Below are 57,671 nucleotides of genomic sequence, written 5' to 3'. Positions count from 1 at the left end.
TCTCGGGGCCGACCCGTCCGAGCCGGTGCCGGGTTCGGACCAGGAGCGCAGCCCGCAGGCCGTACCGGCCTGAGCCCCGGATCCACGGACCCGCGGACGACTTTCGGACCAGGAGCGTGCCCATGAGCGACATCGAGATCCGCGACGACCGGGCGGCGGGCCGCCTGGAGGCGATCGCCGATGGTGAAGTGGTCGGCCACATCGAGTACTTCGTCCTCGAAGCGCCCGAGCGCGCGCTCGTGCCCGTCCACACGATCGTCGAGCCGGCCCACGAGGGGAAGGGCATCGCGGGCTCGCTGGCGCGCGAGTTGTACGGCATCGCGAAGCGCGAGGGAATCGTCGTCGCCCCGCTGTGCCCGTACGTCGTGAAGTGGGCCGAGCGCCACCCGGAGGAGGCTCCGGCGGCCGACCCGGAGCTGCGGCGGGCCGCGAAGGCTTGGCTGGCGGCCCATCCCGACCGGTTCTGACCCGGCGCCTCACCGTCAGCGCCACCCCAACCCACGGGCGGGCTCGCCGGTGAGGCCACGCTGCGGCAACCCGTGAGTGGGTTCCGCCGCTGAGGCCACCCCCGCCGCACCCAGCGGCAGCGGCCAGTCACGCCACCCATCCCACCGACCGGGCCCCGCCCGCCTGCGAAACCGGGCCACCGCACCCCACCGACCCGCCCGGGTCTGCCCGTACGAACCGCGCCGCCAAGCCCCACCGGCCGGGCCTGCCCGTACGAACCGCGCCGCCACACCCCGCCGGCCGGACCCGCCCGGGCCTGCCCGTACGAACCGCGCCGCCAAGCCCCACCGGCCGGGCCTGCCCGTACGACCGCGCCGCCGCACCCCCGGCCGGACCGCCCGTACAACCGCGCCGCCACGCCACGTCACGCCACACCCCGCCGCCGCCCCTGCCCGTGAGCCCACTTGGGCCTCTGACGTCATGCTCGGGAGTGAGTGCCGGGGCCGTCGTCGGGTAGGCGGGGGAGTAGTCCAGAGCCGTGTGTGGACCGACTGGCTGGAGGACGCCATGACGAACCCGTACCCCGACCCCGTGCACCCCGGCCCGACACCGGGCCCCGGGCCGGGACCGGTGCCGACACCGGACCCCGAGCGCCCGCAGCCGTACCCCGACCCCGCCCCGGCCCCGTCACCGCCGGCCCCGGGGCCGAACCCGGACCCGAGCCCGGAACCGCCCGCCCCGTCGCCGCCCGCTCCGGGGCCGACTCCGGGCCCCGAGCCCTCCCCGTCCCCGATCCCGCCGGGCCCGGAGCCGGTTCCGGACCCCGAGCCGGGGCCTCCGCTGTCCTGAGCCGGGCACACCTCACAGAGCCCCCGGCACGACGAAGCGGTGGGCGGCCGTCCCGGCCGCCCACCGCTTCGTCACTCGCTCAGAACTCCGCAGGAGAGCCCTACGAGGACACCTCCGAGCGGTCACCGCCCCACAGCGTGTGGAACGAGCCGTCGCGGTCCGTGCGCCGGTAGGTGTGCGCACCGAAGAAGTCCCGCTGCCCCTGGGTGAGCGCGGCGGGCAGACGCTCGGCGCGCAGGGCGTCGTAGTAGGCGAGGGCGGCGGCGAAGCCGGGGGTGGCGACGCCCTGGCGGGTGGCCGCGACGAGGACCTCGCGCCAGTCGTCCTGCGCCGCGCCGATCTCCTGGGCGAACGTGTCGTCCGACAGCAGGCTCGGCAGGTCGGGGCGGGCGTCGTAGGCGGCGCGGATGCGGTCCAGGAAGGCCGCGCGGATGATGCAGCCGCCGCGCCAGAGCGCGGAGACGGCGCCCAGGTCGATGTCCCAGTCGTACTCCTCGCTGCCCGCGGCGATCTCGTGGAAGCCCTGGGTGTACGACACGATCTTCGAGGCGTACAGCGCCTGCTCCACGCGGTCGGCGAAGGCGCCGGCCTCCGACTCGCTCAGCGGCGTCGCCTTGGGACCGGCCAGGTCGCGCGAGGCCTCGCGCAGCGACGCGTGTCCGGACAGCGAGCGGGCGAACACCGCCTCCGCGATGCCCGACACCGGCACGCCGAGGTCCAGGGCGATCTGGACGGTCCAGCGGCCCGTGCCCTTCTGCTCCGCCTGGTCCACGACCACGTCCACGAAGGGCTTGCCGGTCCCGGCGTCGACGTGCGACAGCACCTCGGCCGTGATCTCGATCAGGTACGAGTCCAGCCGGCCGGTGTTCCAGGTGCGGAAGATGTCGGCGATCTGCGCGGGCGAGTAACCGGCCACGTCGCGCAGCAGTTGGTACGCCTCGCCGATCAGCTGCATGTCGGCGTACTCGATGCCGTTGTGGACCATCTTCACGAAGTGCCCGGCGCCGTCCGGACCCACGTGCGTGACGCAGGGCGATCCGTCCTTCGCCTTCGCGGAGATCTTCTCCAGCATGGGGCCGAGCGAGTCGTACGACTCCCGCGGGCCGCCCGGCATGATGCTCGGGCCGTGCAGCGCGCCCTCCTCGCCGCCGGAGACGCCCATGCCGACGAAGTGGATGCCCTGCTCGCGCAGTTCGCGCTCGCGGCGACGGGTGTCCGCGAAGTGCGCGTTGCCGCCGTCGATGATCATGTCGCCGGGCTCGAGGAGCGGGGCGAACTCCTGGATCACCGCGTCGGTCGGCTCGCCGGCCTTCACCATGATCACCAGGCGGCGGGGCCGCTCCAGCGCCGCCACGAACTCCTTGGCGGTCTCGGCCGCGACGAAGTCGCCCTCGTGCCCGAACTCCTCGACCAGAGCGTGTGTACGCGCCGCCGTCCGGTTGTGCAGAGCGACCGCGTAGCCGTTGCGCGCGAAGTTGCGGGCGAGGTTGCGGCCCATGACCGCGAGTCCCGTGACGCCGATCTGGGCTGAAGTGCTCATACGGTTTGGCTCCTAAGGATCCTGGATCGTGGTGCCGGTCGGGCTGTCAGTATGGTCGCTGTTGCCGTTGCGACCATCCTGACTTGCCGGTACGCCGACCGCACGTCCGGGGTGTTCGAGATTGCGTACGCCTGTCTACGCAGATACGCGCGGAAGACCCACCTGTTTCAGCCGTTCGGCAACCGGGGTTGATTCCCGGTCAGTTGAAACGCGGGGCGGCTGATTGCCGCCTTGTCATGGCCTGTTCCGGGCGCTTACTTTTGGCCCTCCTGACGCATGTCGAGGGGGCTCTCCATGGCCGTACGCGGCCGGCACCGCCGGTATCAGCCGAACAGGATCAACCGCGCCTCACTCACCGTCACGGCGGGCGGCGCCGGAATGGCGATCCCGCTCATCGGTGCCGGAGCCGCCCACGCGGCCGACGTGGACACCTGGAACAAGGTCGCCGCGTGCGAGTCGAGCAACAACTGGAGCATCAACACCGGCAACGGTTACTACGGCGGACTGCAGTTCACCAGGTCGACGTGGGAGGCCTACGGCGGCACGCGGTACGCGTCGCGGGCGGATCTGGCCACCAGGGACCAGCAGATCGCGGTGGCGGAGAAGGTGCTCGACGGGCAGGGACCCGGCGCCTGGCCGGTGTGCTCGGCACGGGCGGGGCTGACCCGGGGCGGTGACACCCCCGACGTCCACCCCGCCGGCCGGGCCGAGAGACCCGCCACCGTCAAGAAGGCCGCCAAGACCTCGGTGGAGGACGTACGGCCGCAGAGCACGCCCCAGTCCCGGGCGGGGACTGCCGAGATGTACACGGTGGTCCGCGGCGACACCCTCTCCGGCATCGCCGGGGAGGAGCACGTCCGGGGCGGCTGGCAACGCCTGTACGCGGCCAATCGCGAGCGCATCGGCGCGGACCCCGACCTGATCCTGCCGGGCCAGCGGCTGAGCCTGCGGGCGAAGGCCGCGGCGGGTGCGTCGACCGAGGCCGCCGCCGAGCGGTCGGAGCCGAAGTCGTCGGCGAAGCGGGACTCGAAGCAGGACTCCGCGGCCAGGAAGGCCGAGAAGAAGCAGTCCTCCGACAGCACCCGGCCGGCCACGACCGGCCACACCCTGGTCGCCCCGGTCGGCGCCGCCACGGGGACGCCGTACCACGCGACCGGTTCCTCCTGGTCGAAGGGCTACCACACCGGCGTCGACTTCCCCGTCGCGACCGGCACCTCCGTGAAGGCGGTCGCCGGGGGCCGGGTGGTCAGCGCGGGCTGGGCCGGTTCCTTCGGCTACGAGGTGGTGATCCGGCATGCCGACGGCCGCTACACCCAGTACGCCCACCTGTCGGCGATCTCGGTGAAGTCCGGTCAGTCGGTGGGCGGCGGCCAGCGGCTGGGACGCTCGGGGACCACGGGCAACAGCTCGGGCCCGCATCTGCACTTCGAGGTGCGGACGGGGCCCGGCTTCGGCTCGGACATCGACCCGGTCGCCTATCTCCGGGCCGGCGGCGTCAGGATTTGACACGCATGCGGTGCCGGTCGATGACGGGCATGGGTACGAAGGTGCCGTAGAGCGGCCCGTAGGAGAGGATCGGCAACTCGTCGGAGTCGGTGGAGTCCACGTCCCCGTACGCCGTCCTCCCGACCGCGGCAGCGGCCGCGGTCGGGGCCTGGAGGAGGATCTCCTTGACGAGTTCCGCCTCCCGGGCCGCCGCCGGGAGCGGGGCCTGCGACTGCGCCGGGACCGCCCGCCCGCCGGCCACCGGGACCCCGCCGGCCGGCGAGGCCACCGGGACCCCGGCGGACTCGGCCGCGGCGAGCGCCGGAGCGGCGAGCGGCTCGGCCGCCCCAGCCGTCCGGGCCGGCCTCGGGACCGGGGAGGCCTCGTGCGGGGTACGGGCCAGCCGCTCCGTGGTCAGCAGGATCAGGCCGCCGCCCGCCACCACACCGCAGCTGAGGGCCAGAGCGGTGCCCGTGGTGCCGTAGCGGAAGGTTTCGCCGAACATCGTGATGCCGACGGCGGCCGCCACCACCGGGTTCACGACCGTCAGCGTGGCCAGCGGCGCCGCGAGCCCGGCGCCCCGGTAGGAGGCCTGCGACAGCAGCATGCCGGCCGTGGCCAGCACACCGATCACGGCCAGGGACGGCACGTCGGCCGCCGTTACCCCGCCGGTCCAGTCGACCGCGACGGTCTTGGTGAACACCGAGGACATGCCGAACGCTATGCCGGCCGCGGTGGCGAGCAGCACGCTGCGCATCGCCGGGTGCCGGTGCGCCGCCCGGCCCGCGATCATCAGGGCGAGCACCGCGCAGGCGGTGACGAGGCCCGCGACGATCCGCTGCGTGGTGCCCAGCGACTGCGCGTCGGACGTACCGACCAGGGACAGCAGACCGGCGAGACCGACCGTCGCCATGATCGCGCCCCGCCACGCGGTCGATCCCGCCCTGCGGCCCACGAACAGGGCCGCCATGGGCAGTGCGAACACGATGGTCAGCGCGCCGAGCGGCTGGACCAGGCTCAGCGGACCGTAGGCGAGCGCCACGACGTGCAGCAGTCCGCCCAGGCCGTTCAGCGCGACCGCGGCCCACCAGACGGGGCGGCGCAACGGTGCGTACTGCTCGCCCGGGGAGGACACCGCGACCTGCTCCTGCACGATCGCTCCGCCGGCGTAGGCGACCGCGGACACGAGCGACAGCAGCACGGACAACGCGAGGGCACTCATGAGCTGCTCCTCTGCGTGAGGCGGGGGCGCTGGGCCCGGCGCGGCGAACGGTCGGCTTTCATAAGCAACACGATGCCGCTTAAAAGTCTTCCCGTCGTCGTACCTGAGCAGGCAATGGGTCCTACTGCCGATGGAGTAGGACGGGGGCGTCGTCCTCCCCAAGGTGGGTGACACAGGGTGGAGGCCCCCTAGAGGGAACCCTCACTCGCCCTGGTACTACTGCACCTCGTGGACCTCGACCCCTCACTCGCGGCGCTGCGGCCGCTCGGTGGCTTCTTCCTACTACGCACGACAGCGGAGCCGCGTTCACCGCTGCCGACGCTTGCGCAGGCCTACGCGAACGGGTCGTCGGATGTTTACGGAAATTTCCTGAATTTCCGGGTGTCGAAGGTCGCGGACGTCCTGCGCGCGCCCGAGACACGCATCGCCGCCTCGGTGGCGCACCAGGGGCTGGCGGCCCGGCTGTGGTCGGTCGCGCTCGGCTGCTGCGCCCTGTACGGCCACCTCCCCGACCTCGACGCCCGGCTGCTGCACTGGGACCCCGACGGCAGCGCCCCCGACGACCTGTGGCTGTCCCGGATGACGACTCTGCCCGGGGACGCGGAGACCGTCGCCGACGTCGTCCTGCACGGCCACCTCGAGCCGCTCGCCGCCGCGCTGCGGGCCCGGTACCGGGTCGCGCCGGGGCTGCTGCGGGGCAACGCCGCCTCCGCCCTGGCGGGCGCCGCCGGGCAGCTGGACCGGTGGGCGCGGGCGAACGGCCGTGGCGACGCGGCCGCCCGCACCCGCGCCCTGACCGCGCGCCTCCTCGCCCACCCGCTCCTGGCCGGCACCGGCACCCTCACGGGGACGGCCTTCCGGCGGCGCAGCTGCTGCCTCTACTACCGGGTACCCGGCGGAGGCGTCTGCGGGGACTGTTGCTTCAGACGGCCCCCGCGCTCTTCCCCGCACGCCGCATCTGGGTGACCATGGAAGAACCAGCCGCTGAGACAGGGGGTTTTGGGTGCGAGTGGGCCTGCTGACCCGGGAGTACCCGCCGGACGTGTACGGCGGCGCGGGCGTCCATGTCGAGTTCCTCGCCAGGGAACTGCGCTCCCTCGTCGACCTGGACGTGCACTGCTGGGGCGAGGGCCGCACGGACGGCGTGCTGCGGCACCGGCCCTGGCCGGCCCTCGACACCGCCAACGACGCGCTGCGCACCTTCGCCGTGGACCTCGCGATGACCGCCGCCCTGGAGGGCCGCGAACTCGTCCACTCCCACACCTGGTACGCCAACCTCGCCGGCCACCTCGGCAAACTCCTCTACGGCATCCCGCACGTGATGACGGCCCACTCCCTGGAGCCCCTGCGCCCCTGGAAGGCCGAGCAGCTCGGCGGCGGCTACGCCCTGTCCGGCTGGGCCGAGCGCACCGCGATCGAGACCGCCGACGCGGTGGTCGCCGTGTCGGGTGCGATGCGCGAGGACATCCTGGCCTGCTACCCGGTGCTCGATCCGGCCAAGGTCCACGTCGTGCACAACGGCATCGACACAGGCCTCTACCAGCCCGATCACGACACCGACGTGCTGCGCCGGATCGGCCTGGACGCGGACCGGCCGTACGTTTTGTTCGTCGGCCGCATCACCCGCCAGAAGGGCGTGCCCCATCTGCTGCGCGCGGTGCGGGACATCGACCCGGCGGCGCAGGTGGTGCTGTGCGCGGGAGCGCCCGACACGCCCGAGATCGACCAGGAGTTCCGCGACCTCTTCGAGGAGCTGAGCCGTCATCGCGCGGGCGTGCACTGGATCCCGCAGATGCTGCCCCGCCCGGAGGTGATCCAGCTGCTCACGCACGCCGCCGCGTTCGTCTGCCCCTCGGTGTACGAACCCCTGGGGATCGTGAACCTGGAGGCGATGGCCTGCGGCACGCCGGTCGTGGCCTCCCGGGTCGGCGGCATTCCCGAGGTCGTCGACGACGGCAGGACGGGTCTGCTCGTCCCGGTGGACGACGACTTCGAGGCCGGGCTGGCGCGGGCGCTGGACTCCGTCATCGGTGATCCGGAGGGGGCCCGCCGGATGGGTGAGGCCGGCCGGGAGCGCGCGGTGGGCGAGTTCGGCTGGGACGCGGTCGCCCGGCGCACGGTCCGGCTCTACGAGGAGATCCTCAAATCGGCGTGAGAACGACGGGGCGAGCCTCGAACAGGCGTAGACCCCCCTGCTCAGGGGCATTGATGGGGCAACGAGGATGAGGGGAGCGGCCATGCGTCGTGGTGGACCGTCGGTGCTCGGAATCGTGCTGGCGGGCGGAGAGGGCAAACGCCTGATGCCACTGACGGCGGACCGCGCCAAACCCGCGGTCACTTTCGGTGGCACCTACCGCCTCGTCGACTTCGTCCTGTCCAACCTGGTCAACGCCGACATCCTGCGGCTGTGCGTGCTCACGCAGTACAAGTCGCACTCGCTGGACCGGCACATCACCACCACCTGGCGGATGTCCAGTCTGCTCGGCAACTACATCACCCCGGTCCCCGCCCAGCAGCGGCTCGGCCCGCGCTGGTACCTGGGCAGCGCGGACGCCATCCTGCAGTCGCTGAACCTGATCTACGACGAGCGGCCCGAGTACGTCGCCGTCTTCGGTGCCGACCACGTCTACCGCATGGACCCGCGGCAGATGGTCGCCCAGCACATCGAGAGCGGCGCGGGCGTGACGGTGGCCGGGATCCGCGTGCCCCGCACCGAGTCGTCGTCCTTCGGGGTGATCAGTCCCGGCTCGGACGGCCAGACGGTGGAGCGCTTCCTGGAGAAGCCCGCCGACCCGCCCGGCCTGGAGGACGACCCGGAGAGCGTCTTCGCCTCGATGGGCAACTACATCTTCACCACCAAGGCACTGATCGAGGCGCTTCAGCGGGACGCCGAGGACCCGAACTCCGTGCACGACATGGGCGGCTCGATCCTGCCCCAGCTGACCGACCGCGGCGAGGCCCAGCTCTACGACTTCAGCGCCAACCACGTGCCGGGCGAGACCACGCGGGACCAGGGCTACTGGCGTGACGTCGGCACCCTCGACGCGTACTACGACGCCCACATGGACCTGATCGCCGAGCGTCCCGCCTTCAACCTCTACAACCGCCAGTGGCCCATCTACACCCACTCCGGCCAGCTCTCGCCCGCCCGCTTCAACGCCGGCGGCATCGCCAGCGAGTCCATCATCAGCGCGGGCTGCCTGATCCGCGGGCAGGTCAGCCGCTCGGTGCTCTCCCCGGGCGTCCTGGTGGACCCGGGAGCCGTCGTGCAGGGCTCGGTGCTGCACGACAACGTGCACATCGGGCGGGGTGCGGTGGTGCGCGGTGCCGTCCTCGACAAGAACGTCGAGGTGCCTCCGGGTGCGACGATCGGGGTGAATCCGGACCGGGACGCCGAGCTGTACACGGTGTCCAGGGGCGGGGTCATCGCGCTGGGAAAGGGCCAGCTGGTGCCCTGATCACGGGCAGCTGACGCCCCTGATGCCCCTGTGGCGGACGGGGCACGGAAGCATCCACTTAATCTGCTGTTAACTGTGCGTAGCCTGATCGTACTTGACCGTAATCGCCTGAGGGCGATTGACTGCTTGCCCACCCGTCGTCGACGCGAGGCAAGCCATTGACTTCCGACCTGCTCGCACCTCTCGACCTGGCGTTCTGGAACATCGAGTCCGACCGGCACCCGATGCACCTGGCCGCGCTCGGCGTCTTCACCGCGCACTCGCCGACCGCGGGCGCCCACGCGGCCGACCTGCTCGCCGCCCGGGCCGCCGCCGTGCCCGGACTGCGGATGCGGATCCGTGACGTCTGGCAGCCGCTGTCCTTCGGCAGCGCCACGCGTGAGCCCGACGCCGGCTTCGACCCCCTGAACCACGTCCGGCTGCACGCCCCCACCGCCGACTTCCACGACGTCGCCGGCCGCCTCATGGAACGCCCGCTGGAACGCGGCCGGCCGCCCTGGGAGGCCCATGTGCTGCCGGGAGAGGACGGCGAGTCCTTCGCCGTCCTCTTCAAGTTCCACCACGCGCTGGCCGACGGGCTGCGGGCGCTCGCCCTCGCCGCCGCCGTCATGGACCCGATCGACATGCCCGCCCCGCGCCCCCGGCCCCAGGAACCGCCGCGCGGCCGCCTGCCCGACGTCCGCAAACTGCCCGAACTGCTCCGCGGCGCCCTGTCCGACGTGGGCCGCGCCCTCGACATCGGCGCCTCCGTCGCCCTGTCCGGCGTGGCCGTTCGCTCCTCGCCCGCGCTGACCGCCGAGCCCACCGGCACCCGCCGCACCGCCGGAGTGGTCATCGACCTCGACGACGTGCACCGGGTCCGCAAGACCGTCGGCGGCACCGTCAACGACGTACTGATCGCCGTCGTCGCGGGCGCGCTGCGCCGCTGGCTCGACGAACGCGGCGACGGCAGCGAGGGCGTGGCGCCACGCGCCCTGATCCCCGTCTCCAAGCGCCGCCCACGCACCGCGCACCCGCAGGGCAACCGGCTCTCCGGCTACCTGATGCGGCTGCCCGTCCACGACCCCGACCCGCTCAGCCGGCTGAGCACGGTCCGCAGGGCCATGGACCGCAAGAAGGACGCCGGCCCCAACCGGGGCGCGGGCGCCGTCGCCCTGCTCGCCGACCACGTGCCGGCCCTCGGCCACCGGCTCGGCGGTCCTCTGGTCGGCTCGGCCGCCCGGCTCTGGTTCGACATCCTGGTCACCAGCGTGCCACTGCCCAGCCTCGGCCTGAAGCTCGGCGGCAACCCGGTCACCGAGGTCTACCCCTTCGCCCCGCTGGCCCGCGGCCAGTCCCTGGCGGTCGCGATCTCGACGTACCGCGGCAGCGTCCACTACGGGCTCGTCGCCGACGCCGAGGCCGTCCCGGATCTCGACCGGTTCGCCCGCGCCCTGTCCGAGGAGGTGCAGGCGCTGATCATCGCCTGCGACTCTTGATCATCCCGGTTTTGGTGGTACAGCCCGGCGCTCCGTAGAATTCCCCGTTCGAAAGCGGGCTCGGTCGGAGCACCGCGACGGGAGACCCAGGAAACGGCAGCGGCCATGACGGTGACAGACAACGGCTCGGCGACCACGGACGAGATCGTCTACGGGCCCGGCATCGACCCCGAGCGGCTCGCCCTGTGCCTCGGCGTGCTCGCGGAACTCGACGAACTGGACGTCGACCACCCCGACGCCGTCGCCGTCCGCCGGGCCACCGCGGGCATCTACCGCACCGTCAAGCAGCGCCGCCGCCAGGAGCGCAGGGCCGCGAAGACCGCGCACGACAAGGCCGTCACCGAGTCCACCGCGACGGGCTCCGCCCAGCGCATCGACGACGAGACGGAAGGCATCCTGCCCTCGTCGGTCACCGAGCAGGGGCAGATCGCGGGGATACTCCAGCGCCCCCGCTCCTGCTACACCTGCAAGGCCCGCTACGTCGAGGTCGACTACTTCTACCACCAGCTCTGCCAGGACTGCGCCGCCGAGAACCGCGCCCGCCGCGACGCCCGGACCGACCTCACCGGCAAGCGCGCGCTGCTCACCGGCGGCCGCGCCAAGATCGGCATGTACATTGCGCTGCGGCTGCTGCGTGACGGTGCCCACACCACCATCACCACGCGCTTTCCGAACGACGCGATCCGACGCTTCAAGGCGCAGCCCGACAGCGCCGACTGGATCCACCGCCTGAAGATCGTCGGCATCGACCTGCGCGACCCGGCGCAGGTCGTCGCGCTCGCCGACTCGGTCGCCGCCGCCGGCCCGCTGGACATCCTGATCAACAACGCGGCGCAGACGGTACGACGCTCCCCGCAGGCCTACGGCGAGCTGCTCAGCGCCGAGTCCGCACCGCTGCCGGCGGGCGAACTGCCCGCCGCCGAGGTGATCGGCACCTTCGGCTCCGGCGCGGTCGCCGCCCTCCCGGTGGCGGGCGGCGGCGCGCTCACCGCCCAGGACGTGACGGACCTGGCCCTGGTGTCGGGTTCCGCCTCCCTGGAGCGGATCGCGGCCGGCACGGCGATCGACGCGGGCGGTCTCGTGCCCGACCTGCACGACACCAACAGCTGGATCCAGGCGGTCGAGGAGGTCACGCCGGTCGAGCTGCTGGAGGTCCAGCTCTGCAACTCCACGGCCCCGTTCATCCTGATCAGCAGCCTGCGGGCGTCGATGGCGGCGGCCGAGGCGCGGCGGACGTACATCGTGAACGTCTCCGCGATGGAGGGCGTCTTCAACCGCGGTTACAAGGGGGCCGGCCACCCGCACACGAACATGGCCAAGGCCGCCCTGAACATGCTCACGCGCACCAGCGCGCAGGAGATGTTCGAGAAGGACGGCATCCTGATGACGGCGGTCGACACCGGCTGGATCACCGACGAGCGCCCGCACCCCGACAAGCTCCGCCTCGCCGAGGCCGGCTTCCACGCCCCGCTCGACCTGGTGGACGGCGCGGCCCGCGTCTACGACCCGATCGTGCGCGGCGAGGAGGGCGAGGACCTGTTCGGCGTCTTCCTGAAGGACTACGCGCCCGGCAAGTGGTGAGATCCGGGGGCGGGCTGCCGGCGGGCCGGCCCGGGCGGGCGTGAATCCGGTGGCCCCTCCGGGTGTGCCCGGCCTACGCTGGGACCGGAACGCCGGGTGCCCGGTGCGCCGGTCACGCTTACTTCCTGGTTCGACTCCAAGCAGGTCCACCCACGGGCCTGTCGCCCGTCCGGAGGGCGGTCGCGTGGTCACCTCGATCTCGGGCACCCCTTGCTCCGCCGCTGCCCACAGCACCACCGGGGGCGACGGCCGGGGACCCGTGGTCAGCTCTGTCCGGGCGGGCCCGCCGCGTCGGTGTCCGGGGGCTTCGCCGACCGCAGGCGCTCGTGCACCGCGTACCCGCCCGACGTGTACGCGGCCCGCACCCGGGTGCCGCCGTCCACCAGCAGGTCCGCGCCGGTGATCCACGCGGCGTCGTCGGACGCCAGCCAGGTCACGGCCCGCGCCACGTCCGCCGGTTCGCCGATCCGCCCGAGCGGCAGTCCGGCGGCCACCTCTCGCTCGTCCCGCTCCCACACGAACCGCGCCATCTCGGTGCGGACCAGGCCGGGGGAGACGGAGTTGACCCGCACCTTCGGCGCGAGCTCGCCCGCGAGCTGCCGCGTCAGGTGCAGCAGGGCCGCCTTGCTGGTGCCGTACGCGCCGACGTGCGGCCCGACGTGCCCGGCGCCCTCGGTGCAGACGTTGACGACGGCACCGCCGTGCCGGCACATCCACGCCCGCCACGCGCACCGCACGAGCCGCAGCGGGGCCTCGACGTTGACGGTGAACGCCTCGCGCCAGGCGTCCGGGTCGGCGTCCATGAGCGGTCCGTACGGCCGGTTGGTCGCCGCGTTGTTCACGACCACATCGATCCGGCCGAACTCGCGCAGCACCAGCTCTGTGACCTCCGCCAGGTGGGCCGGGTCGGCGACGCTGCCCGCCAGCCCGATGCCGCCCAGGTCCCCGGCGGTGCGCCGTACGTCCTCGGCGTTCCGCGCGGTCACGCACACGAGCGCCCCGGCCGCGGTCAACTCCCGGGCGACGGCCAGCCCGATGCCCCGGGTGCCCCCGGTGACGACGGCGGCCCTGCCCCGGAGTGCGTGTCGCGAGGTCATCGCCGTACCGTCTCATGACGGTCCGTCAGTCGACAGCCCCGAGACGTGAGTTCCGTGCCGCGACCAGCTCCAGCACGGTGCGCCAGTCCTCCAGGACGCCGGCGTCGAAGCGGGCGGTCCGGGCTTCCTCGTCGGCTTGGCGCAGGCGCAGCAGGTCGTCGTCGGCGGGGCCCGCGACGGAGCGGACGTGGCCGCGGACGAGGCCGGCGACCCGTGCGCCGAGCAGGGATCGCACCGCGTCGGCCGCGTGATCCCGGTGGCCGCGTTCGTCGCCGGGCCGCAGCAGCGGGCCGATGGCCTGCACCAGGCCCGCCAGCTGGAGCTCCTTGTCGGCGGGGCGGCCGCGGCGCAGCAGCGCGGCGGTCCGCAGCGCGTGCTGGTGCGGATCGGCCCGGCCGCCGGGAGCCGGGCCGGCCGGCGCGGCCCGGCAGGCGTACAGCAGATCCATCAGCTCTTCGACACCGCGCAGCTCCATGCGCCAGTCCTCCCGCCGGACGAGCCCTTGCCGTCCGACAGCAGATCATGGGCTTCTTGCGATGCGGCCAACGGGACCTGAACTACGCGGCGCGTTCGGTCCCCGCTCGCGGATGCTTTCGGCGACATAGGCCGAACGAGTGAGCGTAAATCGCACTTCACGTGACAAATGGGTGCAGACTCAGTACCGCTGTGCGCGGGGCGACTTGCGATAGTTACCGTTTGTTTTCAGCCCCATCGAGCGGACCCCCGCTCATTTGGTTAGTCTGTAGCGGACGGACAGCAGCAAAGGGTTCTACCCACACCCACGGTCCGTCATGGGACAAGCCGGTTCACAGCGGCCTGCTCTCGTACGAGGTACCGGCGCCACCGCGTCCGAACTGTTTTCCACTCAGACCCGAGCGGGCGCCGGGAGCCGGATCGCAGACTGGCAGGTGCCCCGAGGGTGATCCGACACATAAGGAGTGCGCGGTGACACCGGAGAAGACGAATCGCGATCAGCGCCCCAAGGAACGCACGGAGCGCGCAGGCCGCCGGCCCGGCGAGCTCGGCAGCCTCGACGTGTGGGCCCGGTCCGCACCGATCCGCCTGGCGGGCTACGAGGACGACCTCGCCGAGCCCCACATCCTGCCCAGCGTGGACTGACCCACCGGCACAACCGTTCGCGATCGCCGACCGCATGGGCGTGCGAGACTCACGCCCATGCTGATCAGAGAAGCCGCGGCCGAGGACTGGCCGCGGATCTGGCCTTTCTGGCACCGGATCGTCGCCGCCGGCGAGACCTACACCTGGGACCGGGACACCTCCGAGGAGGCGGCCCGGTCCCTGTGGATGAGCCCGGCGAAACGGGTCTACGTCGCCGAGGACGAGACCGGAGCCGTGCTCGCCTCCGCCTACGTCACCCCGAACTACGGCGGCCCCGCCGCCCGCGTCGCCAACGCCGCGTTCATGGTCGACCCCGACCGGGGCGGCCGCGGCATCGGCCGCGCCCTCGCCGAACACGTCCTCGCCGCGGCCGCGGCGGAGGGCTACCGGCCATGGTGTTCAACGCCGTCGTGGAGACCAACCCGGCCGTGCGGTTGTGGACCTCCCTCGGCTTCACGGTCCTGGGCACCGTCCCGGACGCCTACGACCATCCCCGGCAGGGGCGGGTGGGGCTGCACATCATGTACAAGGCGCTCTGAGGCACGGGGAGTTCAGTCGAGCGGTGCCGTCCGCTGCCACGGGTGGGCCTTCTCCAACTGCTTCGCGAGCGTCAGGAGTTCCTCCTCCGAACCCGGCCGCGCGACGAGCTGGACGGCACAGGGGGCGCCGGAGGGCAGGGTGCCGAACGGGACCGACATCGCGGGCCAGCCGGTGAGGTTCCACGGCGGGGTGAGCGGTGAGTAGTTCGTGTTGGCCAGGACGTTGCGCAGCCAGCCCCGCTCGTGCCAGGGGCCGGCCTTGGGGGAGCGGCGGGCGAGCGCCGGCATGAGCAGCACGTCGTACTCCGCGAAGAACGGCTCCAGGCGACGGCGCAGCCGTTCGCGCGCCTCGCCGGTCCGCACGGTGCCCACGAAGCGGCGGCCGACGGCCGCGTGGACCCGGGTGCGCCGGGTCAGCAGCCGCGGGTCGAGGTGCTGTGCGTCGACGGAGGTCCCGGCGGTCCAGTGCGCGAGCGAGGTGAGGCTCAGCGACTGCGGGTAGGGCGGGTCGGCGCGGCGGACCTGGTGACCGGCCTTCATCAGCAGCCCGGCCGCCTCGCGTACGGCGGCCGTGTACGGCCGGGTGACGACGATGCCGGTGAGCGGGCTGCGCAGGGAGACGGCGATCCTGCGGGTCCCGGCCTGCGGCGGCGCCGCGAACCCGGCGCCCGCCAGGACCGAGAGCATCAGGCGCGCGTCCTCGACCGTCGTCGCCAGGGGCCCGTTCTCGGACATGCCGAACCAGTCGCCCTCACCGATGCCGGCCGGGACCACGCCGGGGCCCGGCTTGATGGTGACCAGACCGCAGTTGGCCGCGGGGATGCGCAGGGAGCCCATGCCATCGTTGCCGAGCGCGACCGGCACCAGCCCGGCGGCCACCGCGGCGGCGCTGCCGCCGGAGGAGCCGCCCGCCGTGCGGGAGGTGTCCCAGGGGTTGCGGGCGGTGCCGTGCACGCCCTCCGTGGTGCCGAAGACGCACAGCTCCGGCACGTTCGTCAGACCCACCACCACCGCGCCCGCCGCCCGCAGCCGGGCCACCGTGACGTGATCCTCGTCCGCGGGGGTGTCCGGCGTCGCGGCGGAGCCGATCCGGGTGGACTCCCCGCGCACGGCCAGGTTGTCCTTGACGGCCACCGGCACGCCGGCGAGCGGCAGTTCGGCCAGGTCGCCGCGGGCGCCCACCTCCTCGGCCTCGGCGAGCGCCGCCCCGGTCCGCACCGTGCGGAAAGCGCCCACGCGGCCGTCGAGCCGCTCGATCCGGTCGAGGTGCTCGGCCACCACCTCGCTGGGTGTGGCCCGCTTCTCGCGTACGGCGGCGGCGATCTCGGCGGCGGTCCGGCCGACCCAGTTGGTCACTCGGGCTCCTCGGGGGTGCGATGCGGCGGGCGTACTGGCGAGTACGTGGTGGCAACTGTGCCCGGGGGCGGGGCTCCGCGTCGAGAGTACGCGCCCGGGACGTGCGGGCCGGTCCTCCCGCGCTGATCACAAGTCCTGGTCGCCCGCCATCCATTGACCGACTGGTCATCCGACCAATCGCTCAACATCCCTGCCCTTCTGCCCCATTGACAGGTCATCGAGTCCGCTCAATCATCAGACATCCGATGAATCTGGAGCCGTTCATGAGCACATACCCAAGACGTCAGGTCCTCGGCACGGCGGTCGGCGTCACGGCGGCGGCGGCCCTTCCGCTCGCATCGGCGACCGACGCGCACGCTGCCCAGCCACTCGACGCCCAGCCGCTCGGCGCCCCCGCCGCTCAGTGGGTTCCCGTCCCCGACCCCCTCCCCGTCCCGCTCGACGCGCTCTTCGACAACGACGCCATCGACTCGGCCTCCGCGCGGGGCGGCGACTTCGACGGCTCGGGCTACACGTTCCCGGGCGAGGAACTCCCCGCGGGCCCGGTCGAGGTCGACGGCATCCCCTTCCTCTTCCCGTCCTCAGCGGCGGGCGCCAAGAACAACATCGTCGCGATGGGCCAGCGGGTCGAACTGCCCGGCGGCCGTTACCTGTCGGCCGTCTTCCTCACCGCGGGCAGCTACGGCAACGCCTCCGGCAACGCCACCGTGCACTACGCGGACGGCTCGACCACGACCGCCGGCCTGGGCGGCGCCGACTGGTACGCGGCGGGCGGCTCCCTGTCCGCGCCCTACCGCTACACACCGGACGGCACCAAGGACGAGCACAGCGTCGGGATCGGCACCTCGGAGGTGTGGCTCGACCCGCAGCGGGAGGCCGTCGCGATCACCCTGCCGGTCACCAACCCGGCGAAGGCGAACACGACGTCGCTCCACGTCTTCGCGCTGTCCCTGCAGCCCGCCGCCCAGGGACGCGCGCTGGTCCTGCGGGACGCCCGCTCCACGAACTCGCTCCTCGAATCCACCGGCGCTCAGAGCGTCGAGGCCACGGTCGTCAACGCGGGCACGGTCGCCGTGCTCGCCCGCGACGCCGTGTCCGTGAGCGTCGACGTGCCGGGCGCCCGCACCGTGGAGCCCGCCCGCGTCCGCCGCCTCGACCCCGGCGAGCAGGCCCGGGTGCGCGTCGGCATCCGCAACCGCGCGGGCACCGCGCCCGGCACCACCCGCGACGGCTCGGTGACCGTCACCGGACGCGGCAGCCGGGTCACCGCGAAGAACAGCAGGCTGACCCTGGGCACCGCCGACTACCAGCCCACCGAGTCCTCCCTCTCCGGCCACCAGGCGCCCTACTGGTTCAACGGCGCCAAGTTCGGCATCTTCATCCACTGGGGCGTCTACTCCGTGCCCGCCTGGTCACCGGTCGGCAAGCAGTACGCCGAGTGGTACTGGAACAGCCTGCAGGACCCCAGCGACGCGGTGTACGCCTACCACCGCGAGAAGTACGGGGAGGACTTCGCCTACGACGACTTCATCCCGCAGTTCACCGCGAAGCGGTTCGATCCGCGCGCCTGGGTCGAACTGTTCCGGGACGCGGGCGCCCAGTACCACGTGCTGACCTCCAAGCACCACGAGGGATTCGCCCTGTGGGACACGAAGGTCTCCGACCGCAACTCCGTCAAGCTGGGCCCGCGCCGGGACCTGGTCAAGGAGTTGTTCGAGGCCTCGCGCCGCTACACGCCCGAACTCCACCGCGGGCTCTACTTCTCGATGCCCGAGTTCTTCAACCCGGACAACCCCTGGATGGGCCACGCCCCGCGCAACCCCTACACCCTGGAGCCGGTGCCGTACACCGGCTACACCGCGGGCAAGGACTTCGTGAAGGACTACCAGGCCCCGCAGATGCTGGAACTGATCGAGGGCTACGACCCCGAGGTCATCTGGTGCGACATCGGCGGCGCCAACGACAGCCTCCACGTGCTCGCCGAGTACTTCAACCACGCGAAGAACCGGGCGCGTCCGATCGACGTCACCGTCAACAACCGCTCGGGCATCGGCTTCCACGACTTCACGACCCCCGAGTACACGACGTACGACAACACGGTCGTCGCCAAGTGGGAGGCCAGCCGCGGCCTCGACCCCTTCAGCTACGGCTACAACCAGGCCACGCCCGACGACGCCTACATGACGGCCGAGGAGGTCGTGCACAGCCTGGTCGACATCGTGTCCAAGAACGGCAACTTCCTCCTCGACATCGGCCCCCGCGCCGACGGAACCATCCCCGAGATCATGCAGACCCGGCTGCGTGAGACGGGCCGCTGGCTGCGCACCAACGGGGAGGCGATCTACGACACCACCTACTGGTCGCGGACCGCGCAGCTCGGCGAGGACCTCCGCTTCACCGTCCGTCCCGACGAGGCGTTCTACATCCACTCGCTGGTCCGGCCGGGTGCCAAGCTCACCGTCGAGGCGCCGGTGCCCGTCCGAAGCGGGGACAAGGTGACGATGCTCGGCCACGACCGGCCCCTGACGTGGGCCGTGCGCAACGGAGCGCTGGTGATCGACGTGCCCGAGGCGGCCCGGAAGGCGGGTCGGTACGCGTGGGTGTTCAAGGTGGACTGGCGCAGCTGACGGTCGGCGGCTGACAGCCGGCGCACTGGCACAGGCACGGGCACGGGCACCGGCACGGGCGTGGCTGACGTCCGTGCCGGTGCCGGTGTCTCCACGGCGTCACCGGCCCGCGGCCGCGCACCCGAACAGCACGTCCGTGTCGCACGGTTGGAACCGCCCGCCGCAGGGGAGCTCTACACCTCGTCGGCCCCCGCGGCCGTCACCCATCCGGCGTGACCGACCCACCCAGCCATGGAGCACCCCGTATGCATGACGACCGCAGCCTGGTCGAAGCCCGCCTCAGCCGCGTCCTCGACGAGCGCATCCGTCCCGCCGTGTACCCCGAGTCCGTGCCGCTGGAGGTGGCGGTGTGGCACGCGCCGGGCGAGCCGGTGCCCGTCGCCGAGGGACTGGCGGCGGAACCCGAGCCGATCGGGGTCGGCGCCCGGTGGGGCGCGCCCTGGGGCACCAGTTGGTTCCGGGTGACCGGGAGGGTTCCCGACGCGTGGGCGGGCAGGGCCGTGGAGGCCCTGCTGGATCTCGGCTTCGACGAGGACATGGCCGGCTTCCAGTGCGAGGGCCTGGTGTACCGGCCCGACGGCTCCCCGGTGAAGGGCATCAACCCACGCAACCAGTGGGTCCGGATCGGCGCGCCCGCCGAGGGCGGCGAGGAGGTACGGCTGCACGTCGAGGCCGCGTCCAACCCCGTCGTCCTCGGCCACAGCGGCCACCACCGCTTCCTGCCCACGCGACTCGGCGAGAAGGAGACCGCCGGCAGCGAGCCGCAGTACACCCTGACGCGGATGGACCTTGCCGTCTTCGACGAGACCGTGTGGCAGCTGGTGATGGACCTGGAGGTGCTCGGTGAGCTGATGGCCGAGCTGCCGGCGGAGTCGGCGCGGCGGTGGGAGATCCTGCGCGCGGTCGACAGGGCGCTCGACGCCGTCGACCTCCAGGACGTGAACGGTACGGCGGCGCGGGCCCGTTCGCAGCTGACGGAGGTGCTGGCCGCCCCCGCCGCCGCCTCCGCGCACCGCGTCAGCGCGGTCGGGCACGCGCACATCGACTCGGCGTGGCTGTGGCCGCTGCGCGAGACGGTGCGCAAGGTGGCCCGCACGACCTCCAACATGACCGCCCTCCTGGAGGACGAGCCCGACTTCGTCTTCGCCATGTCGCAGGCCCAGCAGTGGGCGTGGGTGAAGGAACACCGGCCCGAGGTGTGGGCCCGGGTGAAGAAGGCGGTGGCCGACGGCCGGTTCGTGCCGGCCGGCGGCATGTGGGTGGAGTCGGACACCAACATGCCGGGCTCGGAGGCGATGGCGCGGCAGTTCGTGCACGGGAAGCGGTTCTTCCTCGACGAGTTCGGCATCGAGAACGACGAGGCCTGGCTGCCCGACACCTTCGGCTTCGCCGCCGGACTCCCGCAGATCATCCGGGCGGCCGGCTCCAAGTGGCTGCTGACCCAGAAGATCTCCTGGTCGCAGACGAACTCGTTCCCGCACCACAGCTTCCAGTGGGAGGGCATCGACGGCACCCGCGTCTTCACGCACTTCCCGCCGGTCGACACCTACACCTGCTCGATGACGGGCGGCGAGATCGCCCACGCGGCACGCAACTTCAAGGACAAGGGCGCCGCCCGCCACTCGCTCGCCCCCACCGGCTGGGGCGACGGAGGCGGCGGCACGACCCGCGAGATGATCGCCAAGGCCGCCCGGCTGCGCGACCTGGACGGCTCGGCCACCGTGGTCTGGGAGACGCCGGGGGAGTTCTTCGCGAAGGCCGAGGCGGAGTACCCCGACGCACCCGTCTGGGTCGGCGAGCTCTACCTCGAACTGCACCGCGCCACCCTCACCAGCCAGGCGCAGACCAAGCAGGGCAACCGCCGCAGCGAACACCTCCTGCGGGAGGCCGAACTGTGGGCCGCGACAGCCGCCGTACGCAGGGGATTCCCCTATCCGTACGAGGAGTTGGACCGCATCTGGAAGACGGTCCTGCTGCACCAGTTCCACGACATCCTGCCCGGCTCGTCCATCGCCTGGGTGCACCGCGAGGCACGCCGTACCTACCGGCAGGTCGCCGACGAGCTGAACCGGATCATCGAAGCGGCCCAGCAGGCCCTGGCCGGCGAGGGCCGCACGCCCCTCGTCTTCAACGCGGCCCCGCACACCCGCCACGGCGTTCCGGCGGGCGGCGCGCGCACTCCCGGCGCCGGCGGACGCACGGCCCACAGCGCACGCGCCGACGGCGGACACGTCCTGGACAACGATGTCCTGCGGGTCGAGATCGACGGCCGGGGCCTGGTCGTCTCCGTCCACGACATCGAGGCCGACCGTGAGACCCTCGCACCCGGCCGGGCCGCGAACCTGCTCCAGCTGCACCCCGACCTCCCGAACAGGTGGGACGCCTGGGACGTCGACGCGTTCTACCGTCACACCGTCACCGACCTCACCGACGCGGACGAGGTCGTCGCCGGTGCGGACGGCGCGTCGGTGCGGATCGTCCGGTCCTTCGGCGCGTCCCGCGTCACCCAGGTGCTGTCGCTGGCCCCGGGGGAGCGGCGGCTGGTGCTGGACACGGAGGTCGACTGGCACGAGACGGAGAAGTTCCTGAAGCTCGCCTTCCCGCTCGACGTGCACGCCGAACGGTACGCGTCCGAGACGCAGTTCGGGCATTTCCACCGGCCCACCCACACCAACACGTCCTGGGAGGCGGCGAAGTTCGAGGCGTGCAACCACCGCTTCGTCCACGTGGGCGAACCGGGCTGGGGCGTCGCGGTCGTCAACGACTCGACGTACGGCCACGACGTGACCCGCGCGGTCCGCACCGACGGCGACCGGGGGACCACCACCACCGTCCGGGTCTCGCTGCTGCGCGCCCCGCGCTTTCCCGACCCCGAGACCGACCAGGGCGTGCATCGCTTCCGGCACGCGCTGGTGCCCGGCGCGGACATCGGTGACGCCGTGCGGGAGGGCTGGCGGATCAATCTGCCGGAGAGGCGGGTGACCGGCGCCGGGGAGGTCGCGCCGCTGGTCGCGGTCGATCAGGACGCGGTCGTCGTCACGGCGGTCAAACTGGCCGACGACGGCAGCGGTGACGTGGTGGTCCGCTTCCACGAGGCCCACGGCGGCCGGGCCCGCGCCACGCTCACCGCCGGTTTCGCGGTGGCTGGCGCCGCGGTCACCGACCTGCTGGAGCGCCCGCTGCCCGAAGCGGCCGCGCCGCGGACCGAGGGCGACCGGATCGCCGTACGGCTGCGCCCGTTCGAACTGGTGACGCTGCGGCTGAAGCGGGCCTGAGCGAGGTCGCGGGTCCGGCTCAGGACGCGAGCTGGGCCCGCAGCCACTCCTCCACCTCGCCCACGTGCGCGGCCGCCGCCGCCCGCGCCGCCTCCGGGTCGTGGGCGACCAGGGCGCGGTGGATCGCGGCGTGCTCGCGGCGGGTGCGGGCGAAGGCGCCCTCCTCCTGGTAGCCGCGCCAGACGCGGGCGCGGAAGGTGCGCGAGGAGAGACCGTCCAGGATCGCGGCCATGGTGTCGTTGCCGGCCGCCGTCGCGATCTCGCGGTGGAAGGCCAGGTCGTGGGCGAGGATCTCCTCCGGGTCGTCGGTGGCGTTCATCGCCGTCAGGTGCTTCTCCACCTCGGCCAGCTGGTCCGGGGTGATCCGGGCCGCGGCCAGCGCGGTGGCCGTCGACTCCAGGATGCGGCGCACCTCCAGCAGCTCCACCAGCCGCGGGCCGCGGGACAGGTCGGCCACGACCCCGAAGGTCTCCAGCAGGTCGCCGGCCTCGAGTTGGGTCACGTAGATGCCCGAGCCGTGCCGGGCCTCCAGTACACCCAGCACCGTGAGCGCGCGGATCGCCTCGCGCATCGAGCTGCGGGAGATGCCCAGCTCGGCGGCGAGATCGCGTTCGGTGGGCAGCCGCTGGCCCGGTTCGAGGCTGCCGTCGCGGATCAGTGCCTTGATGCTGTCGATGGCGCGCTGGGTCACCGTGCCCTTCTGCGGAGCGGGTGGGGCCGCCCGGGTCTCCCCGGCCGCCAGGTTCTCGTCCACGCCCACACTCCTTCAGTCGCCGGTGCGCCGCAGTCTAACCGGCCATGTGGTCGGACCACTACAGCTCAAATTCGCGAAATTCTGCCGTCGAAGGGTGTTGTTCGACAGAAGTGGTCTGATAAATATGCGGGCAACCGCTCGATCACGCTCGATGAGGAGCTGACAAAATGGCCGGCAGCACGGTGCGGAACGAACGACGCAGCAGACGACTCACCTCATGGGCGGTGCGCACGACGGCCTCGGCCGGCGTGGCCGCCCTCGCCCTCACGGCGTGCGGCAGCACCAAGCACAGCGGCGCCGCCGACGCGTCGGGCGGCGGCAGCGGCAAGGTCGGGGTGATCCTGCCCCTGCTGACCTCGCCGTTCTGGCAGTCGTACAACGACTACGTGCCGAAGATGGCGAAGTCCGAGGGCGTGGAGGCGCTGAAGACGGTCAACTCCAACAGCGACCCCTCGCAGCAGATCACCGACATCAACAACCAGCTCAACCAGGGTGTGAAGGGGCTCGTCGTGGCTCCCCTGGACAGCGCCGCCATCGCGGCCGGACTCGACCAGGCGGAGCGTAAGGGCGTGCCGGTCGTGGCCGTGGACGTCGCCCCTGAGAAGGGCAAGGTCGCCATGGTCGTCCGCGCCGACAACGAGGCGTACGGCGAGAAGGCCTGTCAGTACCTGGGCAAGCAGATTCCCTCCGGCAAGGTCGTGCAGATCATGGGCGACCTCGCCTCGGTCAACGGCCGTGACCGCTCGGAGGCGTTCCGCGCCTGCGTGAAGAAGAACTTCCCGAAGCTGAAGGTGCTGGAGATCCCCGCCAAGTGGGAGTCCGACACCGCCGCATCGAAGCTGGACACCCTCCTCAACGCCAACCCCGACCTCAAGGGCATCTACATGCAGGCCGGCGGTGTCTACCTCGCGCCGACCCTGCAGACCCTGAAGTCGAAGGGAATGCTGAAGACGGCCGGCCAGGCGGGCCACATCACCATCGTCTCCAACGACGGCATCCCGCAGGAGTTCGACGCCATCCGCAAGGGTGAGATCGACGCCACCGTCTCCCAGCCCGCCGACGCGTACGCCAAGTACGGCATGTACTACATCAAGGCGGCGATGCAGGGGAAGACCTTCAAGCCCGGCCCGACCGACCACGACTCGACGATCGTCAAGCTGGCCAACGGCATCCTCGAGGACCAGCTGCCGGCGCCCCTGGTCACCAAGGACAACGTCGACGACGCCAAGCTCTGGGGCAACACGGTCAAATGAGCACGCCACTCGTCGAAGCGCGTGGGGTCGTCAAACGCTACGGCCCCACCACCGCCCTCGCCGACGGCAGGATCACCGTCCTGCCCGGCGAGTCCCACGCCCTCGTCGGCCGCAACGGTGCCGGCAAGTCCACCCTCGTCAGCCTCCTCACCGGACTCCAGGCGCCCGACGCGGGCACCGTCCACTTCGACGGTGAGCCGGCGCCACCGCTCACCGACCGTGATGCCTGGCGCACCAAGGTGGCCTGCGTCTACCAGCGGCCCACGGTGGTCCCGGAGCTCACCGTCGCCGAAAACCTCTTCCTCAACCGTCAGCCCGGCAGCCGGCGCGGCTTCTTCAGCTGGCGCCGGCTCCAGGCGGAGGCCGTCGAGGTCCTCGACACCTGGGACATCCACGTCGACCCCGCCGCCCGCACCGCCGACCTCAAGGTCGAGGACCGTCAGATGGTGGAGATCGCCCGGGCGCTGAGCCAGGGCGCTCGCTTCATCGTCCTGGACGAACCCACCGCCCAGCTCGACAACCGCGAGATCGAGCGCCTCTTCGCGAGGATGCGCGCGCTGCAGGAGTCGGGTGTCACCTTCCTGTTCATCTCGCACCACCTTCAGGAGGTGTACGAGGTCTGCCAGAAGGTGACGGTTCTCCGCGACGCCCGCTGGATCACGAGCGCGCCCGTCGCCGAACTGCCCAGGGCGGCCCTGGTGGAGGCGATGGCGGGGGAGGCGCTGGCCGAGCAGCAGGCGGCTGCCGCCGACGCCGTGGTGGAGCAGGCGGAACAGGTGGAGCAGGAGCGGGCCGACGCAGCCGTGGTCCTCGATGTCCGGGGCCTGACCTCGGACACCTACCAGGACATCGCTCTGAGCGTCCGCCGCGGTGAGGTCGTCGGCCTCGCCGGTTCCAGCGGCAGTGGGAAGATCGCGCTCGCGGAGTCCTTCGCCGGGCTGCACACTCCGAGCTCCGGCACCGCGCAGGTCGAGGGCAAGCAGCTCCCGTTCGGCGATGTCCAGGGAGCTTTGAAGGCCGGCGTCGGCTGCGTCCCACGCGACCGGCACGGCCAGGGGCTCGTCTTCGGCATGTCCATCGGCGACAACTCCACCATGAGCGTCCTGGGCCGGCTCGGGCGGTACGGGTTCGTCGGCGCGGCCCGCAAGCGCGCCTTCGCGGCCGAGCTGATCGAGCGGCTGGACATCCACGCGGAGGGACCCGATCAGCCGGTCTCCGACCTCTCCGGGGGCAACGCCCAGAAGGTCGTGATGGCCCGCGCCCTCGCCTCGGACCCGCGTCTGCTGGTGCTCATCAACCCCACCGCCGGCGTCGACGTGAAATCCAAGGAGTCCCTGCTGTCCCGGGTGGACACCGCCCGCGAGGACGGCACCGCCGTCCTGGTCGTCTCCGACGAACTCGACGACCTGCGCCGCTGCGACCGCGTCCTCGTCCTCTTCCACGGCCGGGTCGTGGCCGAGTACCCGGCCGGCTGGAACGACCACGAGCTGATCGCCTCCATCGAAGGAGTGGACCATGGCTGACACGAAGGCCCCGTCGGCCTCCGCATCCATCCCCGTCAAAGCGCCCGACAGCAAGACCCTCAGGAGTGTGCTGCTGCACCGGGCCCGCGAACTCGCCCTGGTCCCACCGCTGTTGCTGCTCATGGTGATCGGCGCCGTCGTCAATGACTCGTTCCTCACCGAGCGCACACTGATCTCCATCCTCGCCTCCTCCGCCGCGCTCGCGATGGTGGTGCTGGCCGAGGCGCTGGTGCTGATCATCGGCAAGATCGACCTGTCCCTGGAGTCGGTGGTCGGTATCGCGCCCGCCGTCGGTGCGCTGTTGGCGCTGCCCGCCGCACAGTACGGCTGGGGCACCGAATGGCCGGTGGCCCTCGCCCTCCTGGCGATCCTCGTCGTGGGCGGCGCGATCGGCGCGTTCAACGGCTTCCTCGTGGTGAAGCTCAAGCTGAACGCCTTCATCGTCTCCCTCGCCATGCTGATCATTCTGCGCGGTCTGCTGGTCGGCGCGACCAAGGGCAAGACACTGTTCGAGATGCCCGACGCGTTCTTCTCGCTGGCGACCACCACCTTCCTGCGCGTTCCGCTGTCGGTGTGGGTCGCCGCGATCTGCTTCGGCATTGCCGGACTGATCCTCAAGTACCACCGGATCGGCCGCGCCCTGTACGCCATCGGAGGCAACTCGGACGCCGCCCGCGCCGCCGGCATCCGGGTCGACCGGGTGGTGTTCGGCGTGTTCGTCGTAGCCGGCGTCCTCGCCTCGGTCGGCGGGATCATGTTGACCGGCTACGTGGGCGCGATCAGCGCCAACCAGGGCAACAACCTGATCTTCACGGTCATGGCGGCGGCGGTCATCGGCGGCATCAGTCTCGACGGCGGCAAGGGCACCATGTTCGGCGCCCTCACCGGCGTCCTGTTGCTCGGTGTCGTGCAGACCCTGCTGCAACTCGCCCAGGTGCCGTCCTTCTGGATCCAGGCCATCTACGGCGGCATCATCCTGCTCGCCCTCATGATCGCCCGCTTCACCACCGGCCGTGCCCAGGACTGACCCCCGTCCCTGCCACCGACCGAAAGGTCCCCCTGTGTCCCCGACGCCCGTCCGCATCACAGCGGTCGACACCTATGACATCCGCTTCCCCACCTCGCGCGAGCTGGACGGCTCCGACGCCATGAATCCGGACCCCGACTACTCGGCCGCGTACGTTGTGCTGCGTACCGACGGCGAGGACGGTGCCGGCGGACCGGAGGGGCACGGCTTCACCTTCACCATCGGGCGGGGCAACGAGGTCCAGGTCGCCGCGATCCACGCGCTGCGCCACCATGTGGTCGGACGGACCGTCGACGAGGTGTGCGACAACCCCGGATCGCTCTTCCGGGACCTGATCGGGGACAGCCAGCTGCGCTGGCTGGGGCCCGAGAAGGGGGTGATGCACATGGCGATCGGCGCGGTGATCAACGCCGTGTGGGACCTGGCGGCCAAGCGCGCCGGCAAACCGCTGTGGCGGCTGCTCGCCGAGGCCGAGCCCGCATGGCTGGTCGGCCAGATCGACTTCCGCTACCTCTCGGACGCGCTCACCCCCGAGGAGGCCCTGGACATCCTGCGCCGCGGCCGGGCGGGCGCCGCCGAGCGGACCGCCCGCCTCCTGGCCGGCGGATACCCCGCCTACACCACCTCCGCCGGCTGGCTCGGCTACAGCGACGAGAAGCTCACCCGGCTCGCCGCCCAGGCGGTCGCCGACGGCTTCCGGCAGATCAAGCTGAAGGTCGGCGCGGACCTCGAGGACGACATACGGCGCTGCCGCGTGGCCCGTTCCGTCGTCGGACCGGACATCCGGGTGGCCATCGACGCCAACCAGCGCTGGGACGTCGACGAGGCGATCAGCTGGACCAGAGCCCTCGCCGAGTTCGACCCCTACTGGATCGAGGAGCCTACCAGCCCCGACGACGTCCTCGGCCACGCGGCGATCCGCAAGGCCGTCGCCCCGGTGAAGGTCGCCACCGGCGAGCACGTCCAGAACAGGATCGTGTTCAAGCAGCTGCTGCAGGCGGGCGCCCTCGACGTCGTACAGATCGACGCGGCCCGCGTCGGCGGGGTCAACGAGAACCTCGCCATCCTGCTGCTGGCGGCCAAGTTCGGCGTGCCGGTGTGCCCGCACGCGGGCGGTGTCGGCCTGTGCGAACTCGTCCAGCACCTGTCGATGTTCGACTACGTCGCGGTCACCGGCACCACCGAGGACCGGGTCATCGAGTACGTCGACCACCTGCACGACCACTTCGTCGACCCGGTGGTGATCCGCGAGGGCCACTACACGGCACCCGGCGCGCCCGGCTTCTCGGCCACGATGCGGCCCGAGTCCATCGCGCGGTACACCTTCCCCGACGGCACCTTCTGGGCCGCCGACCTCGACACCGAGAAGGGGCACGCGGCATGAACGACTTCGAGGGTCTCAAGGCCCTGGTGACGGGCGGCGCCTCCGGCATCGGCCGGGCCACCGCCGAGCTCCTGGCCGAGCGCGGCGCCCAGGTCGCCGTCCTGGACCTGGACCCGGCGTCGGTCGAGAAGCCGCTGCTCGCGTACCGCGCGGACGTCACCGACGACGCCTCCCTGCGCGAGGCCGTGGCGGCGGCCGTCGCCGACCTCGGCGGACTGGACGTCGTCGTCAGCAACGCGGGCGTCGGCGCACAGGGCACCGTCGAGGACAACGACGACGAGGAGTGGCATCGCGTCCTGGACGTCAACGTCGTCGGCATGGTCCGCACGGCCCGGGCCGCGCTGCCGCACCTGCGCCGGTCGGCGCACGCGGCGATCGTCAACACCTGCTCCATCGCGGCCACCGCGGGCCTCCCGCAGCGGGCGCTGTACAGCGCCACCAAGGGCGCCGTGTACTCCCTCACCCTCGCGATGGCCGCCGACCACGTCCGCGAGGGCATCCGGGTGAACTGCGTCAACCCCGGTACGGCGGACACCCCCTGGGTCGGCCGGCTGCTGGACGCGGCGGACGACCCGGTCGGCGAGCGCGCCGCCCTGGAGGCCCGCCAGCCCACCGGCCGGCTCGTCTCGGCGGCCGAAGTGGCGGGCGCCATCGCCTACCTGGCGAGCCCCCTGTCCGGCGCCACCACCGGTACCGCGCTCGCGGTGGACGGCGGCATGCAGGGCCTGCGGCTGCGCCCGGTGGGCCAGTGAGGACGCTCGGCCGCACCGGCGTCGACGTCAGCCCGCTCGCCTTCGGCGGCGCCGCGATCGGCAACCTCTTCACCGAGGTCACCGAGGAGCGGGCGCACGAGGCCGTGGCGACGGCCTGGCAGCAGGGCGTCCGCTACTTCGACACCGCGCCGCACTACGGCCTCGGCCTGTCCGAACGCCGCCTCGGCGCGGCCCTGCGCGACCATCCCCGCTCCGCCTACACGGTGTCCACGAAGGTGGGCCGCCGCCTGGAGCCCTCGGCGGCGGGCGGCGACGACCTCGCCAACGGCTTCGCCGTGCCCGCCACGCTCCGCCGGGTGTGGGACTTCAGCGCCGACGGCGTACGGCGCACCCTGGAGGCCAGTCTGGAACGCCTCGGCCTCGACCACGTCGACGCCGTCTACCTCCACGACCCCGACGATCACGCCGAACAGGCCTTCCGGGACGGCTACCCGGCCCTGGAGAAGCTCCGCTCGGAAGGCGTGGTCGGCGCGATCGGCGCGGGCATGAACCAGGCGGAGATGCTGACCCGGTTCGTCCGTGACACGGACGTCGACATGGTGCTGTGCGCCGGCCGGTACACGCTGCTCGACCAGCGGGCCCTGACCGACCTGCTGCCCGCGGCCGAGGAACGAGGCACCTCGGTCGTCGTCGGTGGCGCCTTCAACTCCGGCCTGCTGGCGGATCCCAGGCCCGGTGCCACGTACAACTACGCTCCCGTCCCGCCCGGGTTGCTGGACCGCGCCCTGCGCCTGAACTCCCTCGCCGAACGCCACGGCACCACGCTGCGGGCCGCCGCTCTGGCCTTCTGCGCCGCCCATCCGGCCGTCGTGAGCGTCCTGGTGGGGGCCCGGTCGGCGGCCGAGGTCCGCGACTGCGCCGAACAGTTCGCGGCGCCCGTGCCCGCCGCCTTCTGGCAGGAGGCCCGCGCCACCGGCCTCCTGCCGCCGGACGCCCCCGTACCCGCCGAGGAGCCGACATGAGGATCGCCCTGCACACCCGGGTCCGCGCGGACCGCGTCGCCGAGTACGAGGCCGCCCACCGCGAGGTCCCGGAGGAACTCACCGACGCGATCCGCGCCGCCGGCGCGACCTCCTGGACCATCTGGCGCAGCGGAACGGAGCTCTTCCACCTGCTGGAGTGCGCGGACTACGCCCGGCTGCTCGCCGAGCTGGAGAAGCTCCCGGTCAACATGGCCTGGCAGGCCCGCATGGCCGGCCTGCTCGACGTGGTGCACGACTACTCCGGCGAGGGCGCCGACGCCGGCCTGCCCGTCGTCTGGGAGCTGCCGTGACCGTCGACGCCCACCACCACGTCTGGGACCTGTCCGTACGCGACCAGGACTGGATCGGTGCGGACGACCCGCTGCGCCGCGACTTCACCCTCGCCGAGCTCGGGTCGGAGGCCCGCGCGGCCGGGGTCGACCGCACGGTCCTGGTGCAGACGGTCACCGTGGCCGAGGAGACCCCCGAGTTCCTCGCGCTGGCGGCCGGACACGAACTGGTCGCCGGAGTCGTCGGCTGGACGGACCTCACGCAGCCCGGCGTCGCCGACGAGCTCGACCGGCTGCGGGAACTCCCCGGCGGCCGGTACCTCAAGGGCATCCGTCACCAGGTCCAGGGCGAGAGCGATCCGCGGTGGCTGCTGCGTCCGGACGTACGCCGGGGCCTCGCCGCGGTCGCCGACGCGGGACTCGCCTACGACCTGGTCGTGCTGCCCGGCCAGCTCCCGGCCTGTGCCGAGGCGGCGGCCCTGCTGCCCTCACTCACCTTCGTCCTGGACCACCTGGGGAAGCCGCCGATCGCCTCCGCCGCACTCGAACCCTGGGCGTCCGGCGTGCGCGCCCTCGCCGCCCTGCCCAACACCGTCTGCAAGCTCTCCGGGATGGTCACCGAGGCCGACCCGGCGTCCTGGAGCGTCGACGACCTGCGCCCGTACGCGGACGTGGTGCTGGAGGCCTTCGGCCCGCGGCGACTGATGTTCGGCTCCGACTGGCCGGTGTGCACCCCGCTGGCCTCGTACGGAGAAGTCCTGTCCCTGGCAAGGGAGTTGACCACCGACCTGGACGAGAGGGACCGCGACCGTATTTTCGAGACGACGGCCGCCCGCGTCTACGACCTCTGAGCCACCCCCGCCAGCCGGGTCGGCGGCAGATACTCCCGCACGAACGTCCGCTCCCAGCACGCGCCCGTCTCCCGCAGCTCGCGCCAGGTCGTGTACCGGTAGCGGAAGAGGCGGGCCCGGACGTAGCGCGGCGGCGCGTCCGGCGGGAAGGGGGAGCGGCGCAGCAGTTTCAGGGTGTCCCGGTCGTTCTCCAGGAGCCGTTCCACCAGGGTGCCGAACCATGATCCGGCGTACCCGGGCGACAGCGCCGCGAACCACATCAGCCAGTCCAGCCGCAGGTGGTACGGCGCGAACTGCCGCGGCCAGCGCCGGGGATCACCCGGCTTGCCCTTGAACTCGTACTCCCGCCAGTCCGAGTCCGGACGTGGGGCGGAGTCGTCGGTGCCCTCGATCACCACCTCGTACCGGACCCGGCTGACGCTGCCGAACGCGCCGTAGGTGTTGACCAGATGGAGCGGGTCGAAGGAACGGTTCATGACCTGGCGGCGGGAGAGCATGTTGCGGACCGGCTGGTAGCTGAGCGCCAGGAGCAGCGCGGCGACCGCGAGGACCACGATCTCGTACCAGAGCGGGGTGTCCGGCACGGACCGCGCGGCGGACGGGAACCGCACCGCCGGCAGGGCCAGCACGATGGTGATCCAGTTCAGCCAGGCGAAGTTGCCCGACAGGACCAGCCACAGCTGGGTGACGATCATCAGGCACGCGGCCACCGTGGCGACCGGCTGCGGTGCGAACAGCAGGAAGGGCACCACGAGCTGGGTGACGTGGTTGGCGGCCACCTCGACCCGGTGCAGGGGGCGCGGCAGATGGTGGAAGAACCAGCTCAGCGGGCCCGGCATGGGCTGCGTCTCGTGGTGGTGGTCGAGGCAGGTCAGCTTCCGCCAGCACTCGTCGCCGCGCAGCTTGATCAGGCCCGCGCCGAACTCCACCCGGAACAGGATCCAGCGCAGCAGGAACAGCACCACGACCGGCGGGGCCACGTCGTCGTTGCCGAGGAACACGGCGAGGAAGCCGACCTCCAGGAGCAGCGACTCCCAGCCGAAGGAGTACCAGGTCTGCCCCACGTTGACGACGGACAGATACAGCGCCCACGGCGCCAGCCACAGCAGCATGCCGCCCCACAGGGGGAGCCGGGAGTCGAGTCCGGCCAGCAGCGCCGCCGACACCGCGCAGCCCGACCAGGCGCAGAGCGCGAAGAAGCGGTCGGTGTAGTGGAGCTGGAAGAGACTCGGGGCCGTCCGGAACGGAATCCGCTCGACGAACCGGGGGACCGGCAGCATCCCGCGTTCGCCGATCAGCGGGCGGAACTGGAGGGCCGCCGCCAGAAACGCGATCAGGTACAGCCCGGCGAGGGCCCGCTGGAAGACCAGCCGGCTCAGCCAGTAGTCGGACGCGGTGAACCAGTCCACGGCAGTGCGCTCCTCTTTCCAGTGTCACGCGGGAACCCGGAGTCACTCTGTGTGTACCGCGCCTCCGTTTGCGTAACCCGAGGGGGTGCGGCAGAAAATGGTGGCGAACTGCCCGCGATGAAGTGCGATGAAGTGGGAGAACGTGGTGCGCATACCCACCGGAGCCATCGTCACCGCCTGGACGCTCTCGGCGGCGCTCCTCGTCACCGGCTGCGGTGGCGCGGGGGACAGGGACGCGAGGTCGAGCGGCGGACTCCTCCTGGAGCCGGCCGTCACCGGTGGACCGGAACACGTCAGGGAATCCGGTCCACCGGCGACGGCCGTCCCGTCCCCGGTCACCCGAACGCCGCAGGCGGCCGCGCCGCCGGCACCCGACTGCGCGTCCCCGGACGCCGCCGCAGCCCCGGGCGTCCCCGTCACCCCGCCCCTCACCGCCCCGGGCACCTCGGGCATCCCCGAGACGCGGATGTCCGAGCCCGGGCTTCTGCCGGACGGTTCGGACGGGGCCGTGACGAACCAGGACGGGGTCGGTGAGGGAGCGACCGCCGAGGACGGGATCGGCGAGGACAGGACCGCCGAGGACAGGACCGCCGCGGACAGGACCGCCACGGACGACCTCGCCGGAAGCGACCTCGCCGCGGGCGAACTCGGTGTTCCGTCGTGCGAGCCCGAGATCGGGCCCGAGGCCGAGACCGAGTCGCTTCCCGGGCTCTCGGACGAGATCGGGCCCGAGACCGTGCCGGAGATCCCCGACCTGCGCGACGGCGGGGGGCTGATTCCGGACGCCGATCCGACCGGGGAGGACGGCGTTACCGACGGTCCCGCCGACGTCTTCGACAGCTGATTCCGGACACCACCGGGAAGCCGGCAGGTTCGGTTTCCCGGTCGAATAATCGGACTAACCCTGGCAAGGTGGGCCCCATGGTTGATCGGGGAGCGAGCGCCCTGTCACTCCCGGACGACTGGCCCGCCCACCCGGATCCGATCCTGGCGCTCAATCACATGGGCAGTTTCGACTGGGACCTCGACAGTGGCCTGTTCCATATGGACGCCCAGGCCTACGAGGTCTTCGACCTGCGCCCCGACGAGTACGACGGCCACCCCTCCTCCCTCGCCCACCGGGTCCCGGGCGCGGAGGGTCACCGGCTCGACGCGCTGGTCGCCCGGGCCATGAAGGACGGCAGCGAGAACTACGGCACGTACTTCCGCCTCCGCTGCCGCGACGGCTCGCTGCGCTGGACCCACACCCAGGGCTACATCCGCCGGGACGCGACCGGCCGGCCGCGCCGGATCGTCGGCATCGTCCGCGACGCCACCCAGGAACTCAACGACATCCTGTCCCGGCAGGAGCAGGCCGCCCAGGACGAGGCCCGGCGCCGGCAGACCAACGTCGTGCAGCTCACCACCGCGGCCCTCGCGCACGCCCGTACCGTCCAGGACGTCATAGACGTCCTCAAGGACACCCACGGCCTCACCCACCTCGGTGCCGCCAGCCTGGTCATGGGGCTGGTCGAGGCGGGCCGGATCAGGCTGATCGCCGAGGGGCCGGAGGGAAGTTTCGTCCCCGGCACCGACGTCACCCGGATCGACGAGCCCTACCCGATGAGCGAGGTCGTACGGACCCTCACCCCCCGCTTCATCGAGTCGCCCGGCGAGTTCGCCGAGCGCTATCCGATCCTCTGGCCGCACCTCACCGGCCTGGACATCACCGCGGCGGCCTATCTGCCGCTGATCGTCGAGGCCCGGCCGATCGGCGCCATGGGCCTGCTCTACAACGACCGAAGCGGTTTCTCGCCCGAGGACCGCAACGTGCTGATCGCCCTCGGCAGCAGCATCGCGCAGAGCCTGCAGCGCGCCATGTTCTACGAGCAGGAGAAGGACCTCGCCACCGGACTCCAGCAGGCCATGCTGCCCCGCGCCATCCCCCGGGTGCCCGGCGCCGACGTCGCCGTCCGCTACCGCTCGGGCTCGCTCGGCCGTGACATCGGCGGCGACTGGTACGACGTGATCCCGCTGCCGGGCGGCCGCGTCGGCGCGGTCATCGGTGACGTACAGGGGCACGACACGCACGCGGCGGCCGTGATGGGCCAGCTGCGCATCGTCCTGAAGGCGTACGCCACCGAGGGCCACACCCCGGCCACCGTGATGGCCCGCGCCTCCGTCTTCCTGCACGAACTCGACACCGACCGCTTCGCGACCTGTCTCTACGCGGAGGCCGATCTGTCCACCGGGGTGGTCCAGGTGGTGCGGGCCGGCCACATCGACCCGCTGATCCGGCGCCCCGACGGCACCTGCCGCCGCGTGTCCGTCGAGGGCGGTCTCCCGCTGGGCCTGTCCGCCGAGTTCGGCCGTCTGGAGTACCCCGTCGCCACCGTCGAGCTGGATCCCGGCCACACGTTGGTGCTGTGCACCGACGGCCTGGTCGAACAGCCCGGCGCCGACCTCGACGACGGCATGCGGGCCCTCACCGCGCTCATCGCCACCGGCCCCGAGGACATCCGGGACCTCGCCGACCGGCTCATCGACGTGGCCGAGGAACGTGGCGGCGACGACGACGTGGCGCTGCTGCTGCTGCGCCGGCTCGGACCGGGCGCCCCGAGAGCCGGCGGCCGGCTCCAGCAGCACGTGGCACTCGGCGACGCCGAGGCCCTGACCGAGGCCCGGCACATGATCCGTACCGCCGTCCGGGCCTGGGGCGCCCGTGACCGCGCCGACGAGATCGAACTGGCCGCCGACGAGCTGATCACCAACGCTCTGATACACACCGAGGGCTCCTCGGTCGTCACTCTCCGGGTCCTCAGTGGCGGCGACCGGAGGCTGCGCGTCGACGTCGAGGACTCCTCCAGCGCGCTGCCCCGGCGCCGCGAGGCGGGGGAGTCCGGTGTCTCGGGGCGCGGCCTGCTCCTCGTCGACCTGCTCGCCGACCAGTGGGGCGTGGAGGCGCGGGGCGGCGGCAAGTGCGTGTGGTGCGAGTTCGTGGTGCCGGAGCCGAACTGAACACGGCGGCCGACGGTGGCACTCTGGACGTATGCCGGAACTCCCCGAGGTCGAAGCGCTCAAGGACTTCCTCACCGAGCACCTGGTCGGCCGACGGATCGTGCGGGTGCTGCCCGTCGCGATCAGCGTCCTGAAAACGTACGACCCGCCGGTCACGGCCGTCGAGGACCGCGTGGTCACCGCCGTGCGGCGGTACGGCAAGTTCCTGGGCCTGGAGACGGACGGCGGTCCCCACTTCGTGACCCACCTGGCCCGGGCCGGCTGGCTGCACTGGAAGGACCGGCTTCCCGACGGCCCGCCCCGCCCCGGCAAGGGACCCCTCGCCCTGCGCGCGGCTCTGGAGACCGGCGCGGGCTTCGACCTGACGGAGGCGGGCACCCAGAAGCGGCTGGCCGTCTACGTCGTACGGGATCCGCAGGAGGTCCCCGGCGTGGCCCGCCTCGGCCCCGACCCGCTCGCCGACGACTTCGACGAGGCCCGGCTCACGGCCCTGCTGGCGGGCGAACGGCGGCAGATCAAGGGCGCGCTGCGCGACCAGGGCCTGATCGCCGGTGTGGGCAACGCGTACAGCGACGAGATTCTGCACGCCGCGAGAATGTCCCCCTTCAAACCCACCTCGACCCTGACGCCCGAGGAGACCCACGGCCTGTACGAGGCGCTGCGCGGCACACTGACCGAGGCGGTCGAACGCTCCCGCGGCCTGGCCGCCGGACGCCTGAAGGCGGAGAAGAGGAGCGGCCTGCGCGTGCACGGCCGTACCGGCGAGCCCTGCCCCGTGTGCGGTGACACGATCCGTGAGGTCTCCTTCAGCGACTCCTCGCTGCAGTACTGCCCCACGTGCCAGACGGGCGGCAGGCCACTCGCGGACCGGAGGATGTCCCGACTGCTCAAGTAGCGTGCGCGGCAACCCTGTTGCTACTGAGCCGGGAGCGTCACCAGATGCTCGCCGGACTGGGTGCGGACCTCGTAGCGGACGATCTGGTCGGGGTGCATGTCGACGCTGCCGCGCATGGTGTTCGGACGGGCGTCGTGCGAGGGCACGTTCCAGCCGGTCACCGTCTGCTCGGAGCCGTCGCTGCCGACCGCGACGAGCCGGCAGGGGCGGGGTCCGGCCCCGTCCTTGATCTTGACCTCGACGTCGCTGCCCCAGTCCTCGTCGGCGACGGTGACCTGGGCCCACACGCCCGAGCGTTCGTCGGTCGCCGTGACCTGTACGGCCTGCTTCGTACCGCCGGTCGTCATCGCGAGTCCCGAACCGGCGACCGCGATCACCACCGAGGCGGCCACCGCGTACAGGATCCGCCGTCGCCCCGCCCGGTGCCGTGACGCCACCTCGCCGAGCAGCCGGTCCAGCAGCCTGGGCCCGGGCTGGGCCATGGGGTGCACCGAACGCGGCGTGGCCCGCCGGTAGAGCATCATCTGCCGGGTGATGGGCCCGAACTCGGTCACGGTTGCCGCACATTGCGGGCACTCCATGAGGTGGTCCTCGAAGCGGAAGGCGTCCGCCTCGTCCAGCACGCCGAGCGCGTACGCGCCGACGTCGCGATGCCTTTCCTGGGACCTCATGCCGAATCCTCGTGCCGTTGGGTGTGGGTGGGGTTACTCCTTGCTCCCACCGGTACGCACGAGGCTGCCGAATCACTCAAGGTACGTACCGAATCGCAACCTAGGGATTCGGAGCGGCCCGGGCCGCGGATTGGTGTGAGGTGAAACGAATCTAGAAGAGATGGATGGCGAGGTGTCCGAGAGGCAACCCGAGCTGCCAGGCGGGCGTCCACACCTTCGGTCCGTCGTCCTCGCCGACCACCGCGCCGCCCCCCGGGACCGCGTCCAGATCGGGGGCGAGCAACTCGGTCTCCTGTAGCCAGCGCCAGGCCGCCTCGGCCAGTTCCAGGTCGGGGGAGGGCCCGCCGGAGGTGACCGCGGCGGCGGCCAGCGCGGCCGTCCGTTCGCGGACCCAGTCCTGCCACGGCTGGTCGTAGGCCGTGAGCGACAGCCAGGTCTCCAGTTGGGTGACGACCTGGATGCCGGAGAGCTCGCCCTCGGTGTCGGAGAGGTAGATGGTCAGTGCCAGGGCGTCCCGCCCCGCGCGGAACTCGAAGGACGTCGGTGGCATCAGGTCACCGGTCCGCAGCAGTTCGTCGGCGATGTACTCGGCGTAGAACCAGGCCATGGGGACGGTGAGTTCGCCGTTGCCGGCCCCGTCCGTGCTCTCTTGACCTCTGTGCAGCATCCCTTCCTGCCTTCCTCCGGTGCGTGCGCGTCGCCCGACCCCGGGTCCTGGGACCCGGTCGCGGGATCCCCGCCCGCCCCGTCGGGCGGACTGCGCGAAACCGGCGGCCGGGTTCCATCCGGAACACGGATGAGGACAGCCGATTACTCAACCGGGGTCCTCAGCAAGGCGCTTTGCCGAGGTTTGACCCAGGCGTGAGTTTCATCGCAGGTCGGCCGCATAACCGGGAAGGACCCGGCGCAGGGCGCGCAGCGCGTAGTACGCGCGGGACTTCACGGTACCGGGCGGAATCCCGAGGGCTGCCGCGGCCTCCGCCACACTCGCCCCCTGGAAGTACACGAGCACCAGGACTTCACGGTGCTCCGGAGTGAGTGTCTTCACAGCCTCGCGTACGTCGAGGGTGGCGGCCGCGCGTTCGGCGTGGTCGGCGCAGACCCGCGCGTTCTCCAGGACGGCGTCGCCGACCTCGGCGGGCCGCGCCTGACGGGCCCGCCGCGCGTCGATCGCGAGGTGCCGTCCCACGGTGAGCAGCCACGGCCGTACGGACTCGAAGGCGTCCGCGCGCAGTGCCTCGGGGTGCTGCCAGGCGCGGACGAGCGTCTCCTGGACCAGGTCCTCGGCGCGCTGGCGGTCGCCGTCGCACAGCCTCAACAGCAGCGCGAACAGCGGCCGACCGTGCTCGCGCTGCAGCGCGGCGAGCTCGTGGTCGGCGGTCGTCCCGTTCTTCGTGAGGGTGGTTCCGGCCGTCATGGCCGTATGGCACCGCAGGGTGCCGTTTGTGGACAGGGCGGGCGCACAGGTCTGCGGCGGACGGTCGATCGCGTCGGCGAACGGTCCGACGAACGGTCCCCGGACCGCCGTTCGCGCGCTCCGGACGGGCTAAGGGTGCGCCGAGACCGTTTGAGGGCGCGGACAACTTCGTACCTATTTATGTGCAAATAGGACCTCAATGGGGTGAGCTGATGATTGCACGCAGACGACAGGTTGCCCTGGCCCTCACGGCCCTGCTCACCGCGGGTGCCGCCTGCCAGGCCCAGTCCGCCGGGGAGAAGGGGGCGGCCGGACGGCCGGCGCCGGACGCCTCCCGCGGCTTCACACTCGTCGCCTCCGGCGACGTCCTCCCGCACAGTTCGATCATCGACCGGGCGCACTTCGACGCGGGCGGCAGGGGCTACGACTTCCGCCCGATGTTCGCCGGCGTCCGATCCGTCGTCGCCCGCGCCGATCTGGCGCTGTGTCACATGGAGACCGTCTACGGCGCGGACGGCGACTACACCGGCTATCCCGCCTTCAAGTCCCCGCCCGAGGTGGCCGCCGCCCTCGCCGCCACCGGCTACGACGGCTGCTCCACCGCCTCCAACCACAGTCTCGACGACGGCGCCGAAGGCATCCGCCGCACCCTCGACGCCCTCGACCGCGCGGGCGTGCGACACGCCGGATCCGCGCGCACCGAGGGCGAGGCGCGCACCGTCACGGTGCTGCCCGTGGGTCCGGCGAAGGTCGCGCACCTCGCCTACACCTACGACACCAACGGCTACCCGCTCCCACCGGGCCGACCCTGGGCCGTCAACCTGATCGACGAGAACCGGATCCTGGCGGACGCCCGCGCCGCCCGGGCCGCCGGCGCCGACGTGGTCGTGGTGTCCGTGCACTGGGGAACCGAGTGGCAGGAAGCCCCCGACGAGCAGCAGTTGACCCTGGCCCGGCGGCTCACCGCGGCCCGCACGGGCGACCGCCCCGCCGTCGACCTGATCCTCGGCACGCACGCCCACGTCCCGCAGGCGTACGAGAAGGTCAACGGCACCTGGGTGGTCTACGGCATGGGCGACCAGATCGCAGGCGAGATGACCAACCACGAGGGGGCCCAGGACCCGCGCGGCAACGAGTCCACGATCGGCCGCTTCACCTTCGCCCCGCCCGGCCGTGCGGGCGGGCGCTGGAAGGTGACGAAGGCCGAGTTCGTGCCCCAGTGGTTCGACGTCGACGCCGGGCGGGCCGTCAACCTCAACGAGGCGCTGGCCCGGGGCGCGGACGTGCGGGGGGCGCGGGACCGGATCAGGCAGGTGGTGCTGAGCCGCGGCGCGGCCAAGGACGGGCTCGCCATGGGGCGGTGACGGCTCGCGCGCCACGCTGCCCGCGGGGCCGTCACGGCGCGAGGCGCGCCCGCGACGGGGTGGGGAGGTGCCCGGCTACGGCACCACCGTCACCGGCCACCGCCCCGCCTTCACCAGCCGCACCGCCACCGAACCCACGATCCGGTGGCCGGCCTGCTCCGAGGCGCCCACCACCACGGCGTCCGCCTTGAGTTCGTCCGCCGCCTTCACCAGGCCGTTGTAGGGGTCGCCGCGGAAGGTGTGGAACTCCCAGCGCACGTCGAATATCCCCTTCAGTCGTTCGGCCGAGTCCCGGATCTGCGCGACCAGGTCCTCGGCGATCCGGTCGGTCGTGTCGGCCACCGGGGCCCCGAGCGCCGCACCCGCCGCCATCACCGGCTGGACGTACACCACCGCGAGCAGCGCCCGCTGGCGCCGGGCCAGGCCGGCGGCATATGCCGCCGCGCGCAGTGAGGAGTCGGAGCCGTCCAGCCCGACCACGATGACCTTGGGCCCGTCCGTGCCCCGCTCGAACTGGTGCGCGTGCTGTTCCGTCACGTCAGCGAGGCTATCGGAACCCGCGGGCCCCACCACCACGAGGGACCTCTCGGCGGGCGCGCCCGCCGTGCTGTTCCTACAGTCGGAAACATGAGTGCCACCGTGGAGGCCGCCCCCGCGAAGGACCGGACGGGCCCGGAACGACCGTCCGGGAGCCGCCTCCTCAGCAGGGTGCCGGAAAACTTCGCGACCTTCTTCGGCGCCCTCGGACTGCTCTGCGTACTGCTGGCCTTCATCCCGCCGCTGCGCGCCCTGCTCCGCCCGGTCGTGCGTTTCCTGGACCAGCTGGTCGTCCCCGTCAGCGCCAACCTCGCGTACGCCGTCTTCCTGTTCCTGCTCGCCGCCGCCACCGCCGCCCGCAAGAAGGTCGCGTGGTGGCTGGTCGTCGTCTACCTGGGCCTGCTGGTCCTCACCGACGTCCTCGGCGTAGCCGTCGGCCAGTACACCGAGTCGATCCCCTCCCTGGCCGTGTGCGGACTCGGGCTGGCGCTGCTGATCGTCGCCCGCCGCGAGTTCTACGCCGCCTCCCGCCGGGCGGCGGTCCGACGGGCTCTGGTGGTGCTGCTCGTCGGGCTCGTCGCCGCGATCCTTCTCGGCTGGGGCCTGGTCGAGCTGTTCCCCGGCACGCTGCCGCGCGGCCGGCGCCTGCTGTGGGCCGCCGACCGGGTCTGCGGCGGCCTGGTCTCCGGCCGCACCTACGACGGCCGCCCGCCCCGCCCGCTGTTCTTCGTCCTCGGCCTGTTCGGCGCACTGGCCCTGCTGAACGCCGCCGCGACCCTCTTCCGCTCCCAGCGCATGGAAGCGGCCCTGCACGACGACGAGGAAGCCCGAATCCGGGCCCTTCTGAAGGCGTACGGCGACCAGGACTCCCTCGGCTACTTCGCCACCCGCCGGGACAAGGCCGTCGTGTTCTCACCCAGCGGCAAGGCCGCCGTCACCTACCGCGTCGAGGCCGGCGTGTGCCTGGCCAGCGGCGATCCGGTGGGCGACCGGGAGGCGTGGCCGCACGCCATCGCCGCCTGGTTGGACGTGGCCCGCCGGCACGCCTGGGCGACCGCGGCGATGGGCGCCTCGGAGGACGGCGCCAGGGCCTTCGCCCGGGCCGGACTCGGCGCGCTCCAGCTCGGCGACGAGGCGATCCTGCCCGTCGCCGGCTTCGACCTCGACGGCCGCGACATGCGCGTGACCCGTCAGGCCGTACACCGCGTCAGGCGCACCGGCGCCACCGGCCGCGTCCGCCGCCACTCCGCCCTCACCGACGAGGAGATGAAGGCGATCGTCGACAGCGCCGACGCCTGGCGCGACACCGAGACCGAACGCGGCTTCTCCATGGCCCTCGACCGGCTCGGCGACACCACCGACGGCGACCTCGACCTGTACCTGCGCATCGCCCCCGAGCTGTACCTGAAGCGGCTGTGCGTCGGCGGCCTGGAGAAGGTCTTCGAGCTGGGCCGCACCTTCCGCAACGAGGGCGTCTCCTACAAGCACAACCCCGAGTTCACGATGCTGGAGGCCTACCAGGCCTTCGCCGACTACGACGTGATGCTCGACCTCGCCCGCGAGCTGATCCAGGGCGCGGCGCCGCCTTCGGCTCACCCGTCGCGCGCAAGGACGGCGAGGAGTACGACATCTCGGGCCGGTGGCCGGTGAAGACCGTCCACGGCGCGATCTCCGAGGCGCTCGGCGAGGCGGTGGACGCCGACACCGGCCTGGAGGCGCTGCGGCGGCTGTGCGACCGCGCGGGCGTCCCCTACACCGACGACGACGGCCGCGGCGACGTCATCCTGGAGATGTACGAGCGGCTCGTCGAGGAGAGAACCCGACTGCCGACCTTCTACAAGGACTTCCCGACCGACGTCTCCCCGCTGACCCGGCAGCACCGCACCGACCCCCGGCTCGCCGAGCGCTGGGACCTCGTCGCCTTCGGCACCGAACTCGGCACCGCCTACTCCGAGCTGACCGACCCCGTCGAGCAGCGCCGCCGGCTGACCGCCCAGTCACTGCTGGCCGCCGGGGGAGACCCCGAGGCGATGGAACTGGACGAGGACTTCCTCGACGCCCTCGAGTACGCCATGCCGCCCACCGGCGGACTCGGCATCGGCGTCGACCGGCTGGTCATGTTCCTCACCGGACTGACGATCCGCGAGACGCTGCCCTTCCCGCTGGTGCGCCGCCGCTGACGGTGTTCCGTAGGCCGCGCGGGTGTTTTCGTGCCGCCGCTCCGGTGTCACCGGGGTGCGTCGGCCTTCCGCCGGGCGACTGATGACTCATGGAAAAGGATCAGTTGCTCTCCCGGCGGCGAATGTTGGTCACCGGCGTCGCTGTCCTGGGTGCGGCCGGCACGGCCGGAGTCCTCGCGGCGGGCGCCGGCGACGCTCCCGCCCCGCCCGCCCCGCCCGCCGCGGGCCCCCAGGCGCAGCCCGCGCTCAAGCCCTCCGCCTACCGCCTCCAGCCCCTGACCGGATACGGCCCGCCACAGGCCGCGCCCGCGGCGACCCGCGTACGGCACGAGCCGTTCCTGCGCATGTCGGGACGCGGCCGCACCATGCTGCTGACCTTCGACGACGGTCCCGACCCCCGCTACACCCCGCACATCCTGGACACCCTCGCCGAGTACGACGTCCGCGCGTCGTTCTTCGTGTGCGGGGAGATGGCCTCCTACAACAAGGACCTGCTGGCCCGGATGGCCGACGAGGGACACGTGGTCGGCAACCACACCTGGTCCCACCCCCTCCTCACCCGGCTCCGCCGCCGGCAGATCCGCACCGAGATGGAACGGACCAGCGACGTCATCGAGGACGCCTGCGGGGAGCGGCCCGTATGGTTCCGCGCGCCCTACGGCGCCTGGAACCGGGCGGCCTTCCAGCTCGGCGCCGGTCTGGGCATGGAGCCGCTGGCCTGGACGGTCGACACCCTCGACTGGACCAGGCCCGGTGCCCGCACCATCGTCGGCCGGGTCGAGAAGGGGGCCGCCCCGGGCGTCGTGGTGCTCTCGCACGACGCCGGGGGCGACCGCTCCCAGAGTGTCCGGGCCCTGCGCGACTATCTGCCGCGTCTGATCGACTCCGGCTACCACCTCACCGTCCCCCGGCGGTACTACGGCTGAGGCGGCTTTCCGCCCGCCCGGCCGGGGAACGCTCAGCGGACCCCGACCAGGCGGGCGAAGGCGACGACATTCCCGTCGTAGCCGTTCTGCTTGGAGAAACCGCCTCCGCAGGTGATGACCCGCAATTCGGGCGTGCCCTTGGACGCGTAGACACGGTCGCCGGGGAAGTTGTTCTTCTCGAACACCTCGATGCCGTAGATCTCGAACACGGCCGTCTTCGCATCCGTGCGGGCGACCTCGACGCGATTTCCCTTTTTCAGGGCTCCCAGTCCGTAGAACACGGCGGGGCCCTGTTTGTTGTCGACATGGCCCACCACGACGGCGGTGCCCTTCTCGCCGGGTGAGACGGCGCCGGTGAACCAGCCCGCCAGGTTCGGGTCCTCGGGCGGCGGTGCGCCGACCCAGCCGTCCGCGTCCAGGCCGACCGGCAGGACCGGCGCGTCGACCCGGATCGACGGGATCCGCACCCGGTCCGGCACCGAGTAGGGCAGCGGGTCCGGGAGGAGGGCGCCGTGGGCCGAGCGGCTGTCCGCGGCCGCCGCCGACGCCGGCTGCGGCGGTCCCACGTCGAATTCCCCGGAACCGTTGCGAATGAGCGCGAGTCCGGTCAGCAGAACCAGCGCTATCACGCCCCAAGGAGCACGCTTCTTCGGCTGCTCCTCCTCTTCGGTCAGTCCGGCCAGTTCGGACGCAGACATTCGACTTCCCCTCTCGGCGCGGCCGTCGCCACGTCATTCGCGCATACGAGAACGCTAAGTCCAGCGCGCGGAACCGGCGACGGATAAGACGCGAACGGGTGGCCCGGGCTCCCTTTGGTGCGCCATCCGAGTTGCCGCCGAAAGGAAATTTCTGACGGTCCGTGACCTGCGGCGATATCCCTCTGCCGGGTTTTCCCCGGGCGTGTCCTCTCACCAGGACGGACCAGCGCCGAAATGCGGGCTCGTGCACGGCATCTGAGGGTCTGTCTGGGAGGCGTTTCTCGCCGATCGACCGGGGACGGTTCCCGGGGCGTCTTCCGCGGAGGATCACATGCGTACTACTCGTGCCCTGGCGGCCGCCGGCGCCGCGGTCGCCGCTCTCGGGCTCGCCGCCCCAGCGGCCGTCGCGTGGGACGGCATGGGCGTCAGCCCCAGCAACATCGTCGCCCTGCCCAGCGTCATCGCCCGCGGCGGACAACTGACCGTCACGGTCGACGGCTGCCGCGGTGGCGGCACCATGACCTCGGACGCGTTCCCGAGTGCCCGCCTGACGCCCGTCAACGGCGCCAACGGCACCGCGAGGGGCACCGCGACGGTCAACCGCAACGCGCGCCCGGGCTCGCACAGCATCACGGTCGACTGCTCCGGCCGGACGCTGACGAACCCGGCCGCCTTCACCGTCATCGGCGGTGTCCAGGGTGGCCTGGGCGGCAGCAGCTCCAGCGGTGCGACCCCCACCGACATGGCCATCGGCGGCGGACTCGTGGCCGCGGCCGTCGTCGGCGGCGGGCTGTTCTGGATGCGCCGGCGCACCGAGAGGCGGATCTGACCCCCTTTCACCTCCTCAGCCCTTCAGTGGACACCCGAGCGCACGCGCGCAGACCTCCGCCCCGGAACCCGTGAGGGTCCGGGGCGGAGGTCTGGGCGGCCGGCGGCCGGCGGCCGGGTGCCGTCAGGTGCCGTCCTCGCCGGCGCGACGCCGGGAGAGGCGGTACGCCGCCGTGACGGAACCGGCGATGAGCGCGAGGCCCAGGCCGATCTCCTTGAGGTCGAAGCCGGCGACGCTGCCGCCCTCACCCGCGTGCACACCGCGGTACGGGGGCACCGGGACCGGGGTGATGTCGGCCGGGCGGCCGCCGGCGATGGTGAGGTCCTTGATCGCGCTGAGCCCGCCGCAGGTGAACGTCACCCGGTAGACCGCGCCCGGTCGGGCGTCCCAGTCGACCCCGGCCGTCGTCACCGAGGATCTCGGCGGGATGGTGACGGTGTCGAAGACGCCCGAGGAGATGGTCACGGACCCCTTGCAGCCACTCGCGTCGCGGTCCACCTGGAGGACGACCTGCCCGCCCGCCGCCACGGTGGAGGGCAGGACGCTGTAGCCGTTCGACATGACGTAGTGGTCGTCCGCGACGGCGGCCGGCGCGGAGAGGGCGAGGGCGCTGACGCCCAGCAGTGCGGCCGAAGCGGCGCGTATCGCGCGCATGGTGGTTCCTCCGGGTCCCCGAGGAGCAGCCGCGGACCTTTTCCGCTGCGCCAGAAATGCACCTCGATGACCGAAACGCTAGGAACGTGTGTGCGTCCGCGCGATCGGAGTAGCGCGAATGGGGCACACGTGTGGGCTGCTCAGGGGACGGCGTTCCCGCGAGCGGGGGACGGCTGCGGCGTGGCGCACGTCCCCCGGCCCGCGTCGGCCCGCGTCGGCCCGCGTCGAGCTCGGCGGGCCCGTCGAGCCCCTGGGGTGAGGGCCGGTCAGAAGCCGCCGTCGGCTTTCCGGGGAGGGCTTGTCAGCCTGAGATGTGCGGGAAGAGGTGCAGGAAAGGCTCCGCCGAGGCCGTGACGCCGCGACTGTAGGGCGCGTCGAAGTCCCAGATGAGGAAGAGCAGGAAGGCGATCAGGGCGGAGAACAGGCCGGCGAGGACCAGTTCGCGCAGCGTACGCCGGATCTGGAGCGCGAAGACCATGCCGATGGTGACCACCGCCCCGCCCAGCAGCCCGAACCACACCACGCCCGGCATGGTCGCCCCGGTCGACTCGGCCCGGGCGTTGCGTGCCTGGTCCGCCGCGGTCACCTGGTCGATGAGCGGCTGGTAGGCCTGGGCCTCGAAGTCCGTCTTCGGCTGGTAGTCGGTGACATCCGCGCGGACGCGGTCGAGGAGCCCGGTGCCGCGCTCGGTGACCCTGCCGTCGTCGGCCATCGTCTTCCACTCGGTGGTGACGACGTGTCCGACATAGGCGTTGACATCCGCCCGAATCCGGTCGCGGACGTCCGCCGGGTAGACCCGTACCCGCTCGGAGATCTCGTGCAGCGCGGCGGCCTCCGACTGGACGTGGTCCTGGGCGGTGCTGCGCGCCTCCCAGACACCGGCGATGGCCAGGCCCAGGACGATGGCGTACACCACTCCGATCCACATCGTCATGTACTCGATGACGTCCGGGGTCTCGCTGGGGTCCTCGTCCTCGGCCGCCGTGCGATGGCGGACGAGCGTGATGATGACGACCACGACGCAGGCCGCCAGCATCGCGAGGGTGAGAACAAGCCATTCCGGCAAGGGGTTCCTCCAGTATTCGGCTGATCAGCGCGGACGCAGCGCGGCGACGGCGATCACCGCGGGGACGGTGATGAGCAGGACGTAGGTGACCGGCGACGTGGTGCCGTGCGGGGTCCGCTCGGGCGGCCGGGCGCGGTGGCGCGGGTAGTTCACCGGGGTCGCGGAAGGGCGGGGGGTGGGCTTGGCGGACGGCGTCGGTGCGGGAGTGGGCGTGGGAGGCGGAGGCAGAGGTGGGGGCGTCGGCCGCGGGCGGGGCGGGGCTGGTGGGGGTGGCGCCTCGGGCCTGGGTGTCGGCTTGGGCGCGGGCTTCGGCGGCCTGGGCGTGGGGTGCGGGGTGGGGGTCGGCTTCGGGGTCGGCCGCGGTGGTGGCGGCGGGGGCGGTGGCGTCGGTTCGGGTGGCGGGGGAGTCGGGGTCGGCGTGGGCGGGCAGGGCGGGGGAGGCGGCTTCGGGCACGGCGGGGGAGTGGGCCAGGAGAGGTTCCCGGCGACCGCCACCGCCTCGGTGCCGTCCGGGCCGGTCGAGGCGTAGGCGCACGCGTCCGCCGCCGCCATCCCCGCGGGCGCGCCGACCAGCAGCCAGGTGAGCGCTACCAGGACCAATACCTTCGCGGCCAGGGCGGATTGAGTCGGTTCGGGTCCATACACGACGGAGATCATGAGCCCTGGCGCGCCACGCCGCGGGCGAGTACGGGGGGATTGCCCCGATCGGGCGAAGTTGGGGAACCCGGGTTTGATCCGCGGGCGCAGGGCCGTCGAGGGGGCGGGGGCGCCTGTCGGGACGTACGGATGTGAGCCCCGATGCGGGTGGTGTCACAGGTTCCGGAAAGAAATTTGTGCCGCCGTTGAACACTATGGCTGCTTCCGTGCGTACCCATGGTCGTGCGGCGGCGCAGAAGGGCGCTGCAACACCCTTGCGAATTTGGGGAGTTGACGATGAAGACCTCCTGGCGGAGCGCCTCACTCGTGGCGAGCGCCGTGGCGGTGCTGGCGCTGACCACCGCGTGCGGCCAGGAAGCCACCTCGTCCACGGGCAGCCAGAACGTTGGCGCCACGGCCGCGGCCGGTGACTACAGCACTGCGGGCACGGGCACGGGAACGAGCCTCGGATCGACCGGCTCCGGCAACGGGTACGGATCCGACTCGAGCGCACAGGGCGCGGCGCAGGCCGCGGCCGCCGGCAAGCTGTCCGTGTCGGCCAACTCGGAACTCGGCAAGGTGGTCACGGACAGTGCGGGGATGACCCTGTACCGCTTCGACCAGGACACCGCCGAACCGCCCAAGTCGAACTGTGACGGCGACTGCGCCTCGACCTGGCCGCCGGTTCCCGCGGACGACGCCACGGCCGGTGCGGGCATCGACAAGGCGCTGCTCGGCGAGGTCACCCGCACCGACGGCAGCAAGCAGCTGACCATCGGCGGCTGGCCCGCGTACCGCTATGCGAAGGACGTCACCGCGGGTGACGTCAACGGCCAGAACGTGGGCGGCAAGTGGTTCGCGCTGGCCCCCGACGGCAAGAAGGCCAAGCTGACCTCCCTGCCCGGCCTGTCCACCCGTAAGGACCCCAACCTCGGCGAGATCGTCGTCGACAAGAACGGCATGACGGTCTACCGCTTCCTCAAGGACACGGCCTGGCCCGACCCGATCTCCGCCTGCACCGGGGCCTGCCTGGAGAAGTGGCCGGCCGTGAGTCCGGTGGCGAACAACGACACCAAGGACGTCCAGAAGAAGGGCCTGATGAGCTTCACCCGGCCCGACGGCGTCAAGCAGCAGACCATCAACTGCTGGCCCATCTACACCTTCTCCGGTGACAAGGCCGCCGGGGAGACCAACGGTCAGGGCGTGGGCGGCACTTGGTACGCCGTGGCGCCCGACGGCAAGCCGGTCGGCGCGCCCAAGAAGTAGAGAGATCGCCCCCCCACGGCTGATCGCCCCACCAGGGCCGCTCGATCGCCGGTCCGCCCCCTCCGCGCCGCACGGAGGGGGCGGACCGGTTTGCCGTGTTTCACCCGCGTAGGTGGCCTGTCGACGAGGCACGTGCCGCAGGCAGTGACCGGGAACGGACGGTCAATTTCCGTTTCTGCTCGCCCCTTTGGCGGACGATCAGTAGCCTCTGCTCGAACACCGGATCGCCTACGCCTTGGAGAGATACATGGAGCGTCCCGCCTGGGCACCACGAAGCATCGACATCTCGGTGCCGAGCGTTTCGCGTATCTACGACTACTACCTGGGCGGTTCGCACAACTTCGAGGTCGACCGGGAAGCGGCCCGCAGGGCCATGGAGTTCATGCCGGGACTTCCCAAGGTGATGCAGGCCAACCGGGCGTTCATGCGCCGGGCGGTGCGCTTCGCCGCCGAGGAGGGCATCACCCAGTTCCTTGACATCGGCTCCGGCATCCCGACCTTCGGCAGCGTCCACGAGGTGGCCCGGGCGGCCGCTCCCGAGGCACACGTCGTCTACGTCGACCACGACCCGGTGGCCGTCGCGCACAGCCAGGCGGTCCTGGCGGGCGACGAGAGGACGCGTGTCGTCGCCGCGGACCTCCGCAAGCCCCGGGAGATCCTCGCGAGCGCCGAAGTACAGGACCTGATCGACCTCGACCGTCCGGTGGCACTGCTTCTCGTTGCCATACTGCATTTCGTGGAAGACGCGGACGACCCGTACGGAGCGGTGGCCGAACTGCGCGAGGCGCTCGCGCCCGGCAGTCTCGTCGTCCTCACGCATGCCTCGTACGAGGGAATCCCGCTGCCGACGGAGCGGGCCGAGGGCGCGGTGGACGTGTACCAGGACATCCGCAACCCGCTGATCATGCGCTCGCGCGAGGAGATCGCGCGGTTCTTCGAGGGGTACGACATGGTGGAACCGGGACTGGTGCCGATGCCGCGCTGGCGGCCGGACACGGCGCCCGAGGACGAGGATCCATGGGCCTTCTCCGGTTTCGCCGGCGTCGGGCGCAGCGCGTGAGCGCCGAGCCGGACGGGCCGGAGGACAGACTCCGCCGGTTCGCGACGATCTGGAGCCGGGCCGTGTTCCCGGTGACCTCCACCTCCGCCACCCGGCCGGAGTTCGAGGAACAACTCCTCCCGCTGGCGAGGCGGTTGAGCCAGGCGCTGCGGGCCAGGGCATTCGACCCGGACGAGGGCAGGGCAGTGGGCGCCGCGCTCGTCGCCGCGCACTGCACCGACCCGGAGGCGCTCAGCCGCACCCTGGACTGTGTGGACGCCTACCTCGTCCTCTACTGCGGCGAGGACGGCGCCCAGGAGGACCTGCGGGCACGGGCCTCGCGGCTGGAGCACGCCATGGCCGCCGGGTTCGCCGACGCGCTGCGCCGGCGGACGCTGGCCGAGCAGGAGGCCATCGCGCAGGCGGCGTTGCAGGCCCAGGGCGTGGTGGCGCAGGCGCTGCACGCCACCGAGGCCCGCTTCCGCGCCGTCTTCGAGGGCGCCGCCATAGGCATCGGCATCGCCGACCTGGACGGCAGGGTCCTCCAGGTCAACGGCGCGCTGCTGCGCATGTTCGGACTCACCGAGCAGACCATGCGCGGCCGTAACGTCATGGAGTGGACGCACCCCGACGACGCCCCGCAGACCTGGCGGCTCTACGAGGAACTCGTCCGCGGCGAGCGCGAGCACTACCACGTCGAAAAGGCCTTCTACCGGCCCGACGGAACGGCCCTGTGGACCAACCTGACGGTCTCCCTGCTGCGGGACGCCGACGGCGTCCCGCAGTACCAGCTCGCCCTCATGGAGGACACCACCGAGCGGCGGCTGCTCAACCTGCGGCTGCGCTACGAGGCCACGCACGACGCGCTCACCGGTCTGCCCAACCGCACCTTCTTCTTCGAACGCCTGGAGAAGGCCCTGGGCGCCGGCTCGGGGCAGCGGTTCGGGCTGTGCTACCTCGACCTCGACGGCTTCAAGACCATCAACGACAGTCTCGGACACGCGGCCGGCGACCGGCTGCTCGTCGAGGTCGCCGACCGGCTGCAGTCCTGCGCGACCGCGCCCGGCGAGATGGTCGCCCGGCTCGGCGGCGACGAGTTCGTGGCCCTGACCACGGGGCCGGACACCGAGCGCGAGGTCGACGATCTGGCGACCCGCATCATGAACGTCCTGATCGCCCCGGTCAGCGTCGACGGCCGGGACCTGACCGTGCGCGGCAGCATCGGCATCGTCGAGGGGCCGGCGGGGGAGCGCAGCCCCGCGGAGGTGCTGCGCAGCGCCGACATCACCATGTACCGGGCCAAGTCGGCGGGCGGCAACCGCTTCGAGCTCGCCGACCCGGAGGCCGACGCCCGCGCCATCACCCGGCACGGACTGACCACGGCCCTCCCCGCGGCGCTGGAACGCGGCGAGTTCTTCATCGAGTACCAGCCGCTGGTGCACCTCGGCGACGGCAGCGTCCGCGGCGCCGAGGCCCTGGTGCGCTGGCTGCACCCGCAGCACGGCGTCCTCGGGCCCGACCGGTTCATCCCGCTCGCCGAGCACACCGGCCTGATCGTTCCGCTCGGCCGCTGGGTCCTCGAGCAGTCGGTGCGGCAGGCCCGCGCATGGCGCGAGCGGTACGACGAGGCCGGCCCGCTGCGCATCAACGTCAACCTCTCGCCCTGCCAGCTCACCCACCCTGGCCTGGTGCAGGACACCGTCGACATCCTGGAGCGTGCCGGCGTCCAACCCGACGCCCTCTGCCTGGAGGTCACCGAGTCGGCCCTGATCGGCGCGGACGACGACCTGCTCAAACCGCTGCGCCGACTGGCCGAGATGGGCGTGGACATCGCCCTGGACGACTTCGGCACCGGCTACTCCAACCTGGCCAATCTGCGCCGCCTGCCGGTGAGCATCCTCAAGCTGGACCGCTCCTTCACCCAGAGCATGCAGCAGTTCCCGGCCGACCCCGTCGACCTCAAGATCGTCGAGGGAATCGTCTCCCTCGCCCACAGCCTCGACCTCGCGGTGACCGTGGAGGGCGTGGAGACGGGCGCGCAGGCCGAGCAACTGCGGATACTGGGCTGCGACACGGCCCAGGGCTGGTACTACGCCCGCCCCGGCCCCCCGGACCGCCTCCACGAACTGGCCCTGGTGGACGCGACGGGCTGAGCGCGGGGTGCGCGGCTCCGTCGGGGACGGCGTGCGGTGGATCAGCCGGGGGAGGCGTGCGGTGGATCGGCCGGCGGGCCGTTCTGCTGCCGTGCGGCCGGGTACGGCCGAGGCTGGCACAAGGCCCGCCCCGGCCCCCCTCAACAAGGCTCTGCCCGTCCCTGCTCCCCTCCCCGGACCGCTCCACGAACTGGCCTTGGTGCACGCGAGGGGTTGAGCGCGGGGTGCGCGGCTCCGTCGGGGGCGGCGTGCGGTGGATCGGCCGGCGGCGCCGGAGGCGTCTCGCTGACCGTTCCGCTGCCGTGCGGCCCGGTTCCGGGGGAGGATGGCCGTACGGCGGACGCGCGGCCGGTCCCGGCGGGAGTGGCTCGCGGAGTGACTCCGGCACGTGGCGTGGGCCGAGGGCTGTGCGGCGCCGTACCCGGGCGTGCCGGCAGCGCGCGGCCGAACCGGCTCCGGACCCCCGGCGGGTCTCCGCGGCCGGTGTCGGCGTTCGGACCGTGACCACCAGTGGCAGGAGTCTGAGGATGACCAGCGAGGAACTGCAGGGCAGGACCGCCGTGGTGACCGGGGCCAGCAAAGGCATCGGACTGGCGGTCACGCGGGCTCTGGCCGCGGCGGGAGCGACGGTCGTCGCCGGGTCCCGTACCACGTCCGAGGGCCTGGACGCCCTGGTCAAGGAGGGCTCCGTCACCTGGGTGCCCGTCGACCTCACCGAGCCCGAGGCGGCCGGGCAACTGGTCGCGGCGGCCGGCACCCGCGTCGACGTACTGGTCAACAACGTCGGCTCGGCCCCGGCCCGCACGGGCGGCTTCCTGTCCGTGACGGACGAGGACTGGCGGCGCTCCGTCGACCTCAACCTCCTCGCGGCGGTCCGCGTCACCCGAGCCGCCCTGCCGGTGATGCTGGCCGCCGGCGCGGGCTCGGTGATCACGATCGCGTCGGTCAACGCCACCCTCCCCGACCCGCTGGTGATCGACTACAGCGCGGGCAAGGCCGCTCTGGTCGCCTTCTCCAAGGCGCTGTCGAAGGAGGTCGGCCCCCGGGGCATCCGCGTCAACACCGTGAGCCCCGGGCCGGTGGAGACCGAGCTGTGGCTGGGTGACGGCGGAGTGGCCGAGACCGTGTCGGCGGCAGCCGGGCTCACCCCCGAAGAGGTGGTGGCCCAGGCCTCGGGCGCCATGGCCACCGGCCGCTTCTCCAAGCCCACCGAGGTCGCCGACCTGGTCCTCTTCCTGGCCGGCGACCGCGCGGGCAACATCACCGGCAGCGACCTGGTGATCGACGGAGGCTTCATCCCGACCTCGTGACGGGGGTCGCGCACGTCGGCTGACCGCTCACCGTTCAGGCGGCATGCGCCACAACCTCCGTTGCGGCCGGGTCTGCCAGGTCAGCCGCAGGCCGCGTGCCGACCAGGCGGCCGCTCACCGTTCCAGCAGCATCCGTTGCAGCTCGCGTGCCGCCCGGGGTGGTGCCACGTCGCTGCGGTGGGCCGGGGCGATGGTGCGGTGCAGGGTCGGCCGGGTCACCCGTGGGCCGACCTCGGGACCCGGGTCGCTCACCGTTCCAGCAGCATCCGTTGCAGCTCGCGTGCCGCCCGGGGTGGTGCCACGTCGCTGCGGTGGGCCGGGGCGATGGTGCGGTGCAGGGTCGGCCGGGTCACCCGTGGGCCGACCTCGGGACCCGGGCCGCTCACCGTTCCAGCAGCATCCGTTGCAGCTCGCGCGCCGCCCGGGGTGGTGCCACGTCGCTGCGGTGGGCCAGGGCGATGGTGCGGTGCAGGGCCGGGCGGGCCAAGGGGGTCACCCGCAGGCCGCGTCCCGACCGGGCGGCCACCATGCGCGGTACGACGGCCACGCCCAGCCCTGCCCGTACGAACCCCAGTACCGCGTCCATCTCCCCGCCCTCCACCGCGAAGTCCGGCTCGAAGCCCTCGGCGCGGCACGCGGCCACGGTCAGTTCCCGCAGGTCGTAGCCGTGCCGGAACATCACCATGCGCTCGCCCTCCAGATCGGCGACCTGGACGGTGCGCCGGCCCCGCCCGGGTGCGGGTGCCTCCGGCGACGACACCACGACCAGGTCCTCGCGCAGGAGCTCCACCGTGGTGAGCGCCGGGGACGGGCTCGGCAGCGGCAGGACGACGAGGGCGAGATCGAGTGCGCCGCGGGCCAGTTCCCGTACGAGATCGTGCGAGCCGCCCTCCTCGATCAGCAGCCGGATGCCCGGGTACCGGTCGTGGAAGGCGCGCAGCACGTCCGGCAGCAGACCGGTGCACACGCTCGGGGTGGCGCCCAGCCGGACCCGGCCGCTGCGCAGCTGCACCAGTTCCTGCACCTCGTGGCGGGCCGTGTCCGCGTCGGCCAGGATGCGCCGGGCCAGCGGCAGCAGCGCCTCGCCCGCGTCGGTCAGTGTGATGTTGCCGCGGGCCCGCAGGAACAGATCCGCTCCGAGCTCCCGCTCGAGGGCCTTGATCTGCTGGGAGAGCGACGGCTGCGCGACATGGACCAGGTCCGCGGCCCGGGTGAAGTGCCGGGTCTCGGCGACCGCCACGAAGTACTGGAGCTGCTGGAGCTGCATACCGTCATGGTAGACGCCAATAGTTGTTGCCTATCGAAACGAGCCATTCCATGTCTTGGACCGATGGAGGTGGGGGCCCGTAGCGTGCTGAGACATGGCTCTGGCAACGCGGACGGACCGACGACCGTCCATGGCACGCAGCGTGTGGGACAGCTCCGTCGGCAAGAAGACAGTGATGGCGGTCAGCGGCCTGATCATGCTGCTGTACCTGGTCGTCCACATGATCGGAAACCTGAAGATCTTCTTCGGGGCGGGCGAGTTCAACCACTACGCCCACTGGCTGCGCACGGTCGGCGAGCCGTTCATGCACGACGAGTGGACGCTGTGGCTGATCCGCGTCGTGCTGGTGGTGGCGGTCGTCGCCCACGCCACGTCCGCCTACCAGCTCAGCCGCCGTGACATCAGGGCACGGCCGAGCAAGTACGTCCACAAGAAGGCGCGGGCGAGCTACGCGACGCGCACCATGCGCTGGGGCGGGATCATCCTCGGCCTGTTCATCGTGTGGCACCTGCTCGACCTGACGACCGGCACCGCGCACCCGGGCGGCTTCCAGGAGGGTCACCCGTACCAGAACGTCGTGGACACCTTCTCCACCTGGTACGGCGACCTCGTCTACATCGTGGCGATGCTCGCCCTCGGCCTGCACGTGCGGCACGGCTTCTGGAGCGCCGCCCAGACCCTCGGCGTCGGCAGCCGCGCCCGCGACCGTGCCCTCAAGACCGTCGCCGACATCCTCGCGCTGCTGCTCACGGCCGGCTTCATCGCCGTACCCGTGGGCGTCATGACCGGAGTGGTGAGCTGAAGTGACCTCAAACAGCGAGCACAGCGAGTACAGCGAGTACGCGAACTACCCGACCGGTGAGCCGGTCGTCGACACCAAGGCTCCGTCCGGACCGGTCCACGAGCGCTGGGACAAGCGCCGGTTCGAGGCCAGGCTCGTCAACCCGGCCAACCGGCGCAAGCACACGGTGATCGTCGTCGGCACCGGCCTCGCCGGCGGTTCCGCCGGCGCCACCCTCGCCGAACAGGGCTACCACGTCGTCCAGTTCTGCTACCAGGACTCCCCGCGCCGCGCCCACTCGATCGCCGCGCAGGGCGGCATCAACGCGGCGAAGAACTACCGCAACGACGGCGACTCGGTCCACCGCCTCTTCTACGACACCGTCAAGGGCGGCGACTTCCGGGCGCGGGAGTCCAACGTGCACCGGCTGGCGCAGATCTCGGTGGAGATCATCGACCAGTGCGTGGCGCAGGGCGTGCCCTTCGCCCGCGAGTACGGCGGACTCCTCGACACCCGCTCGTTTGGCGGCGTCCAGGTCTCCCGCACCTTCTACGCCCGCGGCCAGACGGGCCAGCAGCTGCTGCTCGGCGCCTACCAGGCGCTGTCGCGGCAGATCGCCGCCGGGAACGTGGAGATGCACCCGCGCACCGAGATGCTCGACCTGATCGTCGTCGACGGGAAGGCGCGCGGCATCGTGGCGCGCGACCTCGTCAGCGGGCGCGTCGACACCTACTTCGCGGACGCCGTCGTCCTGGCCAGCGGCGGGTACGGCAACGTCTTCCACCTGTCGACGAACGCGATGAACTCCAACGCCACCGCCGTCTGGCGGGCCCACCGGCGCGGTGCCCTGTTCGCCAACCCCTGCTTCACCCAGATCCATCCGACCTGCATCCCGCGCACCGGCGACCACCAGTCCAAGCTGACGCTGATGAGCGAGTCGCTGCGCAACGACGGCCGGATCTGGGTGCCGAAGGCCAAGGGCGACACCCGCCCGCCGAACGAGATCCCCGAGGACGAGCGCGACTACTACCTGGAGCGCGTCTACCCCTCGTTCGGCAACCTGGTGCCGCGTGACATCGCCTCCCGCGCCGCGAAGAACGTCTGCGACGAGGGCAGGGGAGTGGGCCCCGGCGGGCAGGGCGTGTACCTGGACTTCGCCGACGCCATCCGGCGGATGGGCCGCGACAAGGTCGAGGAGAAGTACGGCAACCTCTTCGACATGTACGCGCGGATCACCGCGGAGGACCCGTACGAGGTGCCCATGCGGATCTACCCCGCCGTGCACTACACGATGGGCGGCCTCTGGGTCGACTACGACCTCCAGACCACCGTGCCGGGCCTGTTCGCGATCGGCGAGGCCAACTTCTCCGACCACGGCGCGAACCGCCTCGGCGCCTCCGCCCTGATGCAGGGCCTGGCCGACGGCTACTTCGTCCTGCCGGCCACCATCAACGACTACCTCGCCCGCAACCCGCACCACGAGACCGTCACCGCCGAACACCCCGTCGTACAGGAGGTGTTGGCGGAGACAGAGGACCGGCTCCACCTCCTCCTGTCCGTCGACGGCGACCGCACCCCCGACTCCTTCCACCGCGAAGTGGGCGAACTCATGTGGGAGTTCTGCGGAATGGCCCGCACCGACAGCGGGCTGCGCAAGGCTCTGGAGCGCATTCCGCAGATCCGCGAGGAGTTCTGGCGGCGCGTCAAAGTGCCCGGCACCGGCGAGGAGTTCAACCAGTCCCTGGAGAAGGCCAACCGCGTCGTCGACTACCTGGAGCTCGCCGAGCTCATGTGCCTCGACGCGCTGCACCGCGCCGAGTCCTGCGGCGGCCACTTCCGCGAGGAGTCGCAGACCCCGGACGGTGAGGCGGCCCGGCGGGACGACGCGTTCTCCTACGCCGCCGCCTGGGAGTTCACCGGTACGGGCACCCCGCCCGTGCTGCACCGGGAAGACCTGGTCTTCGAGTACGTCCACCCCACCCAGCGGAGCTACGCATGAAGCTCACCCTGCGCGTCTGGCGGCAGAAGAACGCCGACGCCGAAGGCGCCATGTCCACCTACGAGGTGGACGGCATCTCCACCGACATGTCCTTCCTGGAGATGCTGGACACCCTCAACGAGCAGCTCATCCTCAGCGGCGAGGACCCGGTCGCCTTCGACCACGACTGCCGCGAGGGCATCTGCGGCGCCTGCTCGCTCGTCATCAACGGCGACGCGCACGGACCCGAGCGCACCACCACCTGCCAGCTGCACATGCGGTCCTTCTCCGACGGCGACACGATCGACATCGAGCCGTGGCGGGCCTCCGCCTTCCCGGTGATCAAGGACCTGGTCGTCGACCGGTCGGCCTTCGACCGCATCATCCAGGCCGGCGGCTACGTCACCGCGCCGACGGGGGCCGCGCCCGAGGCCCACGCCACGCCCGTACCGAAGCCGGACGCCGACTTCGCGTTCGAGCACGCGGAGTGCATCGGGTGCGGTGCGTGCGTGGCCGCCTGCCCCAACGGGGCGGCGATGCTGTTCACCTCCGCCAAGGTCAACCACCTCAACGTGCTGCCGCAGGGCGCGCCCGAGCGGGAGACACGCGTGCTGGACATGGTGGCCCAGATGGACGAGGAGGGCTTCGGCGGATGCACGCTGGCGGGTGAGTGCGCGACGGCCTGCCCCAAGGGGATTCCGCTGGTGT

Annotated in this window: 50 protein-coding genes and 2 pseudogenes (2 of these 52 running past the window's edge); 35 read left to right on the top strand and 17 right to left on the bottom strand. The window is 72.0% G+C overall.

The features are described from left to right. Positions 1-73: the 3' portion of an aspartate 1-decarboxylase gene (gene panD / locus OG985_RS09845; protein ID WP_371667885.1), read on the top strand. It extends 347 nt beyond the left edge of the window; the window shows 73 of its 420 coding nt (coding positions 348-420); its start codon lies beyond the left edge, outside the window; its stop codon occupies positions 71-73. 49 nt (positions 74-122) lie between these two features. After that, complete coding sequence (locus tag OG985_RS09840) at positions 123-467, top strand: GNAT family N-acetyltransferase (protein ID WP_371667884.1); 345 nt, start codon at positions 123-125, stop codon at positions 465-467. A 929-nt stretch (positions 468-1,396) separates the two neighbouring features. Here OG985_RS09840 and gndA read toward each other — a convergent pair. Next, positions 1,397-2,836, bottom strand: coding sequence for an NADP-dependent phosphogluconate dehydrogenase (gene gndA / locus OG985_RS09835; RefSeq protein WP_371667883.1), 1,440 nt, complete (start codon positions 2,834-2,836; stop codon positions 1,397-1,399). A 294-nt stretch (positions 2,837-3,130) separates the two neighbouring features. Between gndA and OG985_RS09830 the strand changes: the two genes are divergently transcribed. Next, positions 3,131-4,342 (top strand): transglycosylase family protein, encoded by a 1,212-nt coding sequence (locus OG985_RS09830; protein ID WP_371667882.1) that lies wholly within the window; start codon positions 3,131-3,133, stop codon positions 4,340-4,342. On the opposite strand, the gene OG985_RS09825 is transcribed toward OG985_RS09830, so the two are convergent. Then, the gene (locus OG985_RS09825) at positions 4,332-5,543 is read right to left on the bottom strand and encodes a DMT family transporter (RefSeq protein ID WP_371667881.1); all 1,212 of its coding nucleotides are present in this window, start codon (positions 5,541-5,543) and stop codon (positions 4,332-4,334) included. The two genes, OG985_RS09830 and OG985_RS09825, sit on opposite strands and share 11 nt — an antisense overlap. 210 nt (positions 5,544-5,753) lie before the next feature. Here OG985_RS09825 and OG985_RS09820 point away from each other — a divergent pair, with 210 nt between their 5' ends. The 5 genes from OG985_RS09820 to OG985_RS09800 all read left to right on the top strand — a co-directional run bounded on the left by OG985_RS09820 (position 5,754) and on the right by OG985_RS09800 (position 12,060). After that, positions 5,754-6,509: a (2Fe-2S)-binding protein gene (locus OG985_RS09820; protein WP_371674318.1), complete on the top strand. Its 756-nt coding sequence runs from the start codon at positions 5,754-5,756 to the stop codon at positions 6,507-6,509. Positions 6,510-6,546: 37 nt separating this feature from the next. After that, positions 6,547-7,698, top strand: a complete 1,152-nt coding sequence (gene glgA, locus OG985_RS09815; protein ID WP_371667880.1) for a glycogen synthase — start codon at positions 6,547-6,549, stop codon at positions 7,696-7,698. 82 nt (positions 7,699-7,780) lie between these two features. Further along, the gene (gene glgC, locus OG985_RS09810; protein ID WP_371667879.1) at positions 7,781-9,001 is read left to right on the top strand and encodes a glucose-1-phosphate adenylyltransferase; all 1,221 of its coding nucleotides are present in this window, start codon (positions 7,781-7,783) and stop codon (positions 8,999-9,001) included. Between the two features lie 158 nt (positions 9,002-9,159). Next, positions 9,160-10,479, top strand: coding sequence for a wax ester/triacylglycerol synthase family O-acyltransferase (locus tag OG985_RS09805; RefSeq protein WP_371667878.1), 1,320 nt, complete (start codon positions 9,160-9,162; stop codon positions 10,477-10,479). Positions 10,480-10,584: 105 nt separating this feature from the next. Next, positions 10,585-12,060 (top strand): SDR family NAD(P)-dependent oxidoreductase, encoded by a 1,476-nt coding sequence (locus OG985_RS09800; RefSeq protein WP_371667877.1) that lies wholly within the window; start codon positions 10,585-10,587, stop codon positions 12,058-12,060. Positions 12,061-12,323: 263 nt separating this feature from the next. Here OG985_RS09800 and OG985_RS09795 read toward each other — a convergent pair whose 3' ends face one another. Next, complete coding sequence (locus OG985_RS09795; RefSeq protein WP_371667876.1) at positions 12,324-13,157, bottom strand: SDR family oxidoreductase; 834 nt, start codon at positions 13,155-13,157, stop codon at positions 12,324-12,326. Between the two features lie 25 nt (positions 13,158-13,182). Continuing rightward, positions 13,183-13,632: a hypothetical protein gene (locus OG985_RS09790; protein ID WP_371667875.1), complete on the bottom strand. Its 450-nt coding sequence runs from the start codon at positions 13,630-13,632 to the stop codon at positions 13,183-13,185. Positions 13,633-14,102: 470 nt separating this feature from the next. Between OG985_RS09790 and OG985_RS09785 the strand changes: the two genes are divergently transcribed. Both OG985_RS09785 and OG985_RS09780 read left to right on the top strand, forming a co-directional pair. After that, the gene (locus tag OG985_RS09785; protein ID WP_110633937.1) at positions 14,103-14,276 is read left to right on the top strand and encodes a hypothetical protein; all 174 of its coding nucleotides are present in this window, start codon (positions 14,103-14,105) and stop codon (positions 14,274-14,276) included. Between the two features lie 57 nt (positions 14,277-14,333). Further along, positions 14,334-14,815, top strand: a pseudogene (locus OG985_RS09780) (N-acetyltransferase family protein). A gap of 12 nt (positions 14,816-14,827) precedes the next feature. On the opposite strand, the gene OG985_RS09775 reads toward OG985_RS09780, so the two are convergent. Beyond that, entirely contained in the window at positions 14,828-16,171 is a 1,344-nt protein-coding gene (locus tag OG985_RS09775) for an amidase (protein ID WP_371667874.1), read from the bottom strand. Positions 16,172-16,434: 263 nt separating this feature from the next. Between OG985_RS09775 and OG985_RS09770 the strand changes: the two genes are divergently transcribed. Together OG985_RS09770 and OG985_RS09765 are read left to right on the top strand one after the other, a co-directional pair. Continuing rightward, positions 16,435-18,798, top strand: a complete 2,364-nt coding sequence (locus OG985_RS09770; protein WP_371667873.1) for an alpha-L-fucosidase — start codon at positions 16,435-16,437, stop codon at positions 18,796-18,798. A 245-nt stretch (positions 18,799-19,043) separates the two neighbouring features. Next, positions 19,044-22,073 (top strand): alpha-mannosidase, encoded by a 3,030-nt coding sequence (locus OG985_RS09765; protein WP_371667872.1) that lies wholly within the window; start codon positions 19,044-19,046, stop codon positions 22,071-22,073. A 19-nt stretch (positions 22,074-22,092) separates the two neighbouring features. On the opposite strand, the gene OG985_RS09760 is transcribed toward OG985_RS09765, so the two are convergent. After that, a complete protein-coding gene (locus OG985_RS09760; RefSeq protein ID WP_371667871.1) occupies positions 22,093-22,827 on the bottom strand; it encodes a FadR/GntR family transcriptional regulator in 735 nt (244 codons plus the stop codon). Between the two features lie 167 nt (positions 22,828-22,994). On the opposite strand from OG985_RS09760, the gene OG985_RS09755 reads away from it, so the two are divergent. From OG985_RS09755 to OG985_RS09720, 8 genes are read left to right on the top strand one after another with little or no spacing between them, the layout of a single operon-like run. Beyond that, the gene (locus tag OG985_RS09755) at positions 22,995-24,080 is read left to right on the top strand and encodes a sugar ABC transporter substrate-binding protein (RefSeq protein ID WP_371667870.1); all 1,086 of its coding nucleotides are present in this window, start codon (positions 22,995-22,997) and stop codon (positions 24,078-24,080) included. After that, positions 24,077-25,603: a sugar ABC transporter ATP-binding protein gene (locus OG985_RS09750; RefSeq protein WP_371667869.1), complete on the top strand. Its 1,527-nt coding sequence runs from the start codon at positions 24,077-24,079 to the stop codon at positions 25,601-25,603. Before OG985_RS09755 ends, OG985_RS09750 begins: the two co-directional genes overlap by 4 nt. After that, a complete protein-coding gene (locus OG985_RS09745; protein ID WP_371667868.1) occupies positions 25,596-26,630 on the top strand; it encodes an ABC transporter permease in 1,035 nt (344 codons plus the stop codon). The genes OG985_RS09750 and OG985_RS09745 overlap by 8 nt, the downstream gene beginning before the upstream one ends. A 34-nt stretch (positions 26,631-26,664) precedes the next feature. Further along, positions 26,665-28,014, top strand: coding sequence for an L-fuconate dehydratase (locus OG985_RS09740; RefSeq protein ID WP_371667867.1), 1,350 nt, complete (start codon positions 26,665-26,667; stop codon positions 28,012-28,014). Further along, positions 28,011-28,766: an SDR family NAD(P)-dependent oxidoreductase gene (locus OG985_RS09735; RefSeq protein ID WP_371667866.1), complete on the top strand. Its 756-nt coding sequence runs from the start codon at positions 28,011-28,013 to the stop codon at positions 28,764-28,766. Before OG985_RS09740 ends, OG985_RS09735 begins: the two co-directional genes overlap by 4 nt. Beyond that, positions 28,763-29,749 (top strand): aldo/keto reductase, encoded by a 987-nt coding sequence (locus OG985_RS09730; protein ID WP_371667865.1) that lies wholly within the window; start codon positions 28,763-28,765, stop codon positions 29,747-29,749. The genes OG985_RS09735 and OG985_RS09730 overlap by 4 nt, the downstream gene beginning before the upstream one ends. Beyond that, positions 29,746-30,060, top strand: coding sequence for an L-rhamnose mutarotase (locus OG985_RS09725; RefSeq protein ID WP_371667864.1), 315 nt, complete (start codon positions 29,746-29,748; stop codon positions 30,058-30,060). Before OG985_RS09730 ends, OG985_RS09725 begins: the two co-directional genes overlap by 4 nt. After that, positions 30,057-30,890 (top strand): amidohydrolase, encoded by an 834-nt coding sequence (locus OG985_RS09720; RefSeq protein ID WP_371667863.1) that lies wholly within the window; start codon positions 30,057-30,059, stop codon positions 30,888-30,890. The genes OG985_RS09725 and OG985_RS09720 overlap by 4 nt, the downstream gene beginning before the upstream one ends. On the opposite strand, the gene OG985_RS09715 is transcribed toward OG985_RS09720, so the two are convergent. Beyond that, complete coding sequence (locus tag OG985_RS09715) at positions 30,878-32,299, bottom strand: lipase maturation factor family protein (protein WP_371667862.1); 1,422 nt, start codon at positions 32,297-32,299, stop codon at positions 30,878-30,880. The genes OG985_RS09720 and OG985_RS09715 overlap by 13 nt on opposite strands. 127 nt (positions 32,300-32,426) lie before the next feature. Between OG985_RS09715 and OG985_RS09710 the strand changes: the two genes are divergently transcribed. From OG985_RS09710 to OG985_RS09700, 3 genes are all read left to right on the top strand, one after another. Next, on the top strand, positions 32,427-33,143 hold the full coding sequence (locus OG985_RS09710) for a hypothetical protein (RefSeq protein WP_371667861.1): 717 nt from the start codon (positions 32,427-32,429) through the stop codon (positions 33,141-33,143). A 77-nt stretch (positions 33,144-33,220) separates the two neighbouring features. Then, entirely contained in the window at positions 33,221-35,296 is a 2,076-nt protein-coding gene (locus OG985_RS09705; protein ID WP_371667860.1) for a SpoIIE family protein phosphatase, read from the top strand. Between the two features lie 31 nt (positions 35,297-35,327). After that, positions 35,328-36,191 carry an Fpg/Nei family DNA glycosylase gene (locus OG985_RS09700; protein WP_371667859.1) on the top strand — a complete coding sequence of 288 codons (864 nt, stop codon included), beginning with the start codon at positions 35,328-35,330 and terminating at the stop codon, positions 36,189-36,191. A gap of 20 nt (positions 36,192-36,211) precedes the next feature. On the opposite strand, the gene OG985_RS09695 is transcribed toward OG985_RS09700, so the two are convergent. From OG985_RS09695 to OG985_RS09685, 3 genes are all read right to left on the bottom strand, one after another. After that, the gene (locus tag OG985_RS09695; RefSeq protein ID WP_371667858.1) at positions 36,212-36,862 is read right to left on the bottom strand and encodes a zf-HC2 domain-containing protein; all 651 of its coding nucleotides are present in this window, start codon (positions 36,860-36,862) and stop codon (positions 36,212-36,214) included. Between the two features lie 151 nt (positions 36,863-37,013). Beyond that, positions 37,014-37,529 carry a hypothetical protein gene (locus OG985_RS09690; RefSeq protein ID WP_371667857.1) on the bottom strand — a complete coding sequence of 172 codons (516 nt, stop codon included), beginning with the start codon at positions 37,527-37,529 and terminating at the stop codon, positions 37,014-37,016. A gap of 201 nt (positions 37,530-37,730) precedes the next feature. Beyond that, the gene (locus OG985_RS09685) at positions 37,731-38,279 is read right to left on the bottom strand and encodes a sigma-70 family RNA polymerase sigma factor (protein ID WP_371667856.1); all 549 of its coding nucleotides are present in this window, start codon (positions 38,277-38,279) and stop codon (positions 37,731-37,733) included. Between the two features lie 212 nt (positions 38,280-38,491). On the opposite strand from OG985_RS09685, the gene OG985_RS09680 reads away from it, so the two are divergent. Beyond that, entirely contained in the window at positions 38,492-39,643 is a 1,152-nt protein-coding gene (locus OG985_RS09680) for a CapA family protein (RefSeq protein WP_371667855.1), read from the top strand. Between the two features lie 75 nt (positions 39,644-39,718). Here the strand turns inward: OG985_RS09680 and OG985_RS09675 are convergent, their stop codons facing one another. Then, a complete protein-coding gene (locus OG985_RS09675; protein WP_371667854.1) occupies positions 39,719-40,180 on the bottom strand; it encodes a universal stress protein in 462 nt (153 codons plus the stop codon). Between the two features lie 90 nt (positions 40,181-40,270). On the opposite strand from OG985_RS09675, the pseudogene OG985_RS09670 reads away from it, so the two are divergent. Both OG985_RS09670 and OG985_RS09665 read left to right on the top strand, forming a co-directional pair. Then, a pseudogene (locus OG985_RS09670) lies at positions 40,271-42,360 on the top strand (amino acid--tRNA ligase-related protein). Between the two features lie 89 nt (positions 42,361-42,449). Then, entirely contained in the window at positions 42,450-43,286 is an 837-nt protein-coding gene (locus tag OG985_RS09665; RefSeq protein ID WP_371667853.1) for a polysaccharide deacetylase family protein, read from the top strand. Between the two features lie 32 nt (positions 43,287-43,318). Here OG985_RS09665 and OG985_RS09660 read toward each other — a convergent pair whose 3' ends face one another. Next, on the bottom strand, positions 43,319-43,984 hold the full coding sequence (locus tag OG985_RS09660; protein WP_371667852.1) for a class F sortase: 666 nt from the start codon (positions 43,982-43,984) through the stop codon (positions 43,319-43,321). 331 nt (positions 43,985-44,315) lie between these two features. Here OG985_RS09660 and OG985_RS09655 point away from each other — a divergent pair, with 331 nt between their 5' ends. Then, positions 44,316-44,813, top strand: a complete 498-nt coding sequence (locus OG985_RS09655; protein ID WP_371667851.1) for a hypothetical protein — start codon at positions 44,316-44,318, stop codon at positions 44,811-44,813. Between the two features lie 123 nt (positions 44,814-44,936). Here the strand turns inward: OG985_RS09655 and OG985_RS09650 are convergent, their stop codons facing one another. From OG985_RS09650 to OG985_RS09640, 3 genes are all read right to left on the bottom strand, one after another. Then, on the bottom strand, positions 44,937-45,467 hold the full coding sequence (locus OG985_RS09650) for a hypothetical protein (RefSeq protein ID WP_371667850.1): 531 nt from the start codon (positions 45,465-45,467) through the stop codon (positions 44,937-44,939). A gap of 301 nt (positions 45,468-45,768) precedes the next feature. Next, positions 45,769-46,533, bottom strand: a complete 765-nt coding sequence (locus OG985_RS09645) for a hypothetical protein (protein WP_371667849.1) — start codon at positions 46,531-46,533, stop codon at positions 45,769-45,771. 24 nt (positions 46,534-46,557) lie between these two features. Further along, positions 46,558-46,686, bottom strand: coding sequence for a hypothetical protein (locus OG985_RS09640; RefSeq protein ID WP_371667848.1), 129 nt, complete (start codon positions 46,684-46,686; stop codon positions 46,558-46,560). A gap of 142 nt (positions 46,687-46,828) precedes the next feature. On the opposite strand from OG985_RS09640, the gene OG985_RS09635 reads away from it, so the two are divergent. The 5 genes from OG985_RS09635 (at position 46,829) to OG985_RS09615 (ending at position 52,937) form a co-directional block, all read left to right on the top strand. Further along, on the top strand, positions 46,829-47,062 hold the full coding sequence (locus OG985_RS09635; RefSeq protein WP_371667847.1) for a hypothetical protein: 234 nt from the start codon (positions 46,829-46,831) through the stop codon (positions 47,060-47,062). A gap of 404 nt (positions 47,063-47,466) precedes the next feature. Beyond that, on the top strand, positions 47,467-48,435 hold the full coding sequence (locus tag OG985_RS09630; RefSeq protein WP_371667846.1) for an SCO0930 family lipoprotein: 969 nt from the start codon (positions 47,467-47,469) through the stop codon (positions 48,433-48,435). A gap of 247 nt (positions 48,436-48,682) precedes the next feature. Then, positions 48,683-49,495: an SAM-dependent methyltransferase gene (locus tag OG985_RS09625; protein ID WP_371667845.1), complete on the top strand. Its 813-nt coding sequence runs from the start codon at positions 48,683-48,685 to the stop codon at positions 49,493-49,495. After that, complete coding sequence (locus tag OG985_RS09620) at positions 49,492-51,627, top strand: putative bifunctional diguanylate cyclase/phosphodiesterase (protein WP_371667844.1); 2,136 nt, start codon at positions 49,492-49,494, stop codon at positions 51,625-51,627. Before OG985_RS09625 ends, OG985_RS09620 begins: the two co-directional genes overlap by 4 nt. A 527-nt stretch (positions 51,628-52,154) precedes the next feature. Then, positions 52,155-52,937 (top strand): oxidoreductase, encoded by a 783-nt coding sequence (locus OG985_RS09615; RefSeq protein WP_371667843.1) that lies wholly within the window; start codon positions 52,155-52,157, stop codon positions 52,935-52,937. A gap of 114 nt (positions 52,938-53,051) precedes the next feature. On the opposite strand, the gene OG985_RS09610 is transcribed toward OG985_RS09615, so the two are convergent. Both OG985_RS09610 and OG985_RS09605 read right to left on the bottom strand, forming a co-directional pair. Further along, positions 53,052-53,189, bottom strand: coding sequence for a hypothetical protein (locus tag OG985_RS09610; protein ID WP_371667842.1), 138 nt, complete (start codon positions 53,187-53,189; stop codon positions 53,052-53,054). Between the two features lie 130 nt (positions 53,190-53,319). Beyond that, on the bottom strand, positions 53,320-54,204 hold the full coding sequence (locus tag OG985_RS09605) for a LysR family transcriptional regulator (RefSeq protein WP_371667841.1): 885 nt from the start codon (positions 54,202-54,204) through the stop codon (positions 53,320-53,322). A gap of 130 nt (positions 54,205-54,334) precedes the next feature. On the opposite strand from OG985_RS09605, the gene OG985_RS09600 reads away from it, so the two are divergent. The 3 genes in view from OG985_RS09600 to OG985_RS09590 are tightly spaced (at most 1 nt apart) and all read left to right on the top strand, a layout consistent with a single transcriptional unit that may run on beyond the window. Then, the gene (locus OG985_RS09600; RefSeq protein ID WP_371667840.1) at positions 54,335-55,006 is read left to right on the top strand and encodes a succinate dehydrogenase; all 672 of its coding nucleotides are present in this window, start codon (positions 54,335-54,337) and stop codon (positions 55,004-55,006) included. Between the two features lies 1 nt (position 55,007). Beyond that, entirely contained in the window at positions 55,008-56,984 is a 1,977-nt protein-coding gene (locus tag OG985_RS09595; RefSeq protein ID WP_371667839.1) for a fumarate reductase/succinate dehydrogenase flavoprotein subunit, read from the top strand. Further along, positions 56,981-57,671, top strand: the 5' portion of a protein-coding gene (locus tag OG985_RS09590) for a succinate dehydrogenase/fumarate reductase iron-sulfur subunit (protein WP_371667838.1). 59 nt of this gene lie beyond the right edge of the window; the window shows 691 of its 750 coding nt (coding positions 1-691); it begins with the start codon at positions 56,981-56,983; the stop codon falls past the right edge of the window. Before OG985_RS09595 ends, OG985_RS09590 begins: the two co-directional genes overlap by 4 nt.

The organism is Streptomyces sp. NBC_00289 (assembly GCF_041435115.1).
Lineage (GTDB): Bacteria > Actinomycetota > Actinomycetes > Streptomycetales > Streptomycetaceae > Streptomyces.
Note: the sequence above shows the minus strand (reverse complement) of the source record. Positions and strands in the feature narration are given on the sequence as shown.

Bases quoted from the DNA above. Each gene is read 5' to 3' on its own strand.
- OG985_RS09840 (WP_371667884.1), top strand. From the start codon at position 123: ATGAGCGACATCGAGATCCGCGACGACCGGGCGGCGGGCCGCCTGGAG.
- gndA (WP_371667883.1), bottom strand. From the start codon at position 2,836: ATGAGCACTTCAGCCCAGATCGGCGTCACGGGACTCGCGGTCATGGGC.
- OG985_RS09830 (WP_371667882.1), top strand. From the start codon at position 3,131: ATGGCCGTACGCGGCCGGCACCGCCGGTATCAGCCGAACAGGATCAAC.
- OG985_RS09825 (WP_371667881.1), bottom strand. From the start codon at position 5,543: ATGAGTGCCCTCGCGTTGTCCGTGCTGCTGTCGCTCGTGTCCGCGGTC.
- glgC (WP_371667879.1), top strand. From the start codon at position 7,781: ATGCGTCGTGGTGGACCGTCGGTGCTCGGAATCGTGCTGGCGGGCGGA.
- OG985_RS09800 (WP_371667877.1), top strand. From the start codon at position 10,585: ATGACGGTGACAGACAACGGCTCGGCGACCACGGACGAGATCGTCTAC.
- OG985_RS09795 (WP_371667876.1), bottom strand. From the start codon at position 13,157: ATGACCTCGCGACACGCACTCCGGGGCAGGGCCGCCGTCGTCACCGGG.
- OG985_RS09790 (WP_371667875.1), bottom strand. From the start codon at position 13,632: ATGGAGCTGCGCGGTGTCGAAGAGCTGATGGATCTGCTGTACGCCTGC.
- OG985_RS09770 (WP_371667873.1), top strand. From the start codon at position 16,435: ATGAGCACATACCCAAGACGTCAGGTCCTCGGCACGGCGGTCGGCGTC.
- OG985_RS09765 (WP_371667872.1), top strand. From the start codon at position 19,044: ATGCATGACGACCGCAGCCTGGTCGAAGCCCGCCTCAGCCGCGTCCTC.
- OG985_RS09755 (WP_371667870.1), top strand. From the start codon at position 22,995: ATGGCCGGCAGCACGGTGCGGAACGAACGACGCAGCAGACGACTCACC.
- OG985_RS09750 (WP_371667869.1), top strand. From the start codon at position 24,077: ATGAGCACGCCACTCGTCGAAGCGCGTGGGGTCGTCAAACGCTACGGC.
- OG985_RS09745 (WP_371667868.1), top strand. From the start codon at position 25,596: ATGGCTGACACGAAGGCCCCGTCGGCCTCCGCATCCATCCCCGTCAAA.
- OG985_RS09735 (WP_371667866.1), top strand. From the start codon at position 28,011: ATGAACGACTTCGAGGGTCTCAAGGCCCTGGTGACGGGCGGCGCCTCC.
- OG985_RS09725 (WP_371667864.1), top strand. From the start codon at position 29,746: ATGAGGATCGCCCTGCACACCCGGGTCCGCGCGGACCGCGTCGCCGAG.
- OG985_RS09710 (WP_371667861.1), top strand. From the start codon at position 32,427: ATGAAGTGGGAGAACGTGGTGCGCATACCCACCGGAGCCATCGTCACC.
- OG985_RS09705 (WP_371667860.1), top strand. From the start codon at position 33,221: ATGGTTGATCGGGGAGCGAGCGCCCTGTCACTCCCGGACGACTGGCCC.
- OG985_RS09700 (WP_371667859.1), top strand. From the start codon at position 35,328: ATGCCGGAACTCCCCGAGGTCGAAGCGCTCAAGGACTTCCTCACCGAG.
- OG985_RS09695 (WP_371667858.1), bottom strand. From the start codon at position 36,862: ATGAGGTCCCAGGAAAGGCATCGCGACGTCGGCGCGTACGCGCTCGGC.
- OG985_RS09690 (WP_371667857.1), bottom strand. From the start codon at position 37,529: ATGCTGCACAGAGGTCAAGAGAGCACGGACGGGGCCGGCAACGGCGAA.
- OG985_RS09685 (WP_371667856.1), bottom strand. From the start codon at position 38,279: ATGACGGCCGGAACCACCCTCACGAAGAACGGGACGACCGCCGACCAC.
- OG985_RS09680 (WP_371667855.1), top strand. From the start codon at position 38,492: ATGATTGCACGCAGACGACAGGTTGCCCTGGCCCTCACGGCCCTGCTC.
- OG985_RS09665 (WP_371667853.1), top strand. From the start codon at position 42,450: ATGGAAAAGGATCAGTTGCTCTCCCGGCGGCGAATGTTGGTCACCGGC.
- OG985_RS09660 (WP_371667852.1), bottom strand. From the start codon at position 43,984: ATGTCTGCGTCCGAACTGGCCGGACTGACCGAAGAGGAGGAGCAGCCG.
- OG985_RS09655 (WP_371667851.1), top strand. From the start codon at position 44,316: ATGCGTACTACTCGTGCCCTGGCGGCCGCCGGCGCCGCGGTCGCCGCT.
- OG985_RS09650 (WP_371667850.1), bottom strand. From the start codon at position 45,467: ATGCGCGCGATACGCGCCGCTTCGGCCGCACTGCTGGGCGTCAGCGCC.
- OG985_RS09630 (WP_371667846.1), top strand. From the start codon at position 47,467: ATGAAGACCTCCTGGCGGAGCGCCTCACTCGTGGCGAGCGCCGTGGCG.
- OG985_RS09625 (WP_371667845.1), top strand. From the start codon at position 48,683: ATGGAGCGTCCCGCCTGGGCACCACGAAGCATCGACATCTCGGTGCCG.
- OG985_RS09615 (WP_371667843.1), top strand. From the start codon at position 52,155: ATGACCAGCGAGGAACTGCAGGGCAGGACCGCCGTGGTGACCGGGGCC.
- OG985_RS09605 (WP_371667841.1), bottom strand. From the start codon at position 54,204: ATGCAGCTCCAGCAGCTCCAGTACTTCGTGGCGGTCGCCGAGACCCGG.
- OG985_RS09600 (WP_371667840.1), top strand. From the start codon at position 54,335: ATGGCACGCAGCGTGTGGGACAGCTCCGTCGGCAAGAAGACAGTGATG.